Below are 57,474 nucleotides of genomic sequence, written 5' to 3' on the forward strand. Positions count from 1 at the left end.
CCGGAAGAGACAAGGTGCGCCGTGCGTCCACCGCCATCAGCCGCGAGCAGAATGGCTGGTTCGTCTCGCCGCTGGACGTTGGCCACTTCGGCGAGGACGACCTCACCCGTGCGGCAGTCGCCTGGCGCTACATCTACGCCAACGATGCCGCCGAGGCCCTTTATCCCATGGCCATGCGCGATGCCCGCGGCCAAGCGCTGCGCGGCGACAAGGCTTACCGCCTGCGCTTCGAGCCGGGCCGGTTGCCGCCGGTTGGCGCCTTCTGGTCGCTGACCCTGTACGACGGCAAGAGCCAGTTGCTGTCGGCCAACCCGCTCAGGCGCTATTCCCTGGGCGACCGCAGCCCCAGCCTGAAATACGACACCGATGGTGGACTGACCCTGCTGATCCAGCACCGGCCGCCGGCCGAAGCGGAACAGGGCAATTGGCTGCCCGCGCCGGATGGCGAATTCAACCTGATGCTGCGGCTCTACGTACCGCAGCCGGTCGCCCTGGAGGGCGGTTACCAATTGCCGGCCATCCAGCCGGTGAAGGAGTGAGCGATGCAACTGCCGTTTTCCCGCCGCCACTTCCTGGGAGGGCTCAGCCTGCTGGGCGCTGGCCTCGCCTGTCCGGGCTGGCTGCTCGCCGCCAGCCAGACGGAAGCCACCACGCCTGAAGAGTTCCGCGCCATCGCCCGCGAGGCCTGGCTGTATGCCTATCCCATGCTGATGCACTACCAGACCCTGCAGAAGCAGGCCCTGGATCCGAACGCCAGGGAGTATGTCGGTGGCTTCGGGCGCTTCCGTCACTACAGCGAGCTGTTCACCCCGGCCAACCGCGACATCGTCACGCCGAACAATGACACGCCGTATTCCTGGGCCTGGCTCGACCTGCGTGCCGAGCCCCAGGTGCTGAGCGTGCCGGCAGTGCACGAGGGGCGTTACTACGTGCACCAGTTGGTGGACCTCTACACCCACAACTTCGCCTATGTCGGTGTGCTCAGCACTGGGCGCGAGGCAGGGAACTACCTGATTGCGGGTCCGGACTGGCAGGGCGAAGCGCCGCCGGGCATCCGCCAGGTGCTGCGCAGTGAAACGGAGATCGTGATGGTCCTCGGCCGTACCGGCCTGGAGGGCAAGGCGGACCTGGAGCAGGTGCGGGCGATCCAGCAAGACTACCGTTTGCAACCGCTGCACCAGTACGTCGGTACATCGGCGCCTGCCGCCGCGCCGGCCATCGCCTGGCTGCATTGGGACGCGCGACAGGGGCTGGGGTCGGCCTTCATCGGCCATCTCAACCAACTCCTCACCCTGTGCCCGGTTCACCCCAGCGAGCAGGTGCTGCGCCAGCGTTTCGCGCGCATCGGCATCGTGCCCGGCCAGGCGTTCGATGCTGCGGCCCTGAACCCGGCACAGCGCCAGGCGCTGCTGGCCGGTATCCAGGACGCCCAGGCGGAAATGAAAGCGACGTCCGCCAAGGTGCGTGGTACCCACGGACTGTTCGGCACCCGCGAGGCGTTGCACAACAACTACCTCAATCGCGCCTTGGCAGCGGCTCTCGGTATCTATGGCAACAGCGTGGAGGAGGCCTATTACACCGGGGCCCGGCTGGACGGCCGGGGGCAACCCCTGCAGGGCGGCCAGCGTTATCGACTGCACTTCGCCGCGGATGCGTTGCCGCCGGCCAGCGAATTCTGGTCACTGACGCTCTACGACCTGCCGGACCGCCAGTTGGTGGCGAACGCCATCGACCGCTACTGCCTGAGCAGCCGCGATGAGCTGCAGCGCGATGCCGATGGCGGCCTGACCTTCTGGGTACAGAGCGATGCGCCGGTGGCGCGGGACAACTGGCTGCCGGCACCCAGGCAGGGGCCGTTCACGCTGGTGCTGCGCCTGTACGGACCCTCGAAGGAGGTGGTCGCCCATGGCTGGGCGATGCCACAAGTGGAGCCCGTGAGCGCCTAGGTCGGAGCGGGTGGGGCCGGTGCTAGACCGGCTCCACCTTCAGCAGCACGCCGTCCTGACCGACGACGCGCACCTGGCTACCAGCGGGCATGTCCGGCCCGGAGACGAGCCAGACGGAGTCGCCAGCGCGGATCTTGCCGCGACCGCCGTTGATGGCTTCATGCAAGGCAAACTCGCGACCGACGAACTCATAGCCGCGACGGTTCAGGCCAGGCTGGTCGGAGACCTTGGCGGCGCTGCGCTGGCGGCGCCACCAGAACACCGCGGTGAGGATGGAGAGGACGCCGAACAGCAGGAACTGGATGGCCCAATGCAGTTCCGGGGCGATAAAGGTGATGACCCCGACGCAGGCCGCCGCCACGCCGATCCACAGCAGGTAGCCGCCGGCGCCGAAGACTTCGAGGATCAGCAGCAGGGTGCCGAGGGCCAGCCAGTCCCAGTAGGTCAGGTGCTGGAGGTAGTTCCACATCGGTTCAGCCCTTCTTGCCGTCGAAGGTGGCGCGGACGATTTCGCCGATGCCGCCCACGGCGCCGATCACCTGGCTGGCTTCCAGCGGCATCAGCACCACCTTGCTGTTGTTGGCGCTGGCCAGCTTGCCCAGCGCGTCCACGTATTTCTGCGCGACGAAGTAGTTCACTGCCTGCACGTTGCCGTTGGCGATGGCCTCGGATACCACGCGGGTCGCCTCGGCTTCGGCCTGGGCGGCGCGCTCGCGGGCCTCGGCTTCAAGGAAGGCGGCGGTACGCTCGCCTTCGGCCTTGAGGATCTGCGCCTGCTTTTCGCCCTCAGCGGTGAGGATTTCCGCCTGGCGCCGGCCTTCGGCTTCGAGGACCTGGGCGCGCTTCAGGCGCTCGGCCTTCATCTGGCTGGCCATGGCTTCCACCAGGTCGGCCGGCGGTGTGATGTCCTTGATCTCGATGCGGGTGACCTTGATGCCCCAGGGCGCGGTGGCTTCATCCACGGTGCGCAGCAGGCGCTCGTTGATCGCGTCGCGCTGGCTGAGCATCGCGTCCAGCTCCATGGAGCCGAGCACGGTGCGGATGTTGGTCATCACCAGGTTGCGGATGGCGTGCTCCAGGTCGTTGACCTCGTAGGCCGCCTGGGCGGTGTTGATCACCTGGAAGAAGCACACGGCGTCGATGGTGACGATGGCGTTGTCGGCGCTGATGGCTTCCTGCGGGGGAATGTCCAGCACGCTTTCCATGACGTTGATCTTGCGGCCGATACGGTCCATCACCGGCACGATGATGTTCAGGCCCGGCTTGAGCGTGTTGGTGTAGCGGCCGAAGCGCTCCACGGTCCACTCGAAGCCTTGCGGCACGACCTTGAAGCCCATGAATACGATCGCAATCGCAAGGGCGACGAAGAGGATGACGACACTGCCGATTTCCATGGGATCTGCTCCTTTTGCTGGCTGTATCTCGGTGACTGGAGCCCCTCCGCTCCAGCCGCCAAGCATTTCATTTCTGTTCGCTTTGTGGCGTGACCCGCAGCACTTCTTCGATGGTCGTCAGGCCTGAAGCGACCTTTTGCGCGCCGGACAGGCGCAGGCTGCGCATGCCTTCCTTGAAGGCGGCCCGGCGCAACGCGATCAGGTCGGTATCGGCGGTGATCAGCGGTTTGATCGCATCGGACAGCAGCATGATCTCGTAGACCCCGGCACGACCGCGGTAGCCAGTGTCGCGACATTCGAGGCAACCGACGGCGTGGTGGGCGCCGGTGGGCAGCGGTGCGCTCCAGGGTTTGGTCAGGCTGGTCCAGTCCTCCTCGCGCAGCTCCATCGGCGCCTTGCAGTGCGGACAGAGGGTCCGTACCAGGCGCTGGGCCATGACCCCGAGCAGGGTGGCGCGCAGCAGGTAGTAGGGCACGCCCAGTTCCAGCAGACGGGTTATGGCGCTGGGCGCGTCGTTGGTGTGCAGGGTGGAGAGCACCAGGTGGCCGGTCAGGGCGGCCTGGATGGCCATCTCGGCGGTTTCCAGGTCGCGGATTTCGCCGATCATGATGATGTCGGGGTCCTGCCGCATCAGCGCACGTACGCCGCTGGCGAAGGTCAGGTCGATGTTGTGCTGCACCTGCATCTGGTTGAAGGCGCCCTCGATCATCTCGATGGGGTCCTCGATGGTGCAGACGTTCACCTCGCTCGTGGCCAACTGCTTGAGGGTCGTGTAAAGCGTGGTGGTCTTGCCCGAGCCGGTGGGGCCGGTGACCAGGATGATGCCGTTGGGCTGGTTGGTCATGCTCTGCCAGCGGCGCAGGTCGTCCTGGGAGAAACCGAGCTGGTCGAAGCTCTTCAGCAGCACCTCGGGGTCGAAGATCCGCATCACCATCTTCTCGCCGAAGGCGGTGGGCAGTGTGGAGAGACGCAGTTCCACTTCGCCGCCGTCCGGGGTCTTGGTCTTGACCCGGCCGTCCTGGGGCTTGCGCTTTTCCGCCACGTTCATGCGCCCGAGGCTCTTCAGGCGGCTGACCACCGCCATGGTGACCTGCGGCGGGAATTGATAGACGGTGTGCAGCACGCCGTCGATGCGGAAGCGCACGGTGCCCTGTTCGCGGCGCGGTTCGATGTGGATGTCGCTGGCGCGTTGCTGGTAGGCGTACTGGAACAGCCAGTCGACGATGTTGACGATGTGCGCGTCGTTGGCGTCCGGTTCCTGATCGTTGGAGCCGAGCTTGAGCAACTGCTCGAAGTTGCCGACGCCGCTGATCTTCTGGTCCACCGCGCTGGCGCCGCTGACCGATTTGGCCAGGCGGTAGAACTCCAGGGTGAACTTCTGGATGTCTATCGGGTTGGCGACCACGCGCTTGATCGGGCGCTTGAGCACGTGGGTGAGGTTGCTTTCCCAGCTCTGCACGAAGGGCTGGGCGCTGGCGATGGTCACCGCTTCGCTGTTGGCGGCGACGGCGAGGATCTTGTGGCGCTGGGCAAAGGCATAGGACATCAGCGGGGTGATGGCGGCGACGTCGATCTTCAGCGGGTCGATGCGCAGGTAGGGCTGGCCTGCATGCTCGGCCAGCCAGGCGCTGAGGGTTTCCAGGTCGAGCTTCTTGCCCGGACGCTTGAGGTCGTCCACCTGCTGGCTGGCCAGGAACTCCAGCGGGTGCTGCTGGTTGTTCACCGCGCTACGGCGAATGGCCAGGCAATGTTCTGCCTGGTCCTGGCTCAGGCGACCCTGGGACACCAGTTCGCGCATCAGGTCGTTGAGATCCAGCCAACGATCCTGGGCGGGTGAGGCAAAGGCGGACATGCAGGCTCCTCGGTCACGCTGCTCAGTCTGGAAGAGTAGTCAAACGCTCTTCTCATGGGACGGCAAGCATGCCCGAATTGCCATCATTGGGCTAAGCGCTGCTTCAAGGAACGGGCGAGAACTCCAGCTCCACCGTGAACACACTGACCAGCGAGCGCATCTTCTGCGCAATGACCTCGGCCCGGTGCGGCGTCAGCCCGGGCTGGCGCAGCTGGACCAGCAGGTTGTCGCCGAGCCGGTTGACCTCCAGCCAGCGCGGCACCAGTTGCAGCTGGGCGAAGAAGGCGAGCAGGCGGCCGAGGATGTCCGCTTCCGCCTCGGCGAGGATGGCGAACTGCATTTCGCGGGCCTCGAGCTGGGCGGTGTGCGGGTGCCAGTGGTCTTCGCGGGCGACGGGGGCGGACTGGAGGCTGAGCATGCTGGTTTCCTCGGTGGGGACGCCGATAGTTTTCCAGTCCGGAACGGAATTTTTCTGCCTGATTTGCGCGGATTGGCAGTTTCTTTGGATAAACTTTCCTGGTTATCGACAAAGCAGGGATTTTTTATGTCTGTCACCCTGGATGCCTACGACAAACGCATTCTCGACCTGCTGCAGGAGGATGCGAGCCTCTCCACCGCCGAGATCGCCGAACGGGTGGGGCTGTCCCAGTCGCCCTGCTGGCGGCGTATCCAGCGCCTGAAGGACGAGGGTGTTATTCGTCGCCAGGTCACCCTGCTGGATCGGCGCAAGGTCGGTCTGAACGCGCAGATATTCGCCCAGGTGAAACTCAACGCCCATGGCCGCTCCAACCTGACCGAGTTCGCCGAGGCCATGCGGGATTTTCCCGAGGTGCTGGAGTGCCATGTGCTGATGGGCGCGGTGGACTTCATGCTGCGCATCGTCACCCGCGACATCGAGGCCTACGAGCGCTTCTTCTTCGAGAAGCTGTCGCTGGTGCCGGGGATACAGGAGGTGAACTCCATCGTCGCGCTATCGGAGATCAAGTCCACTACGAGCTTGCATATCGAGTAGGTTGCGGCAGAGCGTCTGTAGGGGCGATTTCAATCGCCAAGGGCAGCGCAGCTGCCTCATCCTGCTCACCAGAGTTGGCGGACCTTCGGCCCGCTTGGCGAATGAATTCGCCCCTACAGGAAGAGCGTCAGGAAGCCTTGCTGTCGTCGCTGAGGACAACCGGCTCCTTCGCCAGCCTGCCCGCTTGGTGCGGCGGCGTGAGGCCCATGGACAGGTAGATGCTGGTCAGGCCTTCCACACCCATTTCCGCCGGCCGCAGCCATTCCACTGGGACGTAGATCAGCCCGCCACCCACGGGAATGGGCGCGGTTGGCACCAGGATGGCGCAGTAGCTTCGGCCGTCCAGTTCGAAGGTTTCCGGGTTCGGGCGCAAGGCCAGGACGGCGGCGCCTTCGCCGCCAAAAATGCACCAGACCGGGCTCATGGCGGCGATGTCGGCGTTCTTGCTGCGATCGAGCAGCCCGACGAAACGGTCCGCCAGGCCGTACAGGCTGCCGATCAGTGGTGCGCGGCGCAGGGTCATGTCCAGCAGCCAGGCCAGCGGGCGGCGCAGGCCGAGCTGCACCGCCAGACCCAGGGGGTAGAGGCTGCCCAGCAGCACCAGTGTGCCGACCAGGTACGCCAGCATGGGATTGCTGGCGAAGGGTTGGCCCAGCGCGCCGAGGACCTGGCCGATCATCGTGGACGGCCCCACCAGCTTGTTCAGCAGACTGAACAGCCAGGCCAGCAACGCCAGGGTCAGCACCAGGGGCAGCAGGGCCAGCAGGCCGGTGAGCCAGGTGGTGACCACGGAGCGGAAGCTTTGCTTGAGCATAGTGAGGGCCACGGCCGCTTTAGCGGGTCAGCGCCTTCCAGCTGCGCAGGCTGATCAGGGCCTGCGCCTGCTCGCTGCGGGCTGCCAGCACTTCTGCGTCCAGCGGTTGGGCGGCCAGTTCGGCGAACTTGGACAATTCACCGTAGGCGCGGTCGACTTCCGGCACTTCCAGCACCTGGCGCGCCAGACGCAGCCAGACCAGCAGGCGTTCGATGCGCGGAAGCTGCTCAGACAGGTCCTCGGGCTGGCGCTTGTAGCGATCCAGCTTGAGGGCTTCGCCTTCTTCGCTCAGCAGGCGCGGCAGCCAGTTGCCCAGCACTGCCTTGCCCTGGCGATTGCCGCGATCGTTGCGTTCGACGGTCCAGGCGCGGGCCAGCAGCCAGCGGGAAGCGTTGAGGGAGAACAGACCCCAGCGAGTGCCGGCGAGTTCTTCGGCGAACTGCTGCGGTGCGGCGTGACGTACGGTTTCGTCCAGCTCGCCGGCCTGCACGCGCGGGCGCCAGTCCTTGAGCAGGGCGTCCAGGGCTTCGCGCAGGTCGTGGCTGCTGGCGCGCGGGGCGGCCTGGCCGAGGCTGCCGATCAGGGCGCGCAGGTCGACCAGTTGTTGCAGCCAGTCCACCAGCAGCTTCCAGTGGCCATTGAAACGGTACTGCTCGGCCAGGCGCTGGCTGCTGCCCAGCAGGTGCCAGGCCAGCGCCGCGAAGGCATCGTCCAGCGACAACTCGGCGCCGAGTTCCGGAACCGGCAGGCTGAGGTGGTAGCTGTTGGCATCATGCAGACGGTAGCCGCGCTCGGCCTTGCTGATGTCGCAGGGCATCAGCGCCAGATCGGCGGCCAGCTCGGCGGCCAGTTCCAGCAGCGCCTCGGGTTCGCCCTGGCGCAGTTCCAGTTCCAGCTCGCAGATTTCTTCTTCCTGCTTGCCAGCGATTACCTTGCCCAGGTCCAGGGCGGCTTCGATCACCACCTTGGCCTTGCCACGGCCCCAGGCGATCTCGGCCCGGTCGCGCTGGAAGTCGGTGGTGAAGATCGGCTTGAGCTGCTTCTTGTCCAGCTCGGCCAGGCTGGCGGGCCAGCACTCGTCGGTAAGTTTCTTCGGGTCCAGCTTGGCCTTGTCCAGGTACCAGTCCCACTCATTGCGCTCGGACAGCCCGGCTATGCTCTGGCCGCGGGTCTTGAGGGTCTGGATGAACTGCTCGCCGTCACGGCGCAGGCGCAGGGCCACGCGGGCCTGGGCCAGGTCCCGTTCGGGGGTGTCGAAGTACTGGTTGAAAAGCTCGCGGCGTTCCCAGCCGGACTTGTTGCGCTTCTTCAGCAGCGGATGGTCGCGCAGGGCTTCCAGGGTCTCGCGGCTGGCGCGAAGCTTGATTTCGGTCTCTTTGTTCATCGCCGGGATCTTTCAGACGCAGCCAGGGGGTGGCTACCAAGGCGGTGAAGTTTACAGGACCGGTCGGCACTGCGCCGCAGCGGTTTCGCCGCGCGCGGCCTTGGGCCTATGATGATCGCTCGTCCGTGGAGGCTCCCCGATGTCCGTTCCAGACCTGAAATCGCAGTTCGCCGCGCTGATCGCCACGCCCTCGGTGAGCTGCACCCAGCCCAGTTGGGACCAGTCGAACCAGGCAGTGATCGACTTGCTCGCCAGCTGGCTCGGCGACCTTGGCTTCCGTTGCGAGATCCAGCAGGTGGCGCCGGGCAAGGCCAACCTGCTGGCGACCTACGGTACGGGCCCTGGCGGGCTGGTGCTGGCGGGCCACAGCGACACCGTGCCCTTCGACGCCGCCCTGTGGAAAACCGACCCGCTGAAGCTCAGTGAAGTCAGCAATCGCTGGTACGGCCTGGGCAGCTGCGACATGAAGGGCTTCTTTCCCCTGGCTATCGAGGCCGTGCGCGGTCTGCTGGACCAGCGGTTCCAGCAGCCGCTGATCATCCTCGCCACCTGCGACGAGGAAAGCTCAATGGCCGGTGCCCGCGCCCTGGCCCAGGCTGGCAGACCCCTGGGCCGCGCAGCGGTGATCGGCGAGCCCACTGGCCTCAAGCCGATTCGCCTGCACAAGGGCGTGATGATGGAGCGCATCGATATCCTCGGGCAGAGCGGTCATTCCTCCGACCCGAGCCTCGGCCACAGTGCCCTGGAAGCGATGCATGCGGTGATGAGCGACCTGATCGAGCTGCGCGGCGAATGGCAGCAGGAGTTCCGCAACCCGCAATTCACCGTGCCCCAGCCCACCCTCAACCTCGGCTGCATCCATGGTGGCGACAACCCCAACCGCATCTGCGGCCAGTGCAGCCTGGAGTTCGACCTGCGCCCGCTTCCGGGGATGAATCCGGAAACCCTGCGCGCGGTGATTCGCCAGCGGCTGCGCCCGGTGGCCGAGCACTATCAGGTGAAGATCGACTTCAAGCCGCTGTTCCCGGCAGTGCCGCCGTTCGAGCAGTCGCCGGAAAGTGATCTGGTGCGCCTGGCCGAACGTCTCACCGGCCATACGGCGCAAGCGGTGGCCTTCGGCACCGAAGCGCCGTATCTTCAGCAGCTCGGTTGCGAGACCCTGGTGCTCGGCCCCGGCGACATCGCCTGTGCCCACCAGCCGGACGAGCATCTCGAACTGTCACGGATCGAGCCTACCGTTGCGCTATTGCGCCAGCTCATCCAGCATTACTGCCTTCAATCCGCCGCCACATCCTGACCGAGAGGGTTTCCGTTGATGCTCATGCGACGACGATAACGCGCCGACTCACTGCTCGCCGGCCGAGCACCGCCTTCGTCTATTCGCCACCTGTTCAGGCTCACGGAACCATGCCCGATTACGTCAATTGGCTGCGCCACGCTACTCCCTACATCAACGCCCACCGGGACTGCACCTTCGTGGTGATGCTGCCCGGCGAGGGTGTCGCCCATCCGAATTTCGGCAACATCGTCCATGACCTGGTGCTGCTGCACAGCATGGGCGTGCGCCTGGTGCTGGTGCACGGCTCGCGGCCGCAGATCGAAACGCGCCTGGCCACGCGTGGCCTGACCCCGCACTTCCACCGCGACCTGCGGATCACCGACGGCCCGACGCTGGAGTGCGTGATCGATGCCGTGGGCCAGCTGCGCATCGCCATCGAGGCGCGCCTGTCCATGGATATTGCCGCGTCCCCCATGCAGGGCTCGCGGCTGCGGGTAAGCACCGGCAATTTCGTCACGGCGCGCCCCATCGGCGTCGTCGACGGCATCGACTACCACCACACCGGTGAAGTGCGCCGGGTCGACCGCAAGGGCATCGGCCGCCTGCTGGACGAGCGCACCATCGTGCTGCTGTCGCCGCTTGGCTATTCGCCCACCGGGGAAATCTTCAACCTCGCCTGCGAGGATGTGGCCACTCGCGTGGCCATCGACCTGGGCGCGGACAAGCTGATCCTGTTCGGTGCCGAGCGCGGCCTGATCGACGAGTCCGGCAAGCTGGTGCGCGAGCTTCGCCCGCAACAGGTACCGCCGCACCTGATCCGGCTGGGCAACAACTACCAGGCCGAACTGCTGGACGCCGCCGCCCAGGCCTGCCGCGGCGGGGTCAAGCGCAGCCACATGGTCAGCTATGCCGAGGACGGTTCTCTGCTGACCGAACTGTTCACCCGTGACGGCGGCGGCACCCTGGTGGACCAGGAGCAGTTCGAATCCCTGCGCGAAGCCACCATCGACGACGTCGGCGGCCTGATCGATCTGATCACCCCGCTGGAAGACCAGGGCATCCTGGTGCGCCGTTCGCGCGAGGTGCTGGAGCGGGAAATCGAGCAATTCACCATCGTCGAGCGCGACGGCCTGATCATCGCCTGCGCAGCGCTCTATCCCATCGCCGATTCCGATACCGGTGAGCTGGCCTGCCTGGCGGTGAATCCGGAGTATCGTCACGGCGGACGTGGTGACGAGTTGCTGGAGCGCATCGAGGAACGTGCCCGCGCCCTCGGCCTGAAGACTCTCTTCGTCCTCACCACCCGCACTGCCCACTGGTTCCGCGAGCGTGGCTTCCAGCCCAGCGGCGTCGAGCACCTGCCGGCAGCGCGTGCCTCGCTGTACAACTACCAGCGCAATTCGCAGATATTCGAGAAGACCCTCTGAACCCCAAGCAACTCGCCTGCTTTCCTGTAGGGGCGAATTCATTCGCCAAGGGCAGCGTAGCTGTCCCCTTGCAAGCTTTAAGGGCAGACCTTCGGCCTGCTTGGCGAATGAATTCGCCCCTACAAGAAGAGTGAGGGGCGATTCGCGGATCAGTTGCTGATGAGCCCCAGGATGCTCGCCTGGTAGGCGGCGACGAAGGTATCGAAATCCACTTCCGGTTCGGCTTCCAGGCGTGCCTGTTCATCCAGGGATTCGCGAGCCAGGGCCTCGAAGCGTGCCTGGTCCTCGGCGCTCAGGGGCTGGCTGCGGAAGTACTCGGCGTGCTGGCGGCTGTGGCGCAGGGCGAACTGGCTGAAGCTTTCGCCATTGCCGCGAAGTTCCGCCAGTACCTGGGCCGAAGGGGTCAGCTCGGGGTTGGCGACCTTGACGCGCTGGGCGGCCAGGGCGTTGGTGTGTTCCTCGATGCCCAGTGCACGGTCCAGCAGTTCGGCGGTACGCGCGATGCGGTCAAGCAGGTCGTTGGCCCACTCGGTGAGGCCGACGGCATGGCCGTGGCGTTGCAGGGTCAGGCCCGGACGGCGCCCTTCCTTGACCACACGCTGGAAGTTGTCGGTGGCGCTGCGGCATTCCTCGCCGGCCATCGGCGGGCTGTCCTGCAGGGCGCAGAACAGTAGGAAGGCGTCGAGGAAGCGGGCCTCGGTGAGGTCGATGCCCAGCGGCAGGAACGGGTTGATGTCGAGGCAGCGCACTTCCACGTATTGCACGCCACGGGCCATCAGCGCCTGGATCGGGCGCTCGCCGGTGTAGGTGACGCGCTTGGGGCGGATCGACGAGTAGTACTCGTTTTCGATCTGGATCACGTTGGTGTTCAGCTGCACCCATTCGCCGTCCTGCTTGGTGCCGATCTCGGCATAAGGCGGGTAGGGCGTGGAGACTGCCTGGCGCAGGCTCGACAGGTAGCTGTCCAGGCTGTTGTAGCAAGGCGTGAGGCCGGCCTGGGCATTGTTCTGGTAGCCCAGGTCGCTCATGCGCAGGCTGGTGGCATACGGCAGGAACAGGGTGTCCGCGTCGAGGCTGTCGAGATCGTGCGGGCGGCCGCGCAGGAAGCTCTTGTCCAGGGCCGGGGCGGCGCCGAACAGGTACATCAGCAGCCAGCTGTAGCGGCGGAAGTTGCGGATCATCGCGATGTAGCGCGCCGACTGGTAGTCGCGGTCGCTCTGCGGATCGCCTTCGGCCTGCTTGAGCAGCGGCCAGAGCGCCTCGGGCAGGGAATAGTTGTAGTGGATGCCGGCAATGCACTGCATGGTCTTGCCGTATCGCACGGCCAGGCCCTTGCGGTAGACGTACTTCAGGCGGCCAATGGGCGAGGTGCCATAGCGGGCGATCGGGATGCCTTCTTCCGACGGCAGCCGGCAAGGCATGGACGGGCTCCAGAGCAGCTCATCGCCGAGCTTGTCCACGGTGAAGCGATGGACTTTCTCCAGGTCCGCCAGGGTCTGCGCCGGATCGGCCTCGGCCGGAGTGATGAACTCCAGCAGCGACTCGGAATAGTCCGTGGTGATCTGCGCATGGGTCAGGGCCGAGCCCAGCGCAGGGGAGTGCGGCGTCAGCGCCAGTTGGCCATTGCCATCGACCCGCAGGCACTCGCGCTCGATGCCATGCAGGCAACGGGTGAGCAGGGGCAGGTTGGCGCGCTCGCCGAGCAAGGCCAGGCGGCGGGAAAGAAGATCGCTCAATTTGGAATCCTTCACGCGTCGGTCGCCCCAATATGGGGGTGGACCAAGCTGTCTACAAGAGGCGGACTTTGCCGCCGGCCGAAATACTTTTCCAGCCGGCGGGTCGCGTTGTCGCTTCGTCCAGAATAGAGCTTTGCCACTGCCCCGCTGTTACAGCTGAGCGAAGGTGCCTTGTCCCTTGGCGACCAGTTTGTCGCCTTGCAGCACATCGGCCTCCACCACCAGGGTGCGCTTGCCGGCGTGCAGAACCCGTGCCTTGCAGATCACCTCGCCTTCCGCCACCGGCCGCAGGTAGTTGATCTTGCATTCCAGCGTGGCGCTGCGCCGGTCGAAACCATGGGTGCTGGTGCAGGCCAGCCCCATGGTGATATCCAGCAGCGAGAAAATCGCCCCGCCATGCATGACCTGGCCACGGTTACGCAGGTGCTCGTCCATGACCAGGCGAGCCTCGGCGATGCCATCGCCGAGGCTCAGCGGCTCGATGCCCAGCAGCTTGCTGTAGGCGCTGGTGGTTTGCTGGTCGGTGAAGTCCATCGTCACTTCTTCTTGATCTGCTTGGCGTTGGCGAACAGCGATGCCATGGCGCCGTTCGCCGGCGGAGCGCTGTTGCGCGGCGCGCTCTGCTGCTGGCGCGGCTGGCCGCCCTGGCGACCGCCGCCGCGTGGGCCTTCGACCTTCTCGCCGGGCGTGTCGCTCATGCGCATGGACAGGCCCACGCGATTACGCGGGATGTCCACTTCCATGACCTTCACGCGGACGATGTCACCGGCCTTGACCACTTCGTACGGGTCCTTGACGAACTTTTCCGACAGCGCGGAGATGTGCACCAGGCCGTCCTGGTGGACGCCGATGTCGACGAAGGCACCGAAGTTGGTGACGTTGGTCACCACGCCCTCCAGCGTCATGCCGGGTTTGAGGTCCTTGAGGCTTTCCACGCCTTCCTGGAACTCGGCGGTCTTGAACTCGGGACGCGGGTCGCGACCGGGCTTGTCCAGTTCCTTGATGATGTCGGTGACGGTGGGCAGGCCGAAGGTTTCGTCGGTGAACTTCGCCGGGTCCAGGCGCTTGAGGAAGCCCGAGTCGCCGAGCAGCGAGCGGATGTCGCGGCCGGTGCCTTCTGCGATGCGTTGCACCAGCGGGTAGGTTTCCGGGTGCACGGCGGAGGCGTCCAGCGGGTTCTCGCCATTCATCACGCGGAGAAAGCCGGCGGCCTGCTCGAAGGTCTTCTCGCCCAGGCGGCTGACCTTCTTCAGCTCGTCTCGGGTCTTGAACGCGCCATTGGCATCGCGGTAGGTGACGATGTTCTGCGCCAGGGTGGCGTTGAGGCCGGAGATGCGTGCCAGCAGGGCGGCGGAGGCGGTATTCACGTCCACGCCCACGGCGTTCACGCAGTCTTCCACCACGGCATCCAGACTGCGCGCCAGCTGAAGCTGGGACACGTCGTGCTGGTACTGGCCGACGCCGATGGATTTCGGGTCGATCTTCACCAGCTCGGCCAGCGGGTCCTGCAGGCGGCGGGCGATGGACACGGCACCACGCAGGGAAACGTCCAGGTCCGGGAACTCCTTCGCCGCCAGTTCGGAAGCGGAGTACACCGATGCACCCGCCTCGCTGACCATGATCTTGGTCATCTTCAGGGCCGGGTATTTTTTGATCAGCTCGATGGCCAGCTTGTCAGTCTCGCGGCTGGCGGTGCCGTTGCCGATGGCGATCAGGTCGACGCTGTGCTTGGCGCAGAGCTTGCCGAGGATAGCCAGGGTTTCATCCCACTTGTTGTGCGGCACGTGGGGGTAGACGGTGGCGGTATCCAGCACCTTGCCGGTGGCGTCGACCACCGCCACCTTGCAACCGGTACGCAGGCCCGGGTCCAGGCCCAGGGTGGCGCGCGGGCCGGCCGGGGCGGCCAGCAGCAGGTCATGCAGGTTGCGGGCGAAGACGTTGATGGCTTCGCTTTCGGCGGCTTCGCGCAGCTCGCCCAGCAGATCGGTTTCCAGGTGGGTGTAGAGCTTGACCTTCCAGGTCCAGCGCACCACTTCGGACAGCCACTTGTCGCCGGCGCGGCCCTGGTTGGAGATGCCGAAGCGCTCACCGATCATCAGCTCGCAGGGATGCAGGGTGCCGGGCAGCTCTTCGCCGACCTTCAGGGCGATGCTCAGCACGCCTTCATTGCGGCCACGGAAGATCGCCAGGGCACGGTGCGACGGCACGCCCTTGAGGTTTTCGTCGTGTTCGAAGTAGTCGCTGAACTTGGCGCCTTCCTGTTCCTTGCCGGCGACCAGGCGGGCGCTGAGGGTGGCGCCGTCCTTGAGGAAACCGCGCAGGTTGGCCAGCAGCGTGGCGTCTTCGGCGAAGCGCTCCATGAGGATGTACTTGGCGCCTTCCAGCACGGCCTTGATGTCGGCAAAGCCCTTTTCAGCGTCGATGAAGCGCTCGGCTTCGGCTTCCGGAGCCAGGGACGGGTCATTGAACAGTGCATCAGCCAGCTCGCCGAGGCCGGCTTCCAGGGCGATCTGGCCCTTGGTGCGGCGCTTCTGCTTGTAGGGCAGGTAAAGGTCTTCGAGGCGGGTCTTGGTGTCGGCGAGCTTGATCTCGCGCTCCAGCTCGGGGGTCAGCTTGCCTTGTTCGGTGATGCTGGCGAGGATCGCGGTGCGGCGCTCTTCCATCTCGCGCAGGTAGCGCAGGCGTTCTTCCAGGTTACGCAGCTGGGTGTCGTCGAGGCTGCCGGTGACTTCTTTCCGGTAACGGGCGATGAAAGGCACGGTCGAACCTTCGTCCAGCAGTTCCACTGCGGCGGCGACCTGTTGCGGGCGCACGCCCAGTTCTTCGGCGATGCGGTTATTGATGCTGTCCATTGAAAACACCTGCATGGGCGGCAGCCCGGGCCGGGCCACAGAGGCTGCCGCAGAATGACAGACCGGCGAGCCAGGGCTCGCCGGTGATGAAAGGCGCCGCATTATAAACACCGAGTTTCGAAGGGTAGGAAACCGTTCGGGGAAAAATCTGCTAACAATGGGCAAGCCGCCGCGTGCCGCTAGCAAGCGATAATGTGCGGCTTGTCGAACAGGAGAAAACATGAGCAGCAACCCGACCGCTGAAGGCGAAAAGATCCTCATAGTCGATGACGACGCCCGTTTGCGGCGCCTCCTCGAACGTTTCTTCGACGAACAGGGCTTTCGCGTGCGCGCCGTGGAGAACGTCGAGCAGATGGATCGCCTGCTGGCTCGCGAACTCTTCAATCTGGTGGTGCTCGACCTGATGCTGCCTGGCGAGGATGGCCTGTCGGCCTGCCGTCGGCTGCGCGCGTCGAACAACCAGGTGCCGATCATCATGCTCACCGCCAAGGGCGACGAGACCAGCCGCATCCAGGGCCTGGAACTGGGCGCTGACGACTACCTGGCCAAGCCGTTCAACCCTCGCGAGCTGCTGGCGCGGATCAAGGCCGTGCTGCGTCGCCAGTCCCCGCAGGTGCCGGGTGCCCCGGCCAGCGAGGACGAAAGTGTCAGCTTCGGCGAGTACGAGCTGTCCCTGGCTACCCGCGAGCTGAAGAAGGGCGACGACGTTCAGATGCTCACCACCGGTGAGTTCGCCGTACTCAAGGCGCTGGTCCAGCATGCCCGCGAGCCGCTGACCCGCGACAAGCTGATGAACCTGGCCCGTGGCCGTGAGTGGGACGCCCTGGAGCGCTCCATTGACGTGCAGATTTCCCGTCTGCGCCGGCTGATCGAACCGGACCCTTCCAAGCCTCGCTATATCCAGACCGTCTGGGGCGTCGGCTACGTGTTCGTGCCCGATGGCAACAAGTGAACGCGCGGCGGGGGTTCCCGCCGCCGGGCAACCCAGGGTGGTGATGCGCACCCCCTACTGGTTCCCGCAGAGCTTCTTCTCCCGCACCCTCTGGCTGGTGCTCATCGTCGTCCTGTTTTCGAAGGCACTGACCTTGGTCTACCTGATGATGAACGAGGACGTGCTGGTAGACCGCCAGTACAGCCACGGTGCGGCGCTGACCCTGCGTGCCTACTGGGCAGCGAGTGAAGAAGAGCGTCACGACCTGGCCAAGGCAGCCGGCCTCAAGCGGGTGACCCGCGACGCCGTGCCGGCCAGCGAGCAGCACTGGCCCTACAGCGAAATCTTCCAGCGCCAGATGCAGGCCGAGCTCGGTCCCGGTACCGAAGTGCGCCTGCGCGCCCAGAGCCCGCCGGCGCTCTGGGTCCACGCCCCGGAACTGGGCCCGGACTGGGTGCGTATCCCGCTTTATCCACACCCCCTGCGCGGCCAGCGAATCTGGAGCGTGCTCGGCTGGTTCCTCGGTATCGGCCTGCTGTCCACTGCGGCCGCCTGGATCTTCGTGCGCCAGCTCAACGCCCCGCTCAAGCGCCTCGTCTTCGCCGCCCGTCAGGTCGGCCAGGGCCGCAGTGTGCGCCTGCCGGTGAGCGATACGCCGAGCGAGATGGCCGAGGTGTACCGCGCCTTCAACCAGATGGCCGAGGACGTCGAACGCGGCGCCCGCGAGCGCGAACTGATGCTGGCCGGTGTCTCACACGATCTGCGCACACCGCTGACGCGGCTGCGCCTGTCGCTGGAGCTGATGAGCAACGACTCCGAGCTGACCGACGACATGGTTCGCGACATCGAAGACATGGATGCCATCCTCGATCAATTCCTCGCCTTCATCCGCGACGGCCGTGACGAGCGCGTGGAAGAGCTGGACCTCGGTGAACTGGTCTGCGAGGTGGTGGCGCCCTACAACCAGCAGGAAGAGCAGGTGCGCCTGTGCCTGGAGCCACTGCCACCGTTCCCGTTGCGGCGGGTGTCGATGAAGCGGCTGTTGGTGAACCTGATCGAGAATGCGCTGCGATATGGCGGCAACGGTGTCGAAGTTGCAGCTTTCGTGGCGGGAGACAATGCCGCGCCCTACGTCGTGCTCAGCGTGCTGGATCGCGGCCAGGGGATCGATCCGGCGGAACTGCAGGACATCTTCAACCCCTTCATCCGTGGCGACCGCGCCCGTGGCGGCAAGGGCACTGGCCTGGGCCTGGCCATCGTCAAGCGCATCGCCGCGCAGCATGGCGGCAGCGTCGAGCTGCGCAACCGCTCCGGCGGTGGTCTGGAAGCACGGGTCTGCCTGCCCCTAGGACTGATGCTCCCCCGCGACGCGGTGTAGGTTCCTACGAAAACGGCCTGCGCTTCGGCCATGCGTCGTTGGAAATCGGCTCGGCCTGCTCATTGACAGTCGTCAACTCCGCGGCCTCGCCGATTTCCGCCTAGCCTGACCATCGCTCGGCGCGTTTTCGTACGGAACGGGATTCCGCAATCGCCCTGCTGGCGCTTCTGTTCCCGAAATCCCTTCGGTCCCGGATTCCGGCCTGCCATCGGCGGTGATGCCACGCGGCCATATTTTAGGCGTACGCTTGCCCGGCGCTGGGCTATCTTCAGCTTGCGCACCGACATGAGGTCAGCATGCAAGCCGCTCCTTTCCGACTTCCCCAATGGACCTGGTGGTTGCCGCTGCCGCTGCTGCATCTGGCTACCTGGGTGTCTTTGCTGACCCAGGCGTCCAGCGGACTCGCCGTGTGGTACCTGCCCTTCGCTCTCGGCCTGGTGTTCTGCCTCTGGTGGGGCGCGCGGGTATTGCCCGCCATTTATTTCAATGCGCTGCTCAGCGTGCCGCTGTGGGACCTGAATCTTTACTGGGCGCCGCTCTACGCTGTCCCGGAAACCCTCAGCGTGGCTGCCGGCTGGTGGGCGCTCAGACGCTCCGGCTGTCACGCCGATCTGCGTGATTTCCCCGAACTGCTGCGCTTCATGCTCTACGGTGTGTTGCTGCCGGTCAGTCTGCTGGTCTACGGCGAGCAGGTGGCCCTGATGCTGAGCGGCAACCCTGCCCGCGACAGCTGGGGAAGCTCCGCCTTGCTGGTCTGGCCCGGCGCCTGCCTGACGACCCTCGCCGTGAGCCTGCCGCTGCTGACCTATCTGACGCCGCTGTTCAGCCGCCGTGGCTGGGTGCCCGAGCCGGTGGAGGCGCTGCCCGAAACCCTGCACCGTCTGCCGCCCTGGCCGCTGTTGCTGGCGCTGGCGGTCCTTATCCCCTGGCTGGTCACCGTGGTGCCGCTGATCCTCACCTTGCCGCCCATCGGCATGATGATGCTCGGCCTGGCGCTGGTCTGGGGCTTCCCTGGCGCGCTCTGCGGGGCCGGTCTGACCGCCCTGACCGTGCTAGCGCTGCCGGCGCTGCGCAGGCTCGATGGTGGAACGGGCCTGGCCGACCCGCAGTGGGGCGTCGAGCTGTACTTCAGCGTGCTGCTGTTGATGATGTCCGCACTGTTGGTGGGTCGCAGCCTCAGCGATCTGCGCCTGGCCCTCGGTCGTCGCGACGAGATGCAGAAGGAACTGGCGCTGACCAACTTGGCGCTGCAGGCCAGCCCCCTGGGCGTCACCATCGTCGATGCGCGTCAGTCCGACCAGCCGCTGATCTACTGCAACCCCGCCTTCGAGCAAATGAGCGGCTATTCGCGGGAAGAGGCGTTGGGAAACCATTGGCGCTTCCTGCTCCACCATGATCGCAATCAGTCCGAGCTGCCGCGCCTCCAGGACGCGCTGCAACGCGGCGAGCAGTGCCAGCTGGTGCTGCGCAACTATCGCAAGGACGGCAGCCTGTTCTGGAACGAGATCACCGTGGCGCCCATGCGGGATGCCCAGGGCATCAGTCATTTCGTCGCCCTGCAGCACGACGTCAGCAGCCGCGAGATGCTTTCCGAGGAACTCGACACCCGCCGCGACGAGCTGCTGCGCCAGACCCACCTGCTGAACCAGACCGAGGCCATTGCCGATATCGGCAGCTGGGTGCTGGAAATCACCACCCTGAAGATGGCCTGGAGCGAGGGCAGCTTCCGCATCTACGAGATGGACCCCGCGGCAGGTGCCCCAAGCCTCGGCCAGATGCTCAGTTTCTTCGATCCCGCCAGTCGCGCCCTGCTGGAAGACACCCTGGAGCAGTGCCTGCGCAGTGCCGAGCCCTTCGATGTGGAGTTGCGCATCCAGGGCGCTCGCGGCACACCGCGCTGGCTGCGGATCAAGGGGCTGGCCGAACACGATGGCGAGCAGGTGATCCGCATCTACGGCGCCATGCTCGACCTGACCACCCAGAAACGTTCGGAACGCCTGCAACACGAGCGCGACAAGCACCTGCACCTATTCTTCGAGGCGCCGCTGATCGGCATGGCCCTGTGCACGCCGGACCAGCGCTGGGAAGAGGTCAACTACAAGCTCTGCAGCATCCTCGGCCGCTCCCGCGAACAGCTGCGTGGCGTCGACTGGATGAGCATGACGGTGGCCGAGGACCGCGCCGCCGAAGAGGCCTTGCTGAACGAAGTACGCAAGGGGGAGCGCGACGGCTACGAGCTGGACAAACGCTTCATGAGAGGCTCCGGCGGTACCGTGCACACGCGGGTCAACGTCCGCGGGGTGCGCGATCTGGATGGCCAGCTCTATGCCCTGCTGGCGCTGGTGGAAGACATCAGCGCCCGCCACGAGGCCGAGGCGCGCTACCGGACCCTGGTGGAGCACGCCCCGGAAGCCATCCTGGTGTTCGATCCGCAGCTGGGCATCGTGGAAGCCAACGAGAATGCCGCGCGCCTGTTCGGGCTGTCCCGCGAGCAGTTGAACGGCCACATGCCCACCAGCTTCAGCCCACCGTTGCAGGCCGATGGACGCTCCTCGCGGGAGCTGGGCAATGCCTACACCCGCGCCGCGCTCAAGGGCGACACGCCGACCTTCGATTGGTTGATGCGCGATGTGAACGGTCGCGTGCGTCCCTGTGAGGTGCGCCTGGTGCGCCTGCCCGGTGAAGGCCGGCCGCTGATTCGCCTGAGCATCACCGACATTTCCGAACGTCAGCGCTATCAGCGCGAAATTGAACGCCTGGCCTACAGCGACGAACTCACCGGTCTGCCCAACCGCCGATTGCTGCTCGACCGCCTGCAACACGCCATGGCCCGTGAGCAACGCGAAGCCCGCTACGGCGCGCTGTTGTTCATCGACCTGGACCACTTCAAGACGGTCAACGACAGCCTCGGTCACCCGGTGGGCGACGCCTTGCTGAGGGAAGTCACCGCACGCCTGGCGGGTTGCCTGCGCAATGAAGACACCCTCGCGCGCCTCGGCGGCGACGAGTTCGTGGTGCTGCTGGAAGCCCTGGCCGATAGCCCGGAACAGGCCGGCAAACTGGCTGCGGAAGTGGGCGACAAGTTGCTGCAGAGCCTGCACGGCAGCTACATCATCGGCGAGCACGAACTGGTGGTCAGCGCCAGCATCGGCATCGCCCTGCACCCCTTCCTCGAACAGATCGCCGCGGATGTCCTCAAGCAGGCGGACACCGCCATGTACCGGGCCAAGCAGTCCGGGCGCAACGCGCTGCATTTCTTCGCTCCGGAAATGCAGGCGGCCATCGACCAGCGCCTGCAACTGCAAAGCGAACTGCGCCAGGCCATCGACCGCGGTCAGCTGGGCCTGGAGTTCCAGCCGCAGCTGGCCTTGTCCGATGGCCGTGTGCTGGGCGCCGAGGCCTTGATGCGCTGGCACCATCCCACGCGTGGCGAGGTACCGCCGGCGCAGTTCATCCCGTTGGCGGAAGAGACCGGCCTGATCATCGAGCTGTCGGACTGGATGCTGGAGCGCGCCTGTTCGTGCCTGGCCAACTGGCAGGCGGAGATGCCGTGGCTGGTGCTGGCCATCAACGTCAGCCCCCGCGAGTTGCGCAAACCGGGCTTCGTCGAACGCATCCATAGCGCGCTCAAGCGCCATGGTGTGTCGGGCTCGCGGCTGGAGCTGGAAATCACCGAAGGCAGCCTGCTGGAAGAAGTCGAGCAATGCATTTCCGCAATGCAGGCACTCAAGGCCCTGGGTGTGCGCTTCGCCATCGACGATTTCGGCACGGGCTATTCATCCCTGGCCTACCTCAAGCGGCTGCCCCTCGACCGGCTGAAGATCGATCGCAGCTTCGTCGATGGTCTGGCAACTGACGCGAGTGACCTGGCGCTGGTGGAAACCATCCTGGCCATCGGTCGCAACCTCGGGCTGGAATGCATCGCCGAAGGCATCGAGAGAGAAGAGCAGTTGGTCATGCTGCGCCAGCGCGGCTGCGAGCTCGGTCAGGGCTATCACTTCAGTCGGCCGCTGGACGAGGAAGGCTTCCGCAACTGGATGCGTGATCGGGAAGGGCGGCAGGTGGTGGCACAGAGCCTGTAGGCGGACACCTTGTAGGGGCGAATTCATTCGCCAAGGGCTGCATGGCAGCCCATTCACCCTTCCAGGGCAGCCCTTCGGTCTGCTTTGGCGAATGAATTCGCCCCTACAGGCTCACCCTTTACCTTTGGTTCTCGTCGAGTTGGGGCAGGCGTTCTTTTCGAGGTACTGGATGATGATGCCGGCCACGTCCTGCGAAGTGGTGGTTTCAATGCCTTCCAGGCCGGGCGACGAGTTCACTTCCATCACCAACGGGCCGTGATGGGAGCGCAGGATATCCACACCCGCCACCGACAGGCCCATGACCTTGGCGGCGCGGATCGCAGTCATGCGCTCTTCCGGGGTGATCTTGATCAGGCTGGCGCTGCCGCCGCGATGCAGGTTGGAGCGGAATTCGCCGGGCTTGGCCTGGCGCTTCATCGAGGCGATCACCTTGTCACCTACCACGAAGCAGCGGATGTCGGCGCCACCGGCTTCGCGGATGTACTCCTGCACCATGATGTTCTGCTTCAGGCCCATGAAGGCTTCGATCACCGATTCGGCGGCCTTCTCCGTTTCGCACAGCACCACGCCTATGCCCTGGGTGCCTTCCAGCACCTTGATCACCAACGGGGCGCCGTTGACCATGCGGATCAGGTCGGGGATGTCGTCGGGGGAGTGGGCGAAGCCGGTCACCGGCAGGCCAATGCCCTTGCGCGACAGCAGTTGCAGCGAACGCAGCTTGTCCCGCGAGCGGGTAATGGCCACCGATTCATTGAGGGGGAACACCCCCATCATCTCGAACTGGCGCAGCACGGCGCAGCCATAGAAGGTGACCGAGGCGCCGATGCGCGGGATCACCGCGTCGAAGCCTTCCAGCGGCTGGCCGCGATAGTGGATCTGCGGCTTGTGGCTGGCGATGTTCATATAGGCGCGCAGGGTGTCTATCACCACCATTTCATGGCCGCGCTGCTGGCCGGCCTCGACGAGGCGGCGAGTCGAATACAGGCGCGGATTGCGCGATAACACGGCGATTTTCATTGGGCACCCGGAAGGGAAAGAGTCGGTTTTTCCTGAACGTAGGTGAGCGCCGGGTTGACCACCAGTTGCGCCTGCACCAGGGCCTTGGAGCCCAGCAGTACGCGGTAGCGCATGGTCTTGCGGCAGGCCAGGGTGAACTCGATGGGCCAGATCCGGTCACCCAGCGCGAGCAGGGTGCGAATGACATAACGGGTCTGCGCCTGGCCGTTGGAGCTTTTTATGGTCTTTACCGAAACCACCTGCGCCTCGCAACGATGTCGCCGCTGCACCAGGGTGCCAAGGTGCGCGGTGAACCTGACCCAGCTCTCGCCATCCTTCTCGAAGGGGGCGATATCGCTGGCATGCAGGGTGGAGGTGCTGGCTCCGGTATCGATCTTCGCGCGCAAGCCAACCATGCCAAGTTCCGGCAGGGCGATCCACTCGCGGAGTCCGATCACGGAGAGATGGTCGAAAGTCTTCAATACAGGCTTTCCGGTAAAGTTGGCGCATTCTAGTGGGCCGATGTGACAACTGCATCTGGCCCTGGCTGAGCTTAGACCGGGCTGGCGAATGGGGCAGCCCGTGCAGGATGGAAACGAGTCATGCGTGATAAAGACGAAAAAGACGACAAGGTGCGCCTCGACAAATGGCTCTGGGCTGCACGCTTCTACAAGACCCGTGCCCTGGCCAAGGAAGCCATCGAGGGTGGCAAGGTCCACCATCAGGGCGATCGCTGCAAGCCGTCGAAGGAGCCGCGTGTCGGCGACGAGTATGTGATCCGCACCGGTTTCGATGAGCGCACCGTCATCGTCCGCGCGCTTTCCGCGGTGCGTCGCGGTGCCCCGGAAGCGCAGACCCTCTACGAGGAAACGGCCGAGAGCCTGGCCAAACGTGAAGAGGCTGCCGCCATGCGCAAGGCGGGTGCCCTGGGCATCCAGACCGATGGCCGGCCGACCAAGAAGCAGCGCAGGCAGATCCATTTCCTTCGGGGTGGCAGTGAATAAGGCCGGCGAAAGCGGGCTCCCGAGCGGCCATTAGGCACCGATAGAAAACACCCGAGCCGGCGATAGATAACCGGCCCTTGGTCCGTTGACGGATTTGCGCATAAAATCGCCAGCCTTTCGGCCAAATTGGCCCAAATGCAGCGAGTCCGGCATGTCCGATTTCACCCAACGTTTTCTGTTCGACGACACCGATGTGCGCGGCGAACTGGTCTCTCTCGGCGAGAGCTACGCCCACGTCCTGGCCAAACATCCCTACCCGGAGCCGGTCGCCCAACTGCTCGGCGAAATGCTCGCGGCCGCTTCCCTGCTGGTCGGCACCCTGAAGTTCGATGGCATGCTGGTGCTGCAGGCACGTTCCTCCGGCGCGGTTCCGCTACTGATGGTCGAATGCTCCAGCGACCGCGAAGTGCGCGGCATCGCCCGTTATCACGCCAGCCAGGTCAGCCCGTCTGCCAGCCTGGCCGAGCTGATGCCCGAAGGGTCGTTGACCCTGACCGTGGACCCGAAGCAGGGCCAGCGCTACCAGGGTATCGTCGCCCTTGAAGGCGCCACCCTGGCTGCATGCCTTTCCAGCTATTTCGACACCTCCCAGCAATTGCCCACCCGTTTCTGGCTCAACGCCGACGGTCGCAATGCCCGTGGCATGTTGCTCCAGGCCCTGCCGGCCGATCGCCTGAAGGACCCCGAGGCGCGCGAGGCCAACTGGCAGCACCTGACCACCCTGGCCGACACCCTGACCGCCGAAGAACTGTTGGGCCTGGACAACGAAACCGTGCTGCACCGGCTCTATCATGAAGAAACGGTGCGCCTGTTCGATCCCCAGGCCATCCACTTCCGTTGCAGCTGCTCGCGTCAGCGTTCGGCCAATGCGCTGGTGAGCCTGGGCAAGGACGACGCCGAAGCCCTGCTGCAGGAAAGCGGCGGCACCGTGGTGATCGACTGCCAGTTCTGCAACCAGCGCTACAGCTTCGACGCGGCGGATATCGCCCAGCTGTTCGCCGGTGGCGGCAGCGCCGCGCCATCGGAAACGCGCCACTGAAAAGATGTAGTGTGCCCGCAAGGTCGCTGAGTGACCGGGGTGCGATTATCGGTCATGAATATGCCTCCCTGACAGGAGGTTTCTACCCAAAGCGGGCTTTTCTGGCATAATCGCGCGCACTTTTTTCGCTGTAGGGGGTCGCAGTACCCACTACAAAACGTTTGGAGGACTCGGCTTCTAGCCGACGGGGAACCACATGACGCAAGCCAATAACGCCGTGTACACCGATATCAGCGCCGCGCAACTGGTCGAAGAGGCCATCCGCCGTGGCGAGGGTGAACTGGCCGCCAACGGTTCGTTGGTAGTGAAAACCGGTCATCGCACCGGTCGTTCTCCGGCAGATCGTTTCATCGTTCAAGAGCCGAGCACCGAAGCCAAAATCGCCTGGGGCAACATCAATCGTGCCTTCCCGGCGGACAAATTCGATGCGCTGTGGAGTCGCGTTGAAGCTTATGTGACCGAACGTGAGCGTTTCGTCTCCCACGTGCACGTTGGTGCTGATTCCGAGCACTACCTGGCCGTCAAGATGACCACCGAGACCGCCTGGCACAACCTGTTCGGCCGTTGCCTGTTCATCAACCCGGAACAGTTCAACCCGCAATCCCGCCAGGAGTGGCAAATCCTCAACGCCCCGAACTTCGTCTGCGAGCCGGAGCGTGATGGCACCAACTCCGATGGTTGCGTGATCCTCAACTTCGCCGCCAAGAAAGTGCTGATCGCCGGCATGCGCTACGCCGGTGAAATGAAGAAGGCCATGTTCTCCGTGCAGAACTTCCTGCTGCCGGAAAAAGACGTGCTGCCGATGCACTGCGCCGCCAACGTTGGCGAAGAAGGCGACACCACCCTGTTCTTCGGCCTGTCCGGCACCGGCAAGACCACCCTGTCCGCTGACGAAAGCCGTTACCTGATCGGTGACGACGAGCACGGCTGGGGCGTGGGCACCGTGTTCAACATCGAAGGCGGCTGCTACGCCAAGTGCATCGACCTGTCCGAGAAGAACGAGCCGGTGATCTGGAAAGCCATCCAGTTCGGCGCCGTGCTGGAAAACGTGGTCCTGAACCCGGAAACCCGCCTGCCCGACTACAGCGATGACAGCCTGACCCAGAACACCCGTGCCGCCTACCCGCTGCACCTGGTCGAGAAGCGCGTCGAGGCCAACCGTGCCGGCGAGCCGAACGCAGTGATCTTCCTGACCTGCGACCTGACCGGCGTGCTGCCGCCCGTTTCCATCCTGAACAACGAGCAGGCTGCCTACCACTTCCTGTCCGGCTACACCGCGCTGGTGGGTTCCACCGAAATGGGTTCCGGCGGCGGCATCAAGTCCACCTTCTCCACCTGCTTCGGCGCGCCGTTCTTCCCGCGTCCGGCTGGCGAGTACGCTGAGTTGCTGATCAAGCGCATCCAGGGCTTCGGCTCCAAGGTGTACCTGGTCAACACCGGCTGGACCGGCGGTGGCTACGGCGTTGGCAAGCGCTTCAACATCCCGACCACCCGTGGCGTGATCGCTGCCATCCAGAGCGGTGCCCTGATCGGTGCCGAGACCGAGCACCTGGACACCATCAACCTGGACGTGCCGAAGGCCGTACCGGGCGTCGAAACCAACCTGCTCAACCCGCGCAACACCTGGGCTGACAAGGCTGCCTACGACGAAGCCGCCAAGGCCCTGGCCAAGCAGTTCGTCGAGAACTTCAAGAAGTTCGACGTCTCCGACGCCATCAAGAACGCCGGCCCGCAGCTCTAAGCCGCACCGCGTCCTTGTCGAAGAAGCCGCCTCCGGGCGGCTTTTTCATTGTTGGCGGTCGAGTAGGATGGCGTAGAGCGAAGCGAAACCCATCAGGGGCCTGACCTCCAGCGGTGGGTCGATGAAGCGTGACCCACCCTGCGTCTACACCGAGCCGTAACATTCGCCCCGGAGTTCCGGAATCGTCCTACCCATTTGGCGCGCCGAGGCGGTGTGCTTAGGGTCATGATCGATGGCCCCTTCGATGGAGTGAAGTCATGCCCCTCAACACCCTCGCCACCACCTTCGGCTACGACCATTTCCGTCCCGGCCAGGAAGCCGCCATCTCCGCCGTGCTGGCAGGCCGTTCGGCCGCCGCCATCTTTCCCACCGGTTCCGGCAAGTCGCTGTGCTACCAACTGCCGGCGTTGCATCTGCCACACCTGACCCTGGTGGTATCGCCATTGCTGGCCCTGATGCAGGACCAACTGGCCTTTCTTGCCCGCCACGGCATCGCCGCCGCCAGCATCGACTCGGCACAGAGCCGCGAGGAGGCCGCCGAGGTCATGGCGCGGGCCCGCTCCGGCGAACTGAAGATCCTGATGATTTCCGTGGAGCGGCTGAAGAACGAGCGCTTTCGTGGCTTCATCCAGCAGGTGCCGATTTCCCTGCTGGTGGTGGATGAGGCCCACTGCATTTCCGAGTGGGGGCACAACTTCCGCCCCGACTACCTCAAGCTGCCCGAGTACCAGCGCCAGTTCGGCATCCCCCAGGTGCTGCTGCTGACCGCCACGGCGACGCCGACGGTGATCACCGATATGCAGCGCAAGTTCGCCATCGCCGATGCCGATGTCATCACCACCGGCTTCTACCGCTCCAACCTCAACCTGTTGGTGGAACCGGTGGCTGGCGCGCGCAAGCTGGAACGACTGGTGGATTGGCTCGGGCAGCGCAGCGGGCAGCCGGCCATCGTCTACGTGACCTTGCAAAAGACTGCCGAAGAAGTCGCCGCGCGCCTCAGCCAACGGGGCGTTGCGGCCAACGCCTACCACGCCGGCATGCCCCATGAGGAGCGCGAGGCGCTGCAGCGCCGGTTCATGGCCGGGCAGGTCAACGTCATGGTCGCGACCATCGCCTTCGGCATGGGCATCGACAAGAGCGACATCCGCCAGGTGGTGCACTACGACTTGCCCAAGTCGGTGGAAAACTACAGCCAGGAGATCGGCCGCGCGGGGCGCGACGGCAAACCATCGGACTGCCTGGTACTGGCCAACCGCGACAGCCTCAACGTGCTGGAGAACTTCGTCTATGGCGATACGCCGGAGCTGGCCGGCATCCGCCAGGTGCTGGCGGAGCTCAAGGCAGCGGGAAAGGATGGCGACCGCTGGGAGCTGATGCTCGGCGCGCTCTCCGACCAGAGCAACATTCGCCAGTTGCCGCTCAAGACCTTGCTGGTGCAGCTGGAGCTGCGCGGCATCATCGCGCCGCTCTACGCCTACTTCGCCGAGTACCGTTTCAAGCACCTGCTGGAACCCGAAGCCCTGGTGGCGCAATTCGACGGCGAGCGCCGCCAGTTCGTCGACGCCTTGCTGCGCACATCCACCCGCGCGCGCACCTGGTGCACCGTGGATTTTGACCGCCTGTACCGCGAATACAGCGCTGAACGCAGCCGCGTGGTGAAGGCCCTGGACTACTTCCAGGAACGCGGCTGGATCGAGCTGGAAAGCAAGCAGATGACCGAGGTCTACGCCTTGAACAATCGCGACTTCGAGCCGGAGGCGTTGGCTGCCGAGCTGCATGACTACTTCCGCCAGCAGGAGCGCAGCGAGATCGCCCGCATTCAGGCAATGCTGGCCCTGTTCGCCAGCGAGACCTGCCTCAGCGCGAGGCTGGCCTACTACTTCGGTGACCACGACGTCCCGGAGCGTTGCGGCCATTGTTCGGTCTGTCAGGGACGCGTGGCGCATCTCCCGGTTCCGCCAGCGTTGCCTTCGCTGGCGGAACGTAACTTCGGCGCTCTCTGTGGCGGCTTCATCCAGCGCTTCGAAGAACTGAAGGGCGAGCGACCCGGCGTCGAGTGCCTCACACGCATGCTCTGTGGCATCACCGCGCCGCTCTTCACGCGGCTCAAGGCGCGCAGCCTGCCGGGCTTCGCCGCGTTGGAGGCCTATCCCTACGCCGAGGTGCGTGAATGGGTAAGCCAGCAGCTGGGGGTGTAGGGGCGTGGTCATCAGTCACCGGCTCTGCCTGCTCGGTAGGGTGCGCCGTGCGCACCGGCTGTTGGACGGGGTGGTGAAGCCGATCCAGGAATCGGTGCGCGCGGCGCACCCTACGGTCCAGGCCGAGCGAAAGAGGTCTCGGGGGTGGATGCGCCCCTACAGGAAAAGCCCGCTCCCAACAGGAAGGTTGGGTCATACGGATTTTTTGATTGATACCCTCGTTAATCAGTGTTGGAAGCAGGCCTTCCGGCTGCTTAGGATGGCGCCACCTTCAATCTCGCCTCTCCTAAGGACTCCTACATGCACATTGACGACGCCATCCGCAGCCGCCGTGCCATCAAGGCCTACGACACTGACCACAGCATCAGCCGCGAAGAAAAGGACGAGCTGCTGCAACTGGCCCTGCTCGCCCCCACCGCCTTCAACCTGCAGCACGTGCGCCTGGTGGAGGTCAGCGACCCGGCCCTGCGCCAGCATATTCGCGATGTGGCCTGGGACCAGTCCCAGGTCACCGAAGCCTCGATGCTGGTGATCGTCTGCGCGCGCCTCGATGCCTGGGAGAAGGACGCCGCCCGCGTCTGGGAGGAAGCTCCGCAGCCGGTGCAGGACTTCATGGCTGGCGCCATCGACAACTACTACCGTGACAAGCCCCGGGTGCAGCGCGATGAAGTGATGCGCAGCTGTGGCCTGGTCGCCCAGACCCTGATGCTCGCTGCCCGCGGCAAGGGTCTGGATACCTGCCCCATGGACGGCTTCGATTTCGACGCCGTGGCCGACCTGATCCGCCTGCCGGAGAACCATGCCATTGGCCTGATGGTCGCCGTCGGCAAGCAGGCCGTCGCCGCCAGGCCGCGCATCGGCAAGCTGGCCTTCGACGAAGCGGTGATCCGCAACCAGTTCTGACCTTTCCCGCTTCAGCACAAGGCCGACTGCTTTAGCTCGGTCTGGACCGTAGGGTGCGCTGCGCGCACCGACTTCGGGATCAGCTTCGGCACCCCGTCAAGCCGCCGGTGCGCACGGCGCACCCTACTGAATCGGCTTCATCCTGCTCCGCCCAGCCCATGAAAACGCCGCCGCTGCATTGTGCAGCGGCGGCGTTTTCAAATCCGGCCGATGCCCAGCAAATGCTCGATCAGCCATTGCAGGGCTTCGTCCTCTTCGCGCTGGGCCACGCTCACCAGATCGAGGTGGAAGGGGCCGACGGAGAAGGGCAGGGGATGCACCTGCAAGGGCAGCAGGCTGGCGAAGTGCTGGGCCAGCCGCGCCGGCAGCACCACGGTGAGGTCGGTACTGGCGACAATATGCGCCGCCTGCAGGTAGTTGGGCGTCGTGTAGACGATGTCCCGTGCCAGCCCTTGCTCCCCCAGCCATTGATCGACCATGCCTTTGGTCTGGCCACCGTGCACCCAGAGGTGACGTAGCCTGAGAAAACCGGACAGGTCAGGTGCTTCCTGCATCTGCGGATGGTCGCGGCGGGCCACCAGGCGCAGCGTTTCGCTCATCCAGCGGCGGCTGGCGAAGCGCGCGGGAATGCTTTCGAAGCGGCCCAGCACCAGGTCCAGTTCGCCTTGGTCCAGCGCGGCGGCGGGCAGGCTCGGCGAGAGGTGGTGGATGGCGATCTTCACCCCAGGCGCTTCTTCCGCCAACTGCTGTAACAGGCGCGGCATGCAGATCAGTTCCACGTAATCCGTCACAGCGATGGTGAAGCGCTGGCGGCTACGCGCCGGGTCGAAACCTTCACCGACGACCAGGCTCTGCTCGATCTGCTTGAGCGCGGCACGGATTGGGGTTTCCAGCGCCAGCGCCCGTGGCGTGGGCTGCATCGCCCGGCCCACCCGTACCAGCAAGGGGTCGCCGAGCAGCTCGCGCAGCCGGTTGAGTGCGTTGCTCACTGCCGGCTGGCTGAGGGAAAGACGTTCCGCCGCGCGCGAAACGTTGCGTTCGCGCAGCAGGGCGTCCAGCACCCGCAGGAGGTTGAGGTCGAAGTTGGAGATATTCACCAGGGAAATGCCATCTATCACAAGACTAAATTTCAAAAATAGTACCGGCTTCCTTAAGGTGATTGGCGTTTTCGTGATCACGCGGCGGCCGATTGGCCGAGGTTCGTAGGAGCGAGCTTGCTCGCGAACCACGCAGCACATTCGCCAGCAAGCTGGCTCCTACAAGGGACGCCGCGTCCGTAATCGCCTACTAGAACAAGAGGACATCTCAGTGACCCCTAGCGCATCCAACATCCAGCGCGCCGCCGTGATCGGTGCCGGCACCATGGGCCGTGGCATCGTCATGAGCCTGGCCAGCGCCGGCCTCGACGTCCTCTGGCTGGACAACAATCCGCAGATGCTCGAGCAGGCCCAGGGCGTGGTGGCTGATACCTACGCCCACAATGTGCGCCAGGGCCGCATCAGCGAGGCCCAGGCCGCCGAGCGCGTCGCACGCATCCTGCCGGTGGGAAGCTATGCCGACCTGGCGGATGTCGATCTCGTGATCGAAGCGGTCTTCGAGAACCTCGAGCTCAAGCAATCCATCTTCCGTGAGCTGGACGCCCGCCTGAAGCCGGAGGCCATCCTGGCCAGCAACACCTCGGCCCTGGATATCGATGCCATTGCCGCGGTCACCGGGCGCCCGCAGCAGGTCCTGGGCCTGCACTTCTTCAGCCCGGCGCACATCATGAAACTGCTGGAAATCGTTCGCGGCGCCCGCACCGCCCCCGCTGTATTGGACGCCGCCCTGGCATTGGGCCAACGCATGGGTAAGGTCAGCGTGGTGGCGGGCAACTGCAAGGGCTTCATTGGCAACCGCATGCTCCATGCCTACGTACGCGAGGCGCGGATGATGCTGCTGGAAGGCGCCTATCCCCATCAGGTGGACAGCGCCTTGCAGGGCTTCGGCTTCGCCATGGGCCCGTTCCGCATGTACGACGTGGTCGGCATCGACCTGGAATGGCGCGCTCGCGAGCTGGCCGGAAAAGGCCAGGACGACCCAGCGGTGCAGGTGGACAACCGCCTCTGCGCATTGGGCCGTTTCGGCCAGAAGGCGCGCATGGGCTACTACCGCTACGCCGAAGGCAGCCGCCAGGCCGAGCCCGACCCGGAAGTGGATGCCCTGGTGCTCCAGGTATCCGAGCAGCTTGGCTTCGACCGCCGCGACATCGGCCCGGAAGAAATCCTCGAGCGTTGCCTGCTGGCCCTGGTCAACGAAGGGGCGAAGATCCTCGAAGAAGGCATCGCCGCCTCCAGCGCCGATATCGACACCGTTTACCTCAATGGCTACGGCTTCCCGGCCGACAAGGGTGGGCCAATGGCCTGGGCCGACAGCCAGGGCCCGACGGCCATCCGCGGGCGCCTGCAAGCGCTGGCCGAACGCTTTGGCAGCCATTGGCAGCCTGCCGCGCTGATCCGTCGCCTGGCCGAGTCCGACCGTCACTTCGCCGATTTCCAACAGGAGGCCTGACATGGCTTACAAGGCACCCCTGCGCGACATGCGCTTCGTACTCCATGAACTCTTCGACGTCGCCGGCCACTGCGAGCTGCTGGCCAACGGTCTTGACCGCGAACTGATCGACGGTGTGTTGGAAGAGGGCGCGCGCTATGCGGGCGAAGTGGTGTCGCCACTGAACCGCAACAGCGACGAAGAAGGCGTGACCCTGGAGCAGGGCGCGGTGACGACGCCCAAGGGCTTCCGCGAGGCCTATCGACAGTACTGCGACAACGGCTGGGCCAGCATGACCGGGCCGCAGGAGTTCGGCGGCCAGGGCTTCCCGCAGATGGTCGCCTGCAATTTCCACGAGATGCTGATGGGCGCCAGCCTGTCGTTCCGCGTGTACTCCGGACTCACCGAAGGTGCCGTGCTGGCGTTGTACAAACACGGCAGCGATGCGCTCAAGCAGGCTTACCTGGAGAAACTGGTGAGTGGCCAATGGGCCGGCACCATGTGCCTCACCGAGCCCCAGGCCGGCACCGACCTGGCGCTGCTGCGCACGCGCGCCGAGCCCCAGGCCGACGGCAGCTACAAGGTCAGTGGCAGCAAGATCTTCATCAGCGGCGGCGAGCAGGACCTCTCCGAAAACATCGTCCACCTGGTGCTGGCGCGCCTGCCGGATGCCCCAGCCGGCGTGAAGGGCATCAGCCTGCTGCTGGTGCCCAAGTTCATCGCCAATGCGGATGGCACGCCGGGGGCGAAGAACGCCCTGGGCTGCGGCGCCATTGAGCACAAGATGGGGATCAAGGGCGCCGCCACCTGCGTGATGAACTTCGACGGCGCCACCGGCTGGCTGATCGGAGAAGCCAACCAGGGCCTGGCCTGCATGTTCACCATGATGAACGACGCGCGCTTCCAGGTCGGCCTGCAAGGGCTCGGTATCGGCGAACAGGCTTTCCAGGGCGCCCTGGCCTATGCCCGCGAACGCCTGCAATCCCGTGCCCTCAGCGGCCCGGCGGCACCGGATAAACCGGCTGACCCGATCATCCACCACCCCGATGTGCGGCGGATGCTGCTGACCCAGAAGACCCTGGTGGAAGGCAGCCGCATGCTGGCCGCCTACTGCGCGCGCCAGCTGGACCTGGAGCACGGCCATCCGGACGCGGCCGAACGCAAGGCCGCCAGCCGTCGCGCGGCGCTGCTGATTCCCATCCTCAAGGCCTTCTTCACCGACATGGGCCAGGAAGTGGCCAGCCTCGGGGTCCAGGTCTACGGCGGACATGGCTTCATCCGCGAGTGGGGCATGGAGCAACTGATGCGCGACAGCCGCATCACCCAACTCTACGAAGGCACCAATGGCATCCAGGCGCTGGACCTGATCCGCCGCAAGCTGATGGGCGACGGCGGTGCCGAACTGGCCGCCTTGCAGGACGAGTTTGCCGCCCTGGCCGATGCCCAGCTGGAGCGTGCCGAAGTGGCCGAACTGGCGGGCGCCGTGCTGGCACGCTTGCAGGAATGGCGTGGACTGAGTGCGACCCTGCTGGATCGGGTGCGGGAGAACCCGGAAGAAATCGGCGCCGCTTCGGTGGACTTCCTCCAGTACTCGGCCTATGTGCTATTGGCGGGCTTCTGGTTGCAGGCCGCGGCGCGCGCCCAGGACGCCCTGGAGTCGGGCAGCTCGGAGGCGGATTTCTACCAGGCCAAGCTGCACAGCGCGCGCTTCTACATGCGTCGCGTATTGCCGCGCGCCAGCAGCCATCGTGAAGCCCTGTTGGGCGGCGCAGACTGCCTGATGACCCTGCCCGAGGCACATTTCGCGTTCTGACGGCGTTAACCGGCGTGCCGCGAACTCGCGGTGCGCCTCGACAACAACAAGGGAGGACGCCCGGATGCAGCCCTTCAGCTTCGCCACCACCGCGCAGATTCTTTGCGAATCCGGCTCGGCCACACGCCTTGCCGACCTTTGCCGCGAGCGCGACGCCCAGCGCGTCCTGCTGGTGACCGATCCCGGCATCACCCGGCTCGGCCTGCTGGACGATATCCTCCTCGGCTTCGCCCTCGCGGGCCTCAGCGTTGCGGTTTACGACCAGGTCCAGGCCGATCCGCCCGAGACAGTGGTGCTGGAGGCCGTGGCGCTGGCGAAGGTCCTCGGCGCCCAGCTGGTGGTGGGTTTCGGCGGTGGCAGCTCGATGGACGTGGCCAAGCTGGTGGCGTTGCTGGCGCACCCGGACTGCCAGCAGGGGCTGACGGACATCTACGGCGTGGGCAACGCGCGCGGCCGGCGTCTGCCGCTGCTGCAGGTGCCGACCACCGCCGGCACCGGTTCCGAGGTGACGCCCATTGCCATCGTCACCACCGGCGAAACCACCAAGATGGGCGTGGTTTCGCCGCTGCTATTGCCTGACCTCGCATTGCTGGACGCCGACCTGACCCTCGGCCTGCCGGCGGCAGTCACGGCGGCCACCGGGATCGACGCCATGGTCCATGCCATCGAGTCCTACACCAGCAAGCTGAAGAAGAATCCGCTATCCGATTTGCTGGGGCGCGAGGCCTTGCGCCTCCTGGCCGGAAACCTTGATGCGGTGGTCCAGGACGGCCACAACCGCGAAGCGCGCCAGGCCATGCTGCTGGGCGCATGCCTCGCCGGCCAGGCGTTCGCCAATGCTCCGGTGGCGGCCGTGCATGCGCTGGCCTATCCGCTGGGCGGGCACTTCCATATTCCCCATGGCCTGTCCAACGCCCTGGTGCTGCCCCACGTGCTGCGCTTCAACGCCGAGGTGGCTGCACCGCTCTATGCAGAACTGGCGCCGCTGGTGCTCGGTAGCAAACTCAAGCCGGGCAGCGAGGCGGAGCTCACCGAGCAGTTGATCCTCGAGCTTGCCGCCTTCAGCGAGCGCAGTGGGTTACCCACGCGCTTGCGCGATGCCGGTGTGCCCGAGGCGATGCTGCCGCGCCTGGCCAGTGATGCCATGTTGCAACAGCGCCTGCTGGTGAATAATCCGCGCGAGGTCAGCGAAGCGCAGGCCCTGGCCATTTACCAGGCCGCCTTCTGACCGATCCAACCGAACCCAGGGAACCCCATGAGCCAACCCGAGCACCTGCGCGGCGACTACCGCCACTTCCAGCCCATCACCACGCGCTGGCACGACAACGACATCTACGGCCATGTGAACAACGTGGTCTATTACGGCTTCTTCGACAGTGCCGTGAACACCTACCTGATCGAGCAGGGTGGGCTGGATATCCACGAAGGCGGCGTCGTGGGCTTCGTGGTGAGTTCGTCCTGCGATTACTTCGCCTCCATCGCCTTCCCCGATCGCATCGAGGTCGGACTGCGAGTCGGCAAGCTGGGCAACAGTTCGGTGCAGTACGAACTGGCGATTTTCAAGCAGGGTGAGAGCGAGGCCTGCGCGGCGGGACGCTTCGTGCATGTCTTCGTTGACCGCGAGAGCAACCGGCCGGTGCCGATTCCCGAGACGCTGCGCATGGCGTTGGCGGAGTTGGTGGTGGAGGGCTGACCAAGCGCTTTTCATGTAGGGGCGAATTCATTCGCCAAGGACAGCGTAGCTGTCCCCTCGTGAGCTTCCGGGCAGACCTGCGGTCTGCATGGCGAATGAATTCGCCCCTACAGACAACTTTCACCCATTCGACCTGAAAGGGCCGAAATCGCGACATGCAGAGGCCCGAGCGCCCCTCCGCTCTACCCATCGTTTGTGTGAATCCGCACAATGCGCGCCAAACCCGAATGACCCATCCGGCTGCGAGGTACTGAACCGCGCGGCCCGGCTCTTTCTTTTCCGCTTGATCTGGAACAGCCAGGGCGGTGCGTCATCGGGGTTCAATGTCCACCCCGGGCCGCGCGTCGTGCGGCCCGACGTTCAGCGGTACCTGCCATGACTCATGCAAACGGCTCCATCCTGCAACGCTTGAAACGCACCAGCCTGGTGACCCGGATCATCATCGGCCTGATCGCCGGCATCGCCCTCGCCCTGACCGCGCCCCAGTACGCCAGTGCCGCTGGCCTGCTCGGCAAGCTATTCGTCATGGCCTTGAAGGCCGTGGCACCTGTGCTGGTGTTCATCCTGGTGATCGCTGCCATCGCCAACCACAAGCCAGGCGAGCGCACGCACATTCGCCCGATCCTCGTGCTCTATCTGATCGGCACGTTCTCCGCCGCGGTCGTGGCGGTGATGGCGTCCAGCATCTTCCCCTCCACCATCACCCTGAGCACTGGCGCCGCTGACCTGGCGCCGCCCGGCAATATCTCCGAAGTGTTGCTGAGCCTGCTGGGGAGTGCCGTGGCCAACCCGGTGACGGCGCTGATGGAGGCCAACTTCATCGGCATCCTGGTCTGGGCTGTGGGCCTGGGCATCGCCATCCGGCAGGGCAGTGAAACCACCCGCAACGTGTTCAGCGACCTGTCCCATGGCGTGTCGCTGATCGTTCGCGTGGTGATCAGCTTCGCCCCGCTGGGCATCTTCGGCCTGGTTGCTTCGACCCTCGCCGAGAACGGCATTGGCGTGCTGGCCGACTACGCCCACCTGCTGGCGGTGTTGCTGGGCTGCATGCTGTTCGTGGCCTTCGTCGTGAACCCGCTGATCGTGTTCTCGAAGATTCGCCGCAACCCTTATCCGCTGGTGCTGACCTGCTTGCGTGAAAGCGGCATCACGGCCTTCTTCACCCGCAGCTCGGCGGCCAACATCCCGGTCAACCTGCAACTGGCGGAGAAGCTGGGCCTGCACGAAGACACTTACTCGGTCTCCATTCCGCTGGGCGCCACCATCAACATGGCCGGTGCCGCCATCACCATCACTGTGCTGACCCTGGCGGCGGTGAAGACCCTGGGCATTGTCGTCGACATCCCCACCGCGATCCTGCTCAGCGTCGTGGCCTCCATCTGCGCCTGTGGCGCTTCCGGCGTGGCGGGCGGCTCGCTGCTGCTGATCCCGCTGGCTTGCAGCCTGTTCGGCATCCCCAGCGAAGTGGCGATGCAGGTCGTGGCCGTGGGCTTCATCATCGGCATCCTCCAGGACGCTGCCGAAACCGCGCTGAATTCATCCACCGACGTACTCTTCACTGCGGCTGCCTGCATGGCCAGCGGCGACGTGGATGAGGCGCGCGCCGAACAGCAGATCGGCTGATTTCGTCCAGCAACAAAAAAGCCCGGCAAATGCCGGGCTTTTTCATGGGTGCATCGATCAGTGGCGATGCTTGCGGTGCTTGCGATTGCCGTCGTGATCGTCCTTGGTCAGCTCGGTGGCGATAGCGCCGCCCGCTGCGCCGCCCAGGCCTGCGCCGATGGCGGAGCCGGTGGAACCGCCCAGTGCGCGACCGGCTACCGAGCCACCCGCTGCACCCAGGCCACCGCCGATGGCGGCTTCGGTCTTCTTGCCGCTCCTGGCGGTCATTGCGCCACCTGCTGCACCACCCAGGCCGGCACCGATAGCGGCGCCAGTGCTACCGCCGACAGCATTGCCAACAACGTTGCCCAGGACGCCGCCGAGGCCGCCACCGATGGCGTTGTTGGTGGTTTCACCGGCTACTACGGCCTGAGTGGCCAGCAGGCTGAGGGCGAGGGCGGTTACTGCATTACGCATGTTGCTAAGTCTCCATTTCAAAAAAGGTGAGCCATGGTCCCGACGCTTGACCGGCACTCATGACAGAAGTCGAATTTTGGAATCGGGAGGGGGTGGCTGTCGCTCGACCAGACCTCAGGTCTTGAAAAAGCCCGCTTCAAGCGGGCTTTTTTGTTAGCGGGGTTGTTCAGTCGTCCCAATCACCGTGGTGCTTGTTCTTGTGTTTGCGATGGCCCCAGCCGCGGCCCGGATGGTCGCGGTAGCCGCGACGATAGTGGCGACGATCGTCATCGTAGTCGTCATCGTCGTAGCGGTTCCGGTCGCCGAATTCGTTGCCGAGGGCACCGCCGGCGCCGCCGCCGAGGGCTGCACCGATCAGGCCGCCAGTGGTGCCGCCCATTTGCCGGCCAACAACCTGGCCGCCTGCAGCGCCCAGACCACCGCCAATGGCAGCTTCGGTACGGTTACGTTTCGGGGCCGCTACTGCGCCGCCTGCTGCACCACCCACGCCGGCGCCAATCGCTGCGCCAGTGCTGCCGCCGACTGCGTTGCCGACAACGGACCCCACAACCCCGCCCAGCGCGCCGCCAATACCGGCGTCGGTATTGCCGCCTGCGAAGACGCTGCCGCTGGCGAGGCCAAGAGACAGAAGAAGGATCGAGGTGTACTTCATGGTGAGGATCGCCTCAGTGGTTTTGGTGAGGCGATATTTACTGTGGGAATTTACTTACGCAAGTAGCGGGCGACGAAAAGTATCAACTTTTCTTATTTTTTTAATTATCTGATTTCCCGGCAGAACTTTTTTCGATTCGGGCTGTCTGAGACCTATTCCCGCCCGCATTTTCCGCGTCTTTCAGGTCTTTTCAGATACTGGCGAAGTGCCCATGAACATAAAGTTCCGTCGAGACTTTATATAGGCATTGATTCCGTATTTCAAATTGTTTCTTGATAGTTAAGTTCGAGAATCAAACTTCCCCTACTTAAGTTTCAAATTGATATTCGCCGCAGTCCGACACTCGGATTGCGGCGAATTCGTGTGCGCGCACGGGCGCTATTCGGTAGGCGAAGCCGCATCCTCAGAGGATGCGGCTATTGTCGCGAGAGGCTTCGAGGCGGATGGCCACGAACTTGGAGGTCGGGGTGTAGCTGCCGTCTCCATAGCTTTCCAGCGGTACCAGCGGGTTGGTTTCCGGGTAGTAGGCGGCAGCCTGTCCGGCCGGGATGTCGAAAGCGAGCAGGCTGAAGTCGGATACGCGCCGTTCCACGCCGTCGTCCCAGAGCGTCACCATGTCCACTTTCTGCCCGGGTTCAAAGCCCAGCCGGCGGATGTCGGCTTCATTGACGAAGACCACATCGCGCTGACCGCGCACGCCGCGATAGCGGTCGTCCAGGCTGTAGATGGTGGTGTTGTATTGGTCGTGGGAGCGCAGGGTCTGGAGGATCAGATGCGGTGTCTCGCCGGTGCTGCGCACCTTCTCGTGGAGCAGGTCGGCCGGTAGCGGATTCGACTGGAAGTTGGCGCGGCCGGTCTGCGTCGTCCAGCGCCGGGCATTGGCGCTGTTGCCCAGGTAGAAACCACCGGGATTCTGCACACGGCGGTTGAAGTCTTCGAAGCCGGGAATGGTCTCGGCGATAAGATCCCTGATGCGGTCGTAGTTGGCGATCAGGGCGTCCCAGTCCACCGGGTGGTCGCCCAGCGTGGCCTTGGCGATGCCGGCAATGATGGCCGGCTCGGAACGCATCTCGCGGGAAGAGGGCTCCAGCTGGCCGTACGACGCATGGATCATGCTGAAGGAATCTTCCACCGTTACGGCCTGCGGGCCGTCCAACTGGCGGTCGATATCGGTACGACCGAGGCAGGGCAGGATCAGCGCTTCCTGGCCAATGGTCAGGTGGCTGCGGTTGAGCTTGGTGCTGATCTGCACGGTCAGCTCGCAGTTCTGCAACGCGGCATGGGTGCGGGAGCTGTCCGGCGTAGCCTGGGCGAAGTTGCCACCGAGGCCGATGAAGACCTTCGCGTGCCCCTCGAGCATGGCGTTGATCGCTTCCACGGTGTTGTGGCCGTCGTCCCGGGGGACCTGGAAGCCGAAGCGTTTTTCCAGGGCATCGAGCAGCGCCGCCGGCGGCCGGTCATTGATGCCCATGGTGCGATCGCCCTGCACGTTGCTGTGACCGCGCACCGGGCACAGGCCGGCACCGGGGCGGCCGATGTTGCCGCGCAGGAGTTGCAGGTTGACGAGTTCCTGGATGGTCGGCACCGAGTGCCGGTGCTGGGTGATGCCCATCGCCCAGCAGACGATCACGTTGCGGGCGTCGCGGTAGATGCGCGCGGATATCTCGATTTCATTCAGCGTCAGACCCGATTGCGCCTCGATCTGCGCCCAGGGCGTGGCATCCACTTCAGCCAGGTAAGCGTCGACGCCGAGGGTGTGTTCGGCGATGAAGTCGTGGTCGAACACCGGCGTCTCGCCGCTCGCCTGCGCCTCGCGCTCCCACTGCAGCAGGAACTTGGCGATGCCGCGAATGGCCGCCATGTCGCCGCCCAGCGCCGGGCGGAAGAAGGCGGTGTTGAGCGGCCGCGAGCCGTTGCTGAGCATCTCCAGGGCATGTTGCGGGTGCTGGAATCGCTCCAGGCCGCGCTCCTTGAGTGGATTGAAGCAGACAACCTGCGCGCCCCTTTGCACGGCTTCGCGAAGCGGCTCGAGCATGCGCGGGTGGTTGGTGCCCGGGTTCTGTCCGAATACGAAGATGGCGTCGGCATGTTCGAAGTCGTGGAAGGTCACGCTGCCCTTGCCGACGCCGACGCTCTGGATCAGCGCAACGCCGCTGGCCTCGTGGCACATGTTCGAGCAGTCGGGGAAGTTGTTGGTGCCGAAGGCGCGGACGAAGAGTTGATACAGATAGGCCGCTTCGTTGCTGGCGCGGCCGGAGGTGTAGAACTCCGCCTGGTGCGGGCTTTCCAGGTTGCGCAGATGGCGTGCCACCAAGGCGAAGGCATGGTCCCAGCTGACCGGCACGTAGTGGTCGGTCTGGCGGTCGTAGCGCATCGGCTGGGTCAGGCGACCCTGGTATTCGAGCCAATAGTCGCTCTGATCGCGCAGTTGGCTGACGCTGTAGCGGGCGAAGAAGGCGGCATCCACCCGGCGCTTGGTGGCTTCCCAGTTGACCGCCTTGGCGCCGTTCTCGCAGAACTTGATGCGGCCGTCTTCGGGGGAATCGCCCCATGCGCAACCCGGGCAGTCGAAACCGCCGTTCTGGTTGGTCTTGAGCAGGGCGCGGAGGTTTTTGAACGGCTGTTTGCTGTCCAGCCAGAAGCGGGTGACGCTTTTCAGCGCACCCCAGCCAGCCGCGGCGCCTTTGTAGGGTTTGTAGCGAGGTTGTACGGGTTGCAGGCTCATTCTGTCGGGGCTTTCGCGTCTGGCGCCGGGCTGTAGACCCGTGGCGCGCTGTGGTGGGGCAGGTGGATGAGATTGAGGTGGTGCCGGCGTGCCCATTCCACCGTCAGGGTGGTGGGGGCGGAGAGGCTCACCAAGGTGGACAGACCCGCGCGCACAGCCTTGTGGATAAGTTCCAGACTGCAGCGGCTGGTGACCACCGCGAAACCCGAGCGAGGGTCCAGTCCCTGGCGCAGCAGCGCGCCGATCAGTTTGTCGAGGGCGTTGTGGCGGCCGATGTCTTCGCGGCAGAGGCGCAACTCGCCATCGCCATCGACGAACAGCGCGGCGTGCAGTGCGCCGCTGCGTCGGGCCAGTTCCTGCGCGGCGTTGATGCGCTGGCGCAGGTCGATAAAGTGCTCTGCAGGCGGCAAGGGAGCCGGCGTCAGGGAGCGCAGTTCCGGCAGCGCCTGTTCCAGCGCTTCCACGCCGCAGAGTCCACAGCCGGTGGTGCCGGCCAGGTTGCGGCGCTGTTCCTTGAGCGACCAGAAGGCGCGATTGCCGATATCCACTTCCGCGTGCAAGGCGATGCCCTCGCCTTCGAGCTGAATGTCATAGATATCGTCGATTGACTGGACCACGGCGCTGCTCAGGCTGAAACCCGCGACGAAGTCTTCCAGGGCACTGGGGGAAACCATCATCACGGCATAACTGATGCCGTTGTAGGAAATTGCCAGGGCGCACTCTTCGGCCAGGGCGGCATCTTCTACGCGCGCCTCGCCATCCAGCTCGGCATATTGGTAGCCGGTTGGTTCGGGCGGGTTATCCACAGCGGTGAGATGGCGCTTGGCGTCTGGGTTTGGCATGGTTCTGCCCCCTGCGACGGATTGACTCAGCCATCCTAGGCCCGCCTGGTACGGGCGTCTAATCGCTATTCCCGATTCATTGATCGAGCGCGTCTATCGGCTGGACGAATCGAGCGCCAGCAAGGCCCGCGCTTCCGAGAAACAGGCATCCGCCAGAGCCGAGCGTGGGGCGCCACGCCGCAGGATCAGGCCCAGGGGTGCCAGGGTGCGGGCGTCCTCTATGGGGATCAGTGTCAGGTGCTCGGTGAAATCGTCGAGACCGCTGTCCAGCGGCATGATGGCGCAGCACAGTCCGGCGCTGACGGCCTGCAGCAACTGATGGACGGCATCGGTTTCCAGCCTCGGCTGGGGCGACAGGCCCCGGCTGCGGAAGCCATGGTCGATGGATTGGCGGAAGTGCATGCCGCCCGAGAGCAGTCCCAGGGGCAGGTCCACCAGACTTTCCCATGGCAGGGCCGAGGTTTCGAAGCTGAAATGCCGGCGATCGTGCAGAAGGCCCATGCGGGCCTGTGCCAGTTCCAGGCTCTCGAAGTGCTCGCGGTCCAGGCGGTCGAGATAGGACAGGCCAAGGTCCAGCTGGTTACGCGCCAGGCCTTCGAGAATCTGCTCGGAGCTCATGGAAAACAGCTGGAAGCGCAGATTCGGGTGCGGCGCCGAGAAGGCTTCCACCAGGCGCATCGGGTCGAAGCCGGCCAGCGGCACCACCCCGAGACGCAAGGTCCCGACCAGTTGGCCGCGGCAGGCCGCCGCTTCGGCGTAGAGCCCGTCATGGGCCGCGAGCAGGGTGCGTGCCCACGCCAGCACACGCTGGCCGGCATCGGTGAAACCTTCGAAGCGCTGGCCACGGATCACCAGTTCCAGGCCGAGTTCTTCTTCCAGGCTGCGCAGGCGCATGGACAGCGTCGGCTGAGTGACGTGGCAGCGCGCGGCGGCCTGGCCGAAATGGCGGGTTTCCTCCAGCGCTATGAGGAACTTCAGTTGCTTGATGTCCATGCCGGCTCCTTGATGTGCAGCGGAATTCTAGCCTGTCGTCGCCATCGGGCGGTCGAGCTGGAACGGCCGTCTAGACTTGCACCTCCCAGGCGCCAGGTGCGCCATTCCTATGGAACGAGAGGATCTGTCATGGGCATCTTCGACTTTGTCAAAGAAGCGGGTGTGAAGCTGTGGGAAACCCTGGTGGGCCAGGAGGCTCAGGCTGCCGATGCGCTGAAGGAGCATGTGGCCAAGGTGGGCTTGGGCAATCCTGCCATCGAGCTGACGGTGGAAGGTGACAAGGTGATCGCCCGTGGCGAAGTCGCGACGCAGGAAGAGAAAGAGAAGATCCTCCTGGCTCTGGGCAATGTCGAGGGCGTGGCCAAGGTCGAAGACCAGATCAGCGTCAGCGCGCCTGCCGTGACTCCGGCACGTTTCGTCACGGTGAAGAAGGGCGACACCCTGAGCGCCATTGCCAAGGCCGAGTACGGCAACGCCAATGCCTACCCGAAGATTTTCGAGGCCAACAAGCCAATGCTCTCCCACCCGGACAAGATTTATCCCGGGCAGGTGCTGCGTATCCCTGAATAACGATCTGCTGCGTGCGCTGGGAATGGTTTCGGGCTGCTGAAGGCCTGTCAGAGGCCTTCCACGAGCGTCCGGTAGTTCTCCACCGCGGCGAACTCTTCGGTGTCCTTCGGGCCCTTGCGGCTGTCCGGCTCGCGCACCGCCAGTAACTGGGCGATGCCGTACTGCCGCGCGCTGCGCAGGATCGGCAGGCTGTCGTCGACGAACAGGCTGCGCGCCGCGTCGAAGCCGAAATCCTGCTGCAGGGCGTGCCAGAACTGCTGGTCTTCCTTGGGGAAGCCGTAATCATGGGAGCTGATCAGGCGGTCGAACCAGGGCGCCAGTTCGACGCGTTCCATCTTCAGTGACAGCGAGTCGCGGTGGGCGTTGGTGATCAGCGCCACACGCTTGCCTGAGCGGCGCAACGCGGCGAGGAAGAAGTCGGCATCCGGCCGCAGGGCGATCAGGTGGGCGACTTCGCGCTTGAGGTCGCGGATCGACAGGCGCAGTTCGCGGCTCCAGAAGTCCGTGCAGTACCAGTTCAGCTGTCCGGCGTTGTCGCGGAACAGCGGCAGCAGCTCGGCGTCGGCCAGCGCGCGGCTGATGCCGTGATGCTCGGCATAGCGTTGCGGCAGGTACTCCATCCAGAAGTGGTTGTCGAAGTGCAGGTCGAGCAAGGTGCCGTCCATATCGAGGAGGACGGTGTCGATTGCATTCCAGGGCAATTGCGGCATGGGCGGTATCGGTGGTTGCGGGTGGCTGTCGTCCTTGCGTCGCTGGCCGTCGCGGGCACGCAATCTCCGGCGGGGACATTCGACAAAGGCGGAGTATGATAACCCGCCGGTCATGCCAAGGAGTCCGTTATGCGTCAGAAGCCCACGGTGCTCGCTCGCGAGATAGTCGCCAGCAGCCGCCTGTTCCGTGTCGAGGAATTGCAGTTGCGCTTCGCCAATGGCGTCGAGCGCACCTACGAACGCCTGGTGGGCAAGGGCTCCGGTTACGGTGCCGTGATGGTGGTAGCCATGGCCGATGCCGAACACGTGCTGCTGGTGGAGGAATACTGCGCCGGCACCGACGACTACCAGCTGTCCCTGCCCAAGGGGCTGATCGAACCGGGCGAGGAGGTACTCGCCGCCGCCAACCGCGAACTCAAGGAAGAAGCCGGGTTCGGCGCGCGTAAGCTGGAACACCTCACCGAGTTGACTTTGTCCCCCGGCTACATGAGCCAGAAGATCCAAGTGGTCCTGGCCCGCGACCTCTATGAGGAAAGCCTGCCCGGCGATGAGCCGGAACCGCTGCGGGTCGACCGCATCAGCCTGCGCGAGCTTTCCAGCCTCGCCCAGCACCAGCAATTCAGCGAGGGTCGCGCCCTGGCTGCGCTATACCTGACCAGAGACATCCTGACCCAACGTGGGGAGTACCAGCCTTGAACCATCCCTTGCTTCCCGCCGTGATCGAACTGGTGCGCCAGGCCGGCGACGCCATCCTGCCTTTCTGGGGGGGTGACCTGGCCGTTACCGAGAAGGACGACGCTTCGCCCGTGACGGCAGCCGATCTCGCCGCTCACAAAGTCCTGGATGCGGGGCTGGCGGCATTGGATGCGAGCATTCCGGTGCTTTCAGAAGAGGCGGCCAACATTCCCCTCGCCGAGCGTGCCAAGTGGCAGCGCTGGTGGCTGGTGGACCCGTTGGATGGCACCAAGGAATTCATCGCCGGCAGCGAAGAGTTCACCGTCAACGTGGCGCTGATAGAAGGCGGCCGGGTGGTTTTCGGCGTAGTCGGCATGCCGGTGATCGGGCGCTGCTACTACGGCGGCGCTGGCCTTGGCGCCTGGAGTGAGGATGAAGAGTACGAGGCCGACGAAATCGCGGTACGCATCGCGCCAGACGAAGCGTTCACCGTGGTGGCCAGCAAGCGCCATTCGAGCCCGGCGCAGGAGCGCCTGCTGGCGGGGCTGTGCGAACGCTTTGGTGATCTGCAGCTGGCCAGTATCGGCAGCTCGCTGAAGTTCTGCCTGCTGGCCGAAGGGTCGGCGGATTGCTATCCGCGCCTGGCGCCCACTTCCCAGTGGGACACTGCCGCCGCTCAGGGCGTGCTCGAAGGTGCGGGAGGCGAGGTGCTGAATCTCGCCGGTGAGCCCCTTACCTATGAGGCTCGCGAGAACTTCCTGAACCCGTCCTTCCTGGCGCTGCCGGTTGCCGCCGAATGGCGGGCGGAGCTGATTCAGCTGGCACGCGCGCTGGACTGAGAACACAGGAAACGACAAAGGGCCCCGAGGGGCCCTTTTTCATGGCTGTCGCTTCGCAGAATCTTCGTAGGATGGCGTAGCGCGAAGCGAAACCCATTATCACGATCGATGGGTTTCGCAGGCTCTACCCATCCTACGGTTTTCCACAGAAATCGCCTCAGTCGAGCATATCGGCGAAGCGCTCGTCTTTCTTGTAGCGCAGGGTCTGGGCGAAGCCGGGAACCTGGATACCTTCGGGGCTCAGTTCGATCTGTTGCTCGTCAATCAGGTCGTTGCCGAAGTTGTAGATGATGTCCAGCTCGCCCAGGCGCGCGCGGCGATCGTACTCCTCGGCGTTGGCGCGGGTCTGCTCGCGCTTGGCGCTGTAGGCGGAGAAGGCCGCTTCGCCATGGCGCTTTTTCAGCATCTTCTCGGCCAGGCGCGGGGAAATGACCACGCCGGTGGCGTTGTTGCCGCCGAAGCCCTTGGAGTTGATGAAGCAGACGTCCAGGTGGTGATCGCCCAGGACCCGGTCGCGGGTTTCGATTGACAGGTGCTGGCGGTGCACGTCGTCCGCCACGCGGTCGATGGTCTTGATGCCGGGCAGGATGCCGTACTTGAAGGTGCCCAGGGCAGCGATCACCTGGTCGCCACTGGCGGTGGCCAGGGAGTGACCGACGTAGGCCTTGACCGCCGCAACAGGCCATCCTTCGATGCCGAACGCACCGGCAACGCGGTCCAGCAGCTCGGATTCGGTGACGCGGTTGGCCGGGGTGCTGGAGCCGTGGGCATGGACGAAGCTGCGCTCGCGCACGCCATCCGGGCCGATCAGCTGGGTGGCGGCAGCCACGGCCTTGGCCAGGGTCAGGTAGTTGCCCGGGCCGGGAGCGGAGATGGATTTCTTGAAGCCGTCGGCGTTGATGAACACATCGGTCACTGCGCCATGGATATCCGCGCCCAGTTCCAGGGCCAGCGCGTCGTCCATCAGCACCACGTACTGGCTGGACTCGGCCAGGGTGAAGCCACAGTTTTCGCCGAAGGGGCGGCTGGCGCGTTGGAAGTCGACGTCCTCGCGGCCGCCGACCTGGCGCAGGCCTTCCTCGGTCGCCAGGGCGCCCATGGCGCCGTAGCCGTCGATGCATTCCTGATTGATGGGCGCCTCGGCGTTGCCCACCAGGACCACACGGGCATGGCCGGAGGTGATGAGCTCGATGCCCTTCTGCAGGTTGTAGAGGAAGGTGGCGCACGCACCGGTGACGCTGCCGGTGGTGCCGACGCTGCCCAGCACGTAGGCGTTGATGAAGTCGGCGGGCATGGTGTTCAGGCCAAGCGGACACTGCTTGGCGGTGACGCGGCTGCCCTTGAGGCGCGACTGCATCATGCCGCCGAATCCGAACTCGTCCAGCTGGCTCATGATGCTGCCGGAGAACACGGCGATTTCGTCGGGCTGCACGCGGTCGACGATGTCCTTCCACGGCAGGCCGATGGAACGGATGGCGTCGGTCGCCGCGACCACCGACATCTGCAGGCCGCGCGGGTGGAAGCGGGAGTTGTACAGCTCACCCGGCTCGAAACCGGTGGGCAGTTGGCCGGCGGACTTCACCGGCAGCTCGCGGTAGCTGTCCACCTTGAAGTCGGAGGTGCCCTTCAGGGTCACGCGCACTTCACCGTTGTCCAGGGTTTCCACGTCCCAGTTGGCCGGCAGCGGCTCGGGGAGTTGTTTGCGCGAGGTGATGAAGTTGAGGGCCTGGCCATCGGTGGCCGAAACACTGAGGTTCTTGTGCCAGTGAGCGGCGTCTACATCCAGGTGCTGCTTGCCGATGCGGCGAACCAGGGTCGCGTCGAGGATCTCGGCGGCGTAGCGGGCTTCGATCTCTGCCAGGGTCAGGACCTTGCCGTCGGCATCGAGATACTGGCCATCGGTCACCGATACCAGCTTTGTCATCACAGCGAGGCCGGCCAGGGTTTCCTGACGGGCCTGGGCGTCCAGGGTCTCGATCACGATGCGGCGGAAGCCGTGGTGGAACGAGCTTCGCCCAGCCGCGTTGTAGCCGCCAAAACCCACAATCACTGGAAGTCGGGACATCTCTCGGAAACTCCTCAAAAAGACCATCTCATGCCGGCGGGATGGCTTGCCCACGGGGCGCCGCGTGTCGGGGCGGCAATTTGCGGGGTCAAGCGTCATGGGCCAGGTGGCATGAGCCAGGTGGCAGCTCGAATGAACGGGATGTCTACCTGACGCGGGGTGTGACTATCAAGTCACTCCTTTGGTCATTCGGCGGGAGTTTGGGAGTAGCGGACGAAAGGGAAAAATCGTTTGTGGGAGCGAATTCATTCGCGAATGAATTCGCTCCCACAGGGTAGTGGCGATTGCGGATCAGCGGTATTCGATACCGGTCTTGCTGGTGCTGATGCGGGTACCGGACTTGCCTTCGGTGATCGCGACGATGTTTTCCAGGGAGCCGATGACCGCATCCTTGCCGGTGCTGCGGGCGAACTCCATGGCGGCCTGGACTTTCGGACCCATGGAGCCAGCGGCGAAGCCGAGGCGTTCCAGTTCGTCCGGGTGGGCCTGGGCGATGGCTTTCTGAGTGGGCTTGCCCCAGTCGATATAGGCCGCGTCCACGTCGGTGGCGATGATCAGCACGTCGGCATTGAGCTCCTGGGCCAGCAACGAGGAGCAGAGGTCCTTGTCGATTACCGCCTCGACGCCGGAGAGCTTCTTGCCCGACTCGTCGTACATGGTCGGGATGCCGCCACCGCCTGCGCAGATGACGATGGTGCCTTTCTCCAGCAGCCATTTGACCGGGCGAATCTCGAAGATGCGCTTCGGACGCGGGCTGGCGACCACACGGCGGAACTTGTCGCCGTCGGGGGCGATGCTCCAGCCCTTCTCCTTGGCCAGGGCTTCCGCCTCCTCCTTGGAGTAGACCGGGCCGATGGGTTTGGTCGGATTCTGGAAGGCCGGGTCTTTGGCATCGACTTCGACCTGGGTGAGGATGGTGGCGAACGGCACTTCGAACGGCAGCAGGTTGCCCATTTCCTGTTCGATCATGTAGCCGATCATGCCTTCGGTCTCTGCGCCGAGAACGTCCAGCGGGTAGGGCGCGACCTTGTCGTACGAAGCGCCCTGCAGCGCCAGCAGGCCGACCTGCGGGCCGTTGCCGTGGGCGATTACCAGTTCGTTGCCCGGCGCGACCTTGGCAATCTGCTCGGCGGCGATCTTGACGTTGGCGCGCTGGTTGTCGGCAGTCATGGGCTCGCCACGACGCAGCAAGGCGTTACCGCCCAATGCGACGACGATACGCATATTGATTTCCTCCTGGGGATGGAATGCGTCCCGGACCGGCGAGCGCGTCGCGGTCCGGGGCGTATCGGGACTTACATGTCGGCGAGGGTCGAAACGAGGATCGCCTTGATGGTGTGCATGCGGTTTTCCGCTTGCTCGAAGGCGATGTTGTACGGCGACTCGAAGACGTCTTCGGTGACTTCAATACCGTTCTTCAGGTTCGGGTACTTCGCGGCGATATCCTTACCGACCTTGGTTTCGCTGTTGTGGAACGCCGGCAGGCAGTGCATGAACTTCACGCGCGGATTGCCGGCCGCTTTCATCATGTCCATGTTGACCTGGTAGGGCAGCAGTTCCTGGATGCGTTCGCCCCAGGCTTCCACCGGCTCGCCCATGGAAACCCAGACGTCGGTGTGGATGAAGTCAACGCCCTTGACCGCTTCCTTCGGATCGTCAGTGATGAGGATGCGTGCACCGCTTTCTTCCGCGAACTTCTTGCAGGCGGCGACGTGCTCGTCGGTCGGCCACAGTTCCTTGGGTGCGGCAATGCGCACGTCCATGCCGAGCTTGGCGCCGATCAGCAGGAGGGAGTTACCCATGTTGTTGCGGGCGTCGCCCAGGTAGGCATAGCTGATTTCGTGCAGCGGCTTGTCGCTGTGCTCACGCATGGTCAGCACGTCGGCCAGCATCTGGGTCGGGTGGTATTCGTCGGTCAGGCCGTTGAACACCGGTACGCCGGCGTACTTGGCGAGCTCTTCGACGATTTCCTGCTTGAAGCCACGGTACTCGATGGCGTCGTACATGCGGCCAAGCACGCGAGCGGTGTCCTTCATGCTCTCCTTGTGGCCGATCTGCGAGGAATTCGGATCGATGTAGGTAACGTTGGCGCCCTGGTCATAGGCGGCCACTTCGAAGGCGCAACGGGTGCGGGTCGAGGTTTTCTCGAAGATCAGCGCGATGTTGTTGCCCTTGAGGTGCTGTTGCTCGGTACCGGTGTACTTGGCGCGCTTGAGGTCGCGGGAGAGGTCGAGCAGGTAACGCAGCTCGCGGGTGCTGTGGTGCATGAGGCTGAGCAGGTTACGGTTGTGCATGTTGAAAGCCATGATTCTTTCTCCTTGTGAGTAACTTGAAACCAGGCTCCGTCAGAACAGCTTTTGGCTGGCGGGGCGGGCGGCTCCGGGTTGGGAGCCGCCAGGGGTATGAACTCAGTAATCGATAGGGTCGCGCAGGATCGGGCAGGTCATGCAGTGGCCGCCGCCACGGCCGCGGCCCAGTTCGCTGGCGCTGATGGTGACGACTTCGACACCGGCCTTGCGCAGCAGGGTGTTGGTGTAGGTGTTGCGGTCGTAGCCGACCACCACGCCGGGCTCCAGGCAGACCACGTTGTTGCCGTCGTCCCACTGCTCGCGTTCGGCTTCGAAGGCGTCACCGCCGGTTTGCACCACACGCAGTTTCTTCAGGTTGAGGGACTCGGCGACCACCGAGATGAAGTCCTTGTCTTCGCGGCGGATGTCGATGCCGTACGGGCGGCTTTCATCCGGGCGCAGGACGAAGGGCACGATTTCCTTGACCACTTCAGGGAAGACGGTGACCAGGTCGCGGTCGCAGAAGGTGAACACGGTGTCCAGGTGCATGGCGGCACGGGACTTGGGCAGCCCGGCGACGACGATTTTCTGCGCCGCACCCTTGCTGAACAGCGCCTGGGCCAGTTGGCCGATGGCCTGGCGGGAAGTCCGCTCGCCCATGCCGATCAGTACCACGCCGTTGCCGATAGGCATCACGTCGCCGCCCTCGAGGGTGGACGCCGCATGATCCTTGTCAGGGTCGCCGTACCAGACCTCGAACTCGGCCTCGGTGAAGGTCGGGTGGAACTTGTAGATGGCGGAGGTCAGCAGGGTTTCCTGGCGACGGGCCGGCCAGTACATCGGATTGAGGGTCACGCCGCCGTAAATCCAGCAGGTGGTGTCACGGGTGAACTGGGTGTTGGGCAGCGGCGGGAGGATGAAGCTGGAGTGGCCCAGATAGTCGCGATACATCTTGATCGCGCTGACGCCTTCGCTTTCCGGCAGGTCGGAGCCGGCGACGCCGCCGATGAGGAACTCGGCAATCTTGCGCGGCTCCAGGCCTTCGATCCAGGAGCGCACTTCGTTAACCAGACCAACGCCGACCTGGTCGTTGGTGAGCTTGCGATCAAGGATCCACTTCAGGGCTTCCTTGTTCTGCACGATGTCGGTGAGCAGGTTGTGCATCTCCAGTACATCGATGCCGCGCTCACGCATCTTGGTGACGAAGTCGAAGTGGTCGCGTTTGGCCTGGTTTACCCAGATCACATCATCGAAAAGCAGCTCGTCGCAGTTGTTGGGGGTCAGGCGCATATGCGCGAGTCCCGGCGAGCAGACCATTACCTTATGAAGCTTGCCGGCCTCCGAATGAACGCCGAGTTTTACTTTGGACATGGCAGGTCTCCTTACAAGTTACAGGGTCAGGAAGCCGTCGTAGAGCCCGTAGGCGGCCACGACCGCGCCGATTACCACGGCGGCGAAGATCAGCTTCTCGACATTGGTGAATACCGGTTGGCCAACTTCCCGTTTGGCCTTGGCAAAGAGGATCACGCCCGGTGCATAGAGCAGGGCGGAGAGCAGCAGGTACTTGATGCCGCCGGCGTACAGCAGCCAGACGGCGTAGACCAGGGCGATGAGGGCGATGACCAGGTCTTTGCTGCGGTCCTTGGCGTCCTGCTCGTAGGTCTCGCCACGCAGCGGCAGCAGCACCGCGTAGGCAGCGGACCACAGGTAGGGCACCAGGATCATGGAAGTCGCCAGGTAGATCAGCGACAGGTAGGTGCTGGCGCTGAACAGCGTGATGATCAGGAACACCTGCACCATGGCGTTGGTCAGCCACAGGGCGTTGGCCGGGACCTGGTTGGCGTTCTCCTTGCGGATGAAGGCCGGCATGGTGTGGTCCTTGGCTGCGGCGAAGAGAATCTCGGCGCAGAGCAGCACCCAGGAAAGCAGGGCACCGACCAGGGAGATGACCAGACCGACGCTGATCAGCACGGCGCCCCAGTGACCGACCACGTGTTCGAGCACCGCCGCCATGGACGGGTTCTGCAGTTTGGCCAGTTCCGGCTGCGTCATGATGCCGAGGGACAGCACGTTGACCAGTACCAGGAGCAGCAACACGATGACGAAGCCCAGCACCGTGGCCTTGCCGACGTCGCTGCGCTTTTCGGCCCGTGCGGAGAAGATGCTCGCGCCTTCGATGCCGATGAACACCCAGACGGTGACCAGCATCATGTTGCGCACCTGGTTCATCACGCTGCCCAGTTCGATGTTCTTCGAACCCCAGATGTCAGCGGTGAAGATGTCCAGCTTGAAGGCGAACAGGCAGATGAGGATGAACAGGAACAGCGGCACCACCTTGGCTACGGTGGTCACCATGTTGATGAAGGCTGCTTCCTTGATTCCGCGTAGCACCAGGAAGTGCACGGCCCAGAGGACGATGGAGGCACCGATGATGGCTGCGAGCGTGTTGCCTTCGCCGAAGATCGGGAAGAAGTAGCCGAGGGTGCTGAACAGCAGCACGAAGTAGCCGACGTTACCCAGCCAGGCACTGATCCAGTAGCCCCAAGCCGAGGAAAAGCCCATGTAGTCGCCGAATCCGGCCTTGGCGTAGGCATACACCCCGCCATCAAGGTTCGGCTTGCGATTGGCCAGGGTCTGGAAGACGAATGCCAAGGTGAGCATGCCCACCGCGGTAATGCCCCAGCCGATAAGAATGGCGCCGACATCGGCACTGGCCGCCATGTTCTGCGGTAACGAGAAAATACCCCCGCCCACCATTGAACCGACAACCAGCGCGACCAGGGCGCCTAGTTTAAGTTTGTCGGACGATTCAGACATCTTGCACCTCCATCCGGAGTAGGAACTGTGCTTATTGAGCGCTTGGCCTGTTGACCGCGTTCTGATCCAGATCAATAGCTAGCTAATGAGTCATGCAGACAATTTCCTTACTGTCGTAGATGGGAGGGAGTTACTGCAGATCGCTGCCCAGAACGAGCAATTTAGAGGGCTCGGCATGCCATCCCGGGCAATGCCTAATACAAACTAGCCGGTTTTGCCGAGCCTTCAAGTTGCAACTTGCACGAATTGGATTGCTACAGAAATGGCCCATATTCCTTGTAGGAAATTACATATTTTTGTAGTGAGATTTCGCTATAAGGAGGGTTTTTTGGACTAGGAAGGGGTAGAAATTTCGAGAGGAGGAAACATGTTCAAAGTAGGACAAATTGCCATCAGTCGAGCGCCCGTAGGACGAATTCCGGCCTTTGACTTGGCGCTGGATTACGACATCGAAAAACGCGGAAGAGACCCATTCGTCAACTTCGAACTGCATGGGCAGATCGCGGGAAAACCGGTGCATGAGCGCTTTTCCCTGCACGGCGACGTCGCCTACAACTTCCTTCACAGCGCTGGGTTGCGATTGCGCAAATACGGCTTCCGCCCGGGGCTTGCCGCGATGCCCGAATTGCGCGCCGACTTCGAAAAAGCCTATGCCGACCTGCGGGAAAGGCTGGGCGTTGCGCCCGGTCATCCGGTGGACCTGGAACGCTTTGTACTCGAACGCCCATGAGCCTCATAAATGAAGAAGCCCGGCACTGGGCCGGGCTTCGATCACCCGGCGGGTAGCTGGGTGGGGTGCCACCGGGCTTGGCTCGTGGCGTCGAGAGGAGAACCCCATGGCTGGCTTGTGGCTGGCTTGGGGAGAGGCCAGACCCTCGCGGGGCCACCCTCCTGACCCTGCGCACTGCAGGGATTACCGTTTAGATGGCAAGCCTTGTGCCACCCTGTGGCGACCGCTCTGCTCCGGGCTCCTTCGTGCCCAGGTGAGTAACGGATGAGCGGAGTCTTGCCGATCAGTCCTGCTCTTCTGCGGGATTCCCGCCACTGAAGCTGAGATTGTGCTTGCGCAACTTGTCCGAGAGCGTTTTGCGCGGCAGGCCGAGCGCTTCGGCCAGGCTGCGCAACGAGCCATGGGGACGGGTCAGTTCGGCCGCGATCAGCGCGCGCTCGAAGGCCTCGACCTGATCACTCAGGCCGCCTTCCACCTTCGGCAAGTGGGCGGGCGCGTTGTCCAGGTTCAGGTCCAGGCCCAGGGCGAAGCGTTCCGCGGCGTTCTGCAACTCCCGTACATTGCCCGGCCAGCCGTGGGTCAGCAACAAGGCGCGCTGGCTGCTATCGAGGCTGCGCGGGGCGGCGCCGTGGCGACTGCGGGCGGCGTCGGCGAAATTCTGGAACAGCGCCAGGGCGTCCTCACCGCGTTCACGCAGGGGCGGAATGCGCAGGCTGGCCACGTTCAGGCGGTAGTAGAGGTCGGCGCGGAACCGGCCCTGGTCGGCGGCGTGGCGCAGGTCCTCCTTGGTCGCGGCGATCACGCGGATATCCAGCGGGATCAGTTGGTTGGCGCCGAGGCGCTCCACGACGCGTTCCTGCAGCAGGCGCAACAGCTTGACCTGGACGTCCAGGCTCATGCTTTCGATCTCATCGAGGAAGACCGTGCCGCCATTGGCGAACTCGAACTTGCCGATGCGGCGCTTCTGCGCGCCGGTGAACGCACCTTGCTCGTGGCCGAACAGCTCGCTCTCCACGACCGATTCGGCCAGGGCGCCGGCGTTGATGGCGACGAAGGGCCCGTCGCGGCGCGCCGACAGATCGTGCAGGGCGCGCGCTACCACCTCTTTGCCGGCTCCGGTTTCACCCAGGATGAGCACGTCGGCATTGGTGGCGGCGAGGGCGCCGATCTGCTCGCGCAACCGTTGCATGGCGGGCGACTGTCCTACGAGGCGACCGCTGAGTTGCTGGCGATCGGACAGGGCCATGCGCAGGCTGCGGTTCTCCAGCACCAGGCGGCGCAGGTCCAGGGCGCGGTGCACGCTGTCCAGTAACTGGTCGCTGGGGAAGGGTTTCTCCAGGAAGTCATAGGCGCCTGCGCGCATGGCCTGGACGGCCAGCGGAACATCACCGTGGCCGGTGATCAGCAACACCGGCAGATCGGGATCGCGTTCGCGCAGTTGCTTCAGCAATTCGAGGCCGTCGATGCCGGGCATGCGGATATCGGTGACCACCACGCCCGGCCAATCCTTGTCGATCTTCTCCGCCACGCCCTGGGCATCGCCGAGGGCTTGCACCTTGAGCCCCGCCAGGTCGAGGGTCTGGCTGAGGGCCTGGCGCAGGTGCGGGTCATCGTCGATCAGCAGCACCTGGGTTCGGGCATCGAGGGCGTTGGTCATGCAGAGAGGTCCTCAGGGGGCTGTGGGATGACGCCGGGGGCGGCGTTGCGCATGCGCAGGGTGAGCAGGGCGCCACCGTCAGGGTGGTTGGCGAACAGCAACTCGCCGCCAAGGGCGCGCATCAGGCTATCGCAGATGGCAAGGCCCAGGCCAAGGCCCTGGGCGCTGGTCTTGGTGGTGAAGAAGGGCTCGCGGGCATGGCGCAGGGCTTCTTCGGAAAAGCCGGGGCCGTTGTCGCGCAGGTGCAGCTCCACACCGTCGGCAGTGGTTTTGGCACTCAACCAGATGCGCCGCGGATGAGGTTTCTCCTTGAGCGCATCGAGGGCATTGGCGAGCAGGTTGCCGAGAACCTGGCGCAGGCGCGTTTCACCGGCCTGGACCCAGAGCGGCGCGTCCGGCAGATCGCGGATCAGCTCCACGTCCATGGCCCGGCGGCGTTGTGCGACGAGGGCCAGGGCATCGTCGAGGGCCGGCTGCAGCGCGACACTTTCCGGTGCGTGACGATCGCGACGGGCAAAGGCGCGGAGGTGGGCGATGATCGACGCCATGCGGCCGGTCAGTTCGCTGATCTGGCGCAGGTTGCCGCGGGCGTCGTCGAGGCGCTGGTGGTCCAGCAGAACCCCGGCGTTGTCGGCATAGCTGCGGATCGCCGCCAAGGGCTGGTTCAGCTCGTGGCTGATGCTCGCCGACATGGTGCCCAGGGCAGACAGTTTGCTCGCCTGCACCAGTTCGTCCTGGGCGCTGACCAGCTCCTGCTGCGCCTGCTCGCGCTCCAGCACCTCGTCTTTCAATCGGCTGTTCAGCGCCTCGAGGTCCTGGGTGCGTTCCAGCACGCGCATTTCCAGCTCGCGGCGGGCACTGGCGTCGAGGGCGATGCGATCCAGGTAGTGACGGCGGCGCTGCATCATCAGGCCGAGCAGCAGCAGCAGGGTCAGCAACGTAGCGCCACCAATGGCGACAGTGGTAGTCACCTGGCGGTCCACGAGTTGGCGCGGGGCCAGGATGCTGGCGGTCAGCCCGGTTTCACGGAGCTCGCGGCTCTGGGTAAGCCAGGCGCTGTCGTCCAGTTTCAACGGTGGCGGCGCCTGGGTCGGGTAGGGCTGGTTGGCGACTATCGCTGAGCGTTCGGCATTATCCAGCGGGCGCGTGGCATGGAAGCGCCAGTCGCTGCGCGAGGAGATGATCACCACGCCATTGGCATCGGTCACCATGAGCTGCTCCGGAGTCTTGCCCCAGAGGGTTTCCGCGTCGTCCAGATCCACCTTCACCACGAGGATGCCGATGATCTGTGTGCCGTCGCGTACCGGGCTGGCGAAGAAGTAACCGCGCTTGCGCGAGGTGGTGCCGAGGCCGAAGAAGCGGCCCTGCTTGCCTGCGAGGGCTTCGCGGAAGTAAGGGCGGAAAGGAAAGCTGCGGCCGACGAAACTGTCTGCCTGATCCCAGTTGGAAGAGCTCAGGGTGAGGCCGGCGGGGCTCATCAGGTAGATCACATCGGCCCCTGTGTTCCCCCGAACTTCAGCCAGCACGCGATTGGCTTCGGCCTGCAGGGTTTCGCTATCGGGCGCGGCAAGCAGGTCCCGCAACGGTGGCAGGTCGGCCAGGATGGGCGGCAGCACCTCGTAGCGGTGCAGGGTGCCGAGCAGGTTGGCGACGTACAGGTCGAGGGTCTGGCGATTCTGCTCAGCCAGGGACTCGCTGTAGTAGCGCTCGCTGAAATGCTGCAGCGGCCAGAACAGCGGCGCCAGCAGCAGCGCCAAGAGCACCAGGCTGCGCCAGCGTGGGCGGTGGGGAATGGGGGTGGCAGTCATGCGATCACTGTGTGCCGGTCGATG

47 protein-coding genes (1 of these 47 cut by a window edge) are annotated in these 57,474 nt (G+C 64.6%); 22 read left to right on the forward strand and 25 right to left on the reverse strand.

Annotated features, from left to right (window positions below; translation table 11 throughout):
• Positions 1-539, forward strand: partial view of a DUF1254 domain-containing protein gene (locus MnOB_RS18165; protein WP_077525626.1) — the 3' end only. It extends 808 nt beyond the left edge of the window; only the last 539 of its 1,347 coding nucleotides appear in the window; the start codon falls outside the window, past its left edge; it ends in the stop codon at positions 537-539.
• Between the two features lie 3 nt (positions 540-542).
• On the forward strand, positions 543-1,946 hold the full coding sequence (locus MnOB_RS18170; protein WP_077525627.1) for a DUF1254 domain-containing protein: 1,404 nt from the start codon (positions 543-545) through the stop codon (positions 1,944-1,946).
• Between the two features lie 22 nt (positions 1,947-1,968).
• Here MnOB_RS18170 and MnOB_RS18175 read toward each other — a convergent pair whose 3' ends face one another.
• The 4 genes from MnOB_RS18175 to MnOB_RS18190 all read right to left on the reverse strand — a co-directional run bounded on the left by MnOB_RS18175 (position 1,969) and on the right by MnOB_RS18190 (position 5,610).
• Positions 1,969-2,415, reverse strand: coding sequence for an NfeD family protein (locus tag MnOB_RS18175; RefSeq protein ID WP_077525628.1), 447 nt, complete (start codon positions 2,413-2,415; stop codon positions 1,969-1,971).
• Positions 2,416-2,419: 4 nt separating this feature from the next.
• Positions 2,420-3,340, reverse strand: coding sequence for an SPFH domain-containing protein (locus MnOB_RS18180; RefSeq protein WP_077525629.1), 921 nt, complete (start codon positions 3,338-3,340; stop codon positions 2,420-2,422).
• Positions 3,341-3,407: 67 nt separating this feature from the next.
• A complete protein-coding gene (gene tfpB / locus MnOB_RS18185; protein WP_077525630.1) occupies positions 3,408-5,192 on the reverse strand; it encodes a type IV pilus assembly ATPase TfpB in 1,785 nt (594 codons plus the stop codon).
• A 103-nt stretch (positions 5,193-5,295) separates the two neighbouring features.
• Positions 5,296-5,610 (reverse strand): hypothetical protein, encoded by a 315-nt coding sequence (locus tag MnOB_RS18190; protein WP_077525631.1) that lies wholly within the window; start codon positions 5,608-5,610, stop codon positions 5,296-5,298.
• A 126-nt stretch (positions 5,611-5,736) separates the two neighbouring features.
• Here MnOB_RS18190 and MnOB_RS18195 point away from each other — a divergent pair, with 126 nt between their 5' ends.
• Entirely contained in the window at positions 5,737-6,204 is a 468-nt protein-coding gene (locus MnOB_RS18195) for an Lrp/AsnC family transcriptional regulator (protein ID WP_077525632.1), read from the forward strand.
• Positions 6,205-6,331: 127 nt separating this feature from the next.
• Here MnOB_RS18195 and MnOB_RS18200 read toward each other — a convergent pair whose 3' ends face one another.
• Positions 6,332-7,018, reverse strand: coding sequence for a DUF502 domain-containing protein (locus tag MnOB_RS18200; RefSeq protein WP_077525633.1), 687 nt, complete (start codon positions 7,016-7,018; stop codon positions 6,332-6,334).
• Positions 7,019-7,037: 19 nt separating this feature from the next.
• A complete protein-coding gene (locus tag MnOB_RS18205; RefSeq protein WP_077525634.1) occupies positions 7,038-8,402 on the reverse strand; it encodes a CYTH domain-containing protein in 1,365 nt (454 codons plus the stop codon).
• A gap of 139 nt (positions 8,403-8,541) precedes the next feature.
• On the opposite strand from MnOB_RS18205, the gene argE reads away from it, so the two are divergent.
• Positions 8,542-9,699 (forward strand): acetylornithine deacetylase, encoded by a 1,158-nt coding sequence (gene argE, locus MnOB_RS18210; RefSeq protein ID WP_077525635.1) that lies wholly within the window; start codon positions 8,542-8,544, stop codon positions 9,697-9,699.
• Between the two features lie 110 nt (positions 9,700-9,809).
• Positions 9,810-11,108, forward strand: coding sequence for an amino-acid N-acetyltransferase (gene argA / locus MnOB_RS18215; RefSeq protein ID WP_077525636.1), 1,299 nt, complete (start codon positions 9,810-9,812; stop codon positions 11,106-11,108).
• Positions 11,109-11,257: 149 nt separating this feature from the next.
• Here argA and gshA read toward each other — a convergent pair whose 3' ends face one another.
• The 3 genes from gshA to MnOB_RS18230 all read right to left on the reverse strand — a co-directional run bounded on the left by gshA (position 11,258) and on the right by MnOB_RS18230 (position 15,696).
• Positions 11,258-12,844 (reverse strand): glutamate--cysteine ligase, encoded by a 1,587-nt coding sequence (gshA, locus tag MnOB_RS18220; RefSeq protein ID WP_077525637.1) that lies wholly within the window; start codon positions 12,842-12,844, stop codon positions 11,258-11,260.
• Between the two features lie 150 nt (positions 12,845-12,994).
• A complete protein-coding gene (locus MnOB_RS18225) occupies positions 12,995-13,378 on the reverse strand; it encodes a PaaI family thioesterase (protein ID WP_077525638.1) in 384 nt (127 codons plus the stop codon).
• 2 nt (positions 13,379-13,380) lie between these two features.
• Positions 13,381-15,696 (reverse strand): Tex family protein, encoded by a 2,316-nt coding sequence (locus MnOB_RS18230; RefSeq protein ID WP_077525639.1) that lies wholly within the window; start codon positions 15,694-15,696, stop codon positions 13,381-13,383.
• A 220-nt stretch (positions 15,697-15,916) separates the two neighbouring features.
• Between MnOB_RS18230 and ompR the strand changes: the two genes are divergently transcribed.
• The 3 genes from ompR (at position 15,917) to MnOB_RS18245 (ending at position 22,087) form a co-directional block, all read left to right on the forward strand.
• Positions 15,917-16,648 carry an osmolarity response regulator transcription factor OmpR gene (gene ompR, locus MnOB_RS18235; RefSeq protein ID WP_077525640.1) on the forward strand — a complete coding sequence of 244 codons (732 nt, stop codon included), beginning with the start codon at positions 15,917-15,919 and terminating at the stop codon, positions 16,646-16,648.
• Between the two features lie 43 nt (positions 16,649-16,691).
• The gene (locus MnOB_RS18240; RefSeq protein WP_077525641.1) at positions 16,692-18,005 is read left to right on the forward strand and encodes an ATP-binding protein; all 1,314 of its coding nucleotides are present in this window, start codon (positions 16,692-16,694) and stop codon (positions 18,003-18,005) included.
• 296 nt (positions 18,006-18,301) lie between these two features.
• Positions 18,302-22,087, forward strand: a complete 3,786-nt coding sequence (locus MnOB_RS18245; protein WP_077525642.1) for a bifunctional diguanylate cyclase/phosphodiesterase — start codon at positions 18,302-18,304, stop codon at positions 22,085-22,087.
• Positions 22,088-22,198: 111 nt separating this feature from the next.
• On the opposite strand, the gene rimK is transcribed toward MnOB_RS18245, so the two are convergent.
• Positions 22,199-23,104: a 30S ribosomal protein S6--L-glutamate ligase gene (gene rimK, locus MnOB_RS18250; RefSeq protein WP_077525643.1), complete on the reverse strand. Its 906-nt coding sequence runs from the start codon at positions 23,102-23,104 to the stop codon at positions 22,199-22,201.
• Positions 23,101-23,565 (reverse strand): retropepsin-like aspartic endopeptidase RimB, encoded by a 465-nt coding sequence (rimB, locus tag MnOB_RS18255; protein ID WP_077525644.1) that lies wholly within the window; start codon positions 23,563-23,565, stop codon positions 23,101-23,103. Before rimB ends, rimK begins: the two co-directional genes overlap by 4 nt.
• A gap of 120 nt (positions 23,566-23,685) precedes the next feature.
• On the opposite strand from rimB, the gene MnOB_RS18260 reads away from it, so the two are divergent.
• From MnOB_RS18260 to MnOB_RS18280, 5 genes are all read left to right on the forward strand, one after another.
• Entirely contained in the window at positions 23,686-24,087 is a 402-nt protein-coding gene (locus MnOB_RS18260) for an RNA-binding S4 domain-containing protein (RefSeq protein WP_077525645.1), read from the forward strand.
• Positions 24,088-24,238: 151 nt separating this feature from the next.
• Entirely contained in the window at positions 24,239-25,126 is an 888-nt protein-coding gene (gene hslO, locus MnOB_RS18265; protein WP_077525646.1) for an Hsp33 family molecular chaperone HslO, read from the forward strand.
• Between the two features lie 196 nt (positions 25,127-25,322).
• The gene (locus tag MnOB_RS18270; RefSeq protein WP_077525647.1) at positions 25,323-26,867 is read left to right on the forward strand and encodes a phosphoenolpyruvate carboxykinase; all 1,545 of its coding nucleotides are present in this window, start codon (positions 25,323-25,325) and stop codon (positions 26,865-26,867) included.
• Between the two features lie 257 nt (positions 26,868-27,124).
• Positions 27,125-29,065: a RecQ family ATP-dependent DNA helicase gene (locus tag MnOB_RS18275; RefSeq protein WP_077525648.1), complete on the forward strand. Its 1,941-nt coding sequence runs from the start codon at positions 27,125-27,127 to the stop codon at positions 29,063-29,065.
• A 300-nt stretch (positions 29,066-29,365) separates the two neighbouring features.
• Positions 29,366-29,968, forward strand: coding sequence for a nitroreductase family protein (locus MnOB_RS18280; RefSeq protein WP_077525649.1), 603 nt, complete (start codon positions 29,366-29,368; stop codon positions 29,966-29,968).
• Positions 29,969-30,165: 197 nt separating this feature from the next.
• Here MnOB_RS18280 and MnOB_RS18285 read toward each other — a convergent pair whose 3' ends face one another.
• Positions 30,166-31,065 carry a LysR family transcriptional regulator gene (locus tag MnOB_RS18285; RefSeq protein WP_077525708.1) on the reverse strand — a complete coding sequence of 300 codons (900 nt, stop codon included), beginning with the start codon at positions 31,063-31,065 and terminating at the stop codon, positions 30,166-30,168.
• Between the two features lie 211 nt (positions 31,066-31,276).
• Here MnOB_RS18285 and MnOB_RS18290 point away from each other — a divergent pair, with 211 nt between their 5' ends.
• The 5 genes from MnOB_RS18290 (at position 31,277) to sstT (ending at position 37,623) form a co-directional block, all read left to right on the forward strand.
• The gene (locus MnOB_RS18290; RefSeq protein ID WP_077525650.1) at positions 31,277-32,515 is read left to right on the forward strand and encodes a 3-hydroxyacyl-CoA dehydrogenase; all 1,239 of its coding nucleotides are present in this window, start codon (positions 31,277-31,279) and stop codon (positions 32,513-32,515) included.
• A gap of 1 nt (position 32,516) precedes the next feature.
• Complete coding sequence (locus MnOB_RS18295) at positions 32,517-34,307, forward strand: acyl-CoA dehydrogenase C-terminal domain-containing protein (RefSeq protein WP_077525651.1); 1,791 nt, start codon at positions 32,517-32,519, stop codon at positions 34,305-34,307.
• Positions 34,308-34,371: 64 nt separating this feature from the next.
• Positions 34,372-35,535, forward strand: coding sequence for an iron-containing alcohol dehydrogenase (locus MnOB_RS18300; protein ID WP_077525652.1), 1,164 nt, complete (start codon positions 34,372-34,374; stop codon positions 35,533-35,535).
• 27 nt (positions 35,536-35,562) lie between these two features.
• Positions 35,563-36,000: an acyl-CoA thioesterase gene (locus MnOB_RS18305; protein WP_077525653.1), complete on the forward strand. Its 438-nt coding sequence runs from the start codon at positions 35,563-35,565 to the stop codon at positions 35,998-36,000.
• Between the two features lie 375 nt (positions 36,001-36,375).
• Entirely contained in the window at positions 36,376-37,623 is a 1,248-nt protein-coding gene (sstT, locus tag MnOB_RS18310; protein WP_077525654.1) for a serine/threonine transporter SstT, read from the forward strand.
• Between the two features lie 57 nt (positions 37,624-37,680).
• On the opposite strand, the gene MnOB_RS18315 is transcribed toward sstT, so the two are convergent.
• The 5 genes from MnOB_RS18315 to MnOB_RS18335 form a co-directional block, all read right to left on the reverse strand.
• Positions 37,681-38,079: a glycine zipper domain-containing protein gene (locus MnOB_RS18315; RefSeq protein ID WP_077525655.1), complete on the reverse strand. Its 399-nt coding sequence runs from the start codon at positions 38,077-38,079 to the stop codon at positions 37,681-37,683.
• Between the two features lie 166 nt (positions 38,080-38,245).
• Positions 38,246-38,731: a hypothetical protein gene (locus MnOB_RS18320; protein WP_077525656.1), complete on the reverse strand. Its 486-nt coding sequence runs from the start codon at positions 38,729-38,731 to the stop codon at positions 38,246-38,248.
• Between the two features lie 403 nt (positions 38,732-39,134).
• Complete coding sequence (locus MnOB_RS18325; RefSeq protein ID WP_077525657.1) at positions 39,135-41,456, reverse strand: FdhF/YdeP family oxidoreductase; 2,322 nt, start codon at positions 41,454-41,456, stop codon at positions 39,135-39,137.
• Positions 41,453-42,298 carry a formate dehydrogenase accessory sulfurtransferase FdhD gene (gene fdhD, locus MnOB_RS18330; protein ID WP_077525658.1) on the reverse strand — a complete coding sequence of 282 codons (846 nt, stop codon included), beginning with the start codon at positions 42,296-42,298 and terminating at the stop codon, positions 41,453-41,455. Before fdhD ends, MnOB_RS18325 begins: the two co-directional genes overlap by 4 nt.
• Before the next feature lie 93 nt (positions 42,299-42,391).
• Positions 42,392-43,291, reverse strand: coding sequence for a LysR family transcriptional regulator (locus tag MnOB_RS18335; protein ID WP_077525659.1), 900 nt, complete (start codon positions 43,289-43,291; stop codon positions 42,392-42,394).
• A 129-nt stretch (positions 43,292-43,420) separates the two neighbouring features.
• On the opposite strand from MnOB_RS18335, the gene lysM reads away from it, so the two are divergent.
• Complete coding sequence (gene lysM / locus MnOB_RS18340) at positions 43,421-43,861, forward strand: peptidoglycan-binding protein LysM (RefSeq protein ID WP_077525660.1); 441 nt, start codon at positions 43,421-43,423, stop codon at positions 43,859-43,861.
• 47 nt (positions 43,862-43,908) lie between these two features.
• Here the strand turns inward: lysM and yrfG are convergent, their stop codons facing one another.
• Positions 43,909-44,571 carry a GMP/IMP nucleotidase gene (gene yrfG, locus MnOB_RS18345; RefSeq protein ID WP_077525661.1) on the reverse strand — a complete coding sequence of 221 codons (663 nt, stop codon included), beginning with the start codon at positions 44,569-44,571 and terminating at the stop codon, positions 43,909-43,911.
• Positions 44,572-44,700: 129 nt separating this feature from the next.
• On the opposite strand from yrfG, the gene nudE reads away from it, so the two are divergent.
• Both nudE and cysQ read left to right on the forward strand, forming a co-directional pair.
• On the forward strand, positions 44,701-45,267 hold the full coding sequence (gene nudE / locus MnOB_RS18350; protein ID WP_077525662.1) for an ADP compounds hydrolase NudE: 567 nt from the start codon (positions 44,701-44,703) through the stop codon (positions 45,265-45,267).
• Positions 45,264-46,085 carry a 3'(2'),5'-bisphosphate nucleotidase CysQ gene (gene cysQ / locus MnOB_RS18355; RefSeq protein WP_077525663.1) on the forward strand — a complete coding sequence of 274 codons (822 nt, stop codon included), beginning with the start codon at positions 45,264-45,266 and terminating at the stop codon, positions 46,083-46,085. The genes nudE and cysQ overlap by 4 nt, the downstream gene beginning before the upstream one ends.
• A gap of 157 nt (positions 46,086-46,242) precedes the next feature.
• Here cysQ and MnOB_RS18360 read toward each other — a convergent pair whose 3' ends face one another.
• From MnOB_RS18360 to arcD, 5 genes are all read right to left on the reverse strand, one after another.
• Entirely contained in the window at positions 46,243-48,150 is a 1,908-nt protein-coding gene (locus MnOB_RS18360) for a beta-ketoacyl synthase (RefSeq protein WP_077525664.1), read from the reverse strand.
• Positions 48,151-48,441: 291 nt separating this feature from the next.
• Positions 48,442-49,374, reverse strand: coding sequence for a carbamate kinase (gene arcC, locus MnOB_RS18365; RefSeq protein ID WP_077525665.1), 933 nt, complete (start codon positions 49,372-49,374; stop codon positions 48,442-48,444).
• 71 nt (positions 49,375-49,445) lie between these two features.
• Positions 49,446-50,456, reverse strand: a complete 1,011-nt coding sequence (locus tag MnOB_RS18370) for an ornithine carbamoyltransferase (RefSeq protein ID WP_077525666.1) — start codon at positions 50,454-50,456, stop codon at positions 49,446-49,448.
• Between the two features lie 102 nt (positions 50,457-50,558).
• Positions 50,559-51,809, reverse strand: a complete 1,251-nt coding sequence (gene arcA / locus MnOB_RS18375) for an arginine deiminase (RefSeq protein ID WP_077525667.1) — start codon at positions 51,807-51,809, stop codon at positions 50,559-50,561.
• An 18-nt stretch (positions 51,810-51,827) separates the two neighbouring features.
• Positions 51,828-53,255: an arginine-ornithine antiporter gene (arcD, locus tag MnOB_RS18380; RefSeq protein ID WP_077525668.1), complete on the reverse strand. Its 1,428-nt coding sequence runs from the start codon at positions 53,253-53,255 to the stop codon at positions 51,828-51,830.
• Between the two features lie 367 nt (positions 53,256-53,622).
• Here arcD and MnOB_RS18385 point away from each other — a divergent pair, with 367 nt between their 5' ends.
• Positions 53,623-53,985 (forward strand): DUF5064 family protein, encoded by a 363-nt coding sequence (locus MnOB_RS18385; protein ID WP_077525669.1) that lies wholly within the window; start codon positions 53,623-53,625, stop codon positions 53,983-53,985.
• A gap of 283 nt (positions 53,986-54,268) precedes the next feature.
• On the opposite strand, the gene MnOB_RS18390 is transcribed toward MnOB_RS18385, so the two are convergent.
• On the reverse strand, positions 54,269-55,642 hold the full coding sequence (locus tag MnOB_RS18390; protein WP_077525670.1) for a sigma-54-dependent transcriptional regulator: 1,374 nt from the start codon (positions 55,640-55,642) through the stop codon (positions 54,269-54,271).
• A complete protein-coding gene (locus MnOB_RS18395; RefSeq protein WP_077525671.1) occupies positions 55,639-57,450 on the reverse strand; it encodes a sensor histidine kinase in 1,812 nt (603 codons plus the stop codon). The genes MnOB_RS18390 and MnOB_RS18395 overlap by 4 nt, the downstream gene beginning before the upstream one ends.
• Between the last annotated feature and the right edge of the window lie 24 nt (positions 57,451-57,474).

It is taken from the genome of Metapseudomonas resinovorans, assembly GCF_002003485.1.
GTDB classification, from domain to species: Bacteria; Pseudomonadota; Gammaproteobacteria; order Pseudomonadales; family Pseudomonadaceae; genus Metapseudomonas; species Metapseudomonas resinovorans_D.

Coding starts and splice junctions, on each gene's coding strand:
- MnOB_RS18170 (WP_077525627.1), top strand. CDS start 543: ATGCAACTGCCGTTTTCCCGCCGCCACTTCCTGGGAGGGCTCAGCCTG.
- MnOB_RS18175 (WP_077525628.1), bottom strand. CDS start 2,415: ATGTGGAACTACCTCCAGCACCTGACCTACTGGGACTGGCTGGCCCTC.
- MnOB_RS18180 (WP_077525629.1), bottom strand. CDS start 3,340: ATGGAAATCGGCAGTGTCGTCATCCTCTTCGTCGCCCTTGCGATTGCG.
- tfpB (WP_077525630.1), bottom strand. CDS start 5,192: ATGTCCGCCTTTGCCTCACCCGCCCAGGATCGTTGGCTGGATCTCAAC.
- MnOB_RS18190 (WP_077525631.1), bottom strand. CDS start 5,610: ATGCTCAGCCTCCAGTCCGCCCCCGTCGCCCGCGAAGACCACTGGCAC.
- MnOB_RS18195 (WP_077525632.1), top strand. CDS start 5,737: ATGTCTGTCACCCTGGATGCCTACGACAAACGCATTCTCGACCTGCTG.
- MnOB_RS18200 (WP_077525633.1), bottom strand. CDS start 7,018: ATGCTCAAGCAAAGCTTCCGCTCCGTGGTCACCACCTGGCTCACCGGC.
- MnOB_RS18205 (WP_077525634.1), bottom strand. CDS start 8,402: ATGAACAAAGAGACCGAAATCAAGCTTCGCGCCAGCCGCGAGACCCTG.
- argE (WP_077525635.1), top strand. CDS start 8,542: ATGTCCGTTCCAGACCTGAAATCGCAGTTCGCCGCGCTGATCGCCACG.
- argA (WP_077525636.1), top strand. CDS start 9,810: ATGCCCGATTACGTCAATTGGCTGCGCCACGCTACTCCCTACATCAAC.
- MnOB_RS18225 (WP_077525638.1), bottom strand. CDS start 13,378: ATGGACTTCACCGACCAGCAAACCACCAGCGCCTACAGCAAGCTGCTG.
- MnOB_RS18230 (WP_077525639.1), bottom strand. CDS start 15,696: ATGGACAGCATCAATAACCGCATCGCCGAAGAACTGGGCGTGCGCCCG.
- ompR (WP_077525640.1), top strand. CDS start 15,917: ATGAGCAGCAACCCGACCGCTGAAGGCGAAAAGATCCTCATAGTCGAT.
- MnOB_RS18240 (WP_077525641.1), top strand. CDS start 16,692: ATGCGCACCCCCTACTGGTTCCCGCAGAGCTTCTTCTCCCGCACCCTC.
- MnOB_RS18245 (WP_077525642.1), top strand. CDS start 18,302: ATGCAAGCCGCTCCTTTCCGACTTCCCCAATGGACCTGGTGGTTGCCG.
- rimK (WP_077525643.1), bottom strand. CDS start 23,104: ATGAAAATCGCCGTGTTATCGCGCAATCCGCGCCTGTATTCGACTCGC.
- MnOB_RS18260 (WP_077525645.1), top strand. CDS start 23,686: ATGCGTGATAAAGACGAAAAAGACGACAAGGTGCGCCTCGACAAATGG.
- hslO (WP_077525646.1), top strand. CDS start 24,239: ATGTCCGATTTCACCCAACGTTTTCTGTTCGACGACACCGATGTGCGC.
- MnOB_RS18270 (WP_077525647.1), top strand. CDS start 25,323: ATGACGCAAGCCAATAACGCCGTGTACACCGATATCAGCGCCGCGCAA.
- MnOB_RS18275 (WP_077525648.1), top strand. CDS start 27,125: ATGCCCCTCAACACCCTCGCCACCACCTTCGGCTACGACCATTTCCGT.
- MnOB_RS18280 (WP_077525649.1), top strand. CDS start 29,366: ATGCACATTGACGACGCCATCCGCAGCCGCCGTGCCATCAAGGCCTAC.
- MnOB_RS18295 (WP_077525651.1), top strand. CDS start 32,517: ATGGCTTACAAGGCACCCCTGCGCGACATGCGCTTCGTACTCCATGAA.
- MnOB_RS18300 (WP_077525652.1), top strand. CDS start 34,372: ATGCAGCCCTTCAGCTTCGCCACCACCGCGCAGATTCTTTGCGAATCC.
- MnOB_RS18305 (WP_077525653.1), top strand. CDS start 35,563: ATGAGCCAACCCGAGCACCTGCGCGGCGACTACCGCCACTTCCAGCCC.
- sstT (WP_077525654.1), top strand. CDS start 36,376: ATGACTCATGCAAACGGCTCCATCCTGCAACGCTTGAAACGCACCAGC.
- MnOB_RS18315 (WP_077525655.1), bottom strand. CDS start 38,079: ATGCGTAATGCAGTAACCGCCCTCGCCCTCAGCCTGCTGGCCACTCAG.
- MnOB_RS18320 (WP_077525656.1), bottom strand. CDS start 38,731: ATGAAGTACACCTCGATCCTTCTTCTGTCTCTTGGCCTCGCCAGCGGC.
- MnOB_RS18325 (WP_077525657.1), bottom strand. CDS start 41,456: ATGAGCCTGCAACCCGTACAACCTCGCTACAAACCCTACAAAGGCGCC.
- fdhD (WP_077525658.1), bottom strand. CDS start 42,298: ATGCCAAACCCAGACGCCAAGCGCCATCTCACCGCTGTGGATAACCCG.
- MnOB_RS18335 (WP_077525659.1), bottom strand. CDS start 43,291: ATGGACATCAAGCAACTGAAGTTCCTCATAGCGCTGGAGGAAACCCGC.
- lysM (WP_077525660.1), top strand. CDS start 43,421: ATGGGCATCTTCGACTTTGTCAAAGAAGCGGGTGTGAAGCTGTGGGAA.
- yrfG (WP_077525661.1), bottom strand. CDS start 44,571: ATGCCGCAATTGCCCTGGAATGCAATCGACACCGTCCTCCTCGATATG.
- nudE (WP_077525662.1), top strand. CDS start 44,701: ATGCGTCAGAAGCCCACGGTGCTCGCTCGCGAGATAGTCGCCAGCAGC.
- MnOB_RS18360 (WP_077525664.1), bottom strand. CDS start 48,150: ATGTCCCGACTTCCAGTGATTGTGGGTTTTGGCGGCTACAACGCGGCT.
- arcC (WP_077525665.1), bottom strand. CDS start 49,374: ATGCGTATCGTCGTCGCATTGGGCGGTAACGCCTTGCTGCGTCGTGGC.
- MnOB_RS18370 (WP_077525666.1), bottom strand. CDS start 50,456: ATGGCTTTCAACATGCACAACCGTAACCTGCTCAGCCTCATGCACCAC.
- arcA (WP_077525667.1), bottom strand. CDS start 51,809: ATGTCCAAAGTAAAACTCGGCGTTCATTCGGAGGCCGGCAAGCTTCAT.
- arcD (WP_077525668.1), bottom strand. CDS start 53,255: ATGTCTGAATCGTCCGACAAACTTAAACTAGGCGCCCTGGTCGCGCTG.
- MnOB_RS18385 (WP_077525669.1), top strand. CDS start 53,623: ATGTTCAAAGTAGGACAAATTGCCATCAGTCGAGCGCCCGTAGGACGA.
- MnOB_RS18390 (WP_077525670.1), bottom strand. CDS start 55,642: ATGACCAACGCCCTCGATGCCCGAACCCAGGTGCTGCTGATCGACGAT.
- MnOB_RS18395 (WP_077525671.1), bottom strand. CDS start 57,450: ATGACTGCCACCCCCATTCCCCACCGCCCACGCTGGCGCAGCCTGGTG.